The sequence below is a fragment of the Stenotrophomonas sp. C9D9 genome, from assembly GCF_056491205.1.
In genome coordinates this window covers 57,672-111,929 of record NZ_JBSZIF010000007.1, presented here as the reverse complement: position 1 = coordinate 111,929, position 54,258 = coordinate 57,672, and the positions used below count along the sequence as shown (strand labels likewise).

Here is a 54,258-nt window from a genome sequence, read left to right as displayed (position 1 = left end):
TCAACCGCGCCTGCTGATGACCGCATGCGACCACAGCTGCGTCATCGGCAACGTGCTGTGGCATGCCAAGCAGTGCGTGCGCGCATTGGCCAACACCCCGACCTGATACATGCCCCTCTCAGTACTCAGACGCCTCTTCACCCCCTCACACCCGCAACGGACCACTGAAATGAATATCGCCATCAACAAATGCCTGGACACGCTCATGCAGATCAACGGCGCGCAAGCCGTCGCCCTGGTCGACTTCGAAAGCGGCATGCTGCTGGGTGACGCCGGCTCGGGCGTGGACATGGAACTGGCGGCAGCCGGAAACACCGAGGTGCTGCGCGCCAAGATGAAGACGGCCGAAGCGCTGAACCTCAACGACAACATCGAAGACGTGCTGATCACTCTGGGTCGGGCGTACCACGTGCTGCGCCCGGTGTCGGCCAAGAAGGGCCTGTTCTTCTATGTGGTACTGGACCGGCAGAAGGCCAACCTTGCCCTCGCCCGGCGCATCGTACTGGACGTGGAAAGTTCGCTGGCGCTGTAACGCGAGGCAACGATAGACAGGGGATCGGAATGCCGGGGCTGCTCTGGGGAGAGCGGCCCCGGCCTGCAGTTGCGCCGCGCGCCCTTCTCAACCGCAGGAGCTGCCGTCCATGCGCCCTCGATCAACCACCCAGGCGACACATCACCCGCGGCACTACCGACGATGGACTTTGGTCAGCATCGTCGCCGGACTGACAGCCATCTACGCACTACTGCTGTGTGCGCCCCGCCTGGATGACGATGCCAGCCGAACCCGGCTTCGCGATGCGGCCAACGTGCTGGGCGGCGCCATCGCCGCCGTGGAAAACAGCTACGCCGAAGGTGATCTCACGGTGACCGACCCGCACCTCGGCCTGCCTGCCAGCGCCGCACACTGCGCGCGCATGCGTGCATCGCTGCCCGATACCGGCCGCGCAGTGCTGACCTGTGATCTACACCAGGAGGGCAGCGTGCGATGGCGGCGAACCCCTGCGGGCGAATGGAGATGCACTGCAAGCACGGCCGATGTGCATGCAGTGCCGACGCCGTGCCCCACGGAGCTACGGCGTACTTTCTGATTAATTGCAAAACAATCGTGCAGTTACTCAACAGGTTCGACTTTACCAGTTCTTGAATATACCCACTGCTGCACACGTGATTTTCTATGGCTGCGCCGCGAATGATCGCTTCGTGGCCGAACCCAGGAAACCGCCATGTCACAGAGGATTATCATGAATACCGTACCCGGCCCGACACCCCGCGCAGGCACAGGCCCATCCCGGCAGAAGGGTTTTTCCCTTGTTGAGCTCATGGTGGTGGTGGCGATCATCGGGATTCTCGCGATGATTGCCCTGCCGCAGTATCAGCGGTTCTCGGCCAAGGCAAAGCTGGCTGGCGCGCTCGCGGAGGTCGCCGGCGGGAAAGTTGGCGTCGAATCCCTATTGGCTGAGGGCAGCGATATCACAACGCCTGCATCGATTGGCCTGCCCGAGACCAGTTCCCGCTGCGATGCGATTGCGGTAACGACCGATGTCACCAACGGAGCTACGAGCATCAACTGCGAGCTCAAGAACGACGCTGCAATCGGCAGTGGCAACCTGACCTTGGATCGCGACTCGGAGGGCGTCTGGCTCTGCAGGAGCGACATCTCGGACCAGAGCCTGCTTCCCCAGGGCTGCCAGGCCTGATCACGGGCGCATGCCACTGCGCGGACTGCTCAACCTGCCCACAGTCGCATGCGCCTTTCCATTGCGTGCGCCATCCACGATTCAACGTTGATTTCCTGATGCAGGAACCGATGAAAAAGAAAATATCAAAGGCTGGCTGCGGATCGAATCACGCACACCACCAGCGCGGATTCTCTCTGATCGAACTCATGGTGGTCCTGGCCATCATCATGATTCTCTCGCTGATCGCAGTCCCGCAATACAAGAAGTTCTCTACCCGATCCAAGCTGGCGGCGGCCCTGGCCGAACTGGCCGGCGGGAAGGCGGGAGTAGAGGCGTGGCTGGCCGAACGGGGTGATCTCTATGGCTCAGACAACCGCAAGCTGGGACTACCGGAGAGCAGTGAGCGCTGTGAAACCATCGCAACACGTATTCGTGCGGATGGCGGCCTCGAGATCGATTGCCTGCTGCGATTCGACACTGGCTACAACGTGGGGACATGGCGAAACAACCTGGTGCTGATCAGGGACTCGGGCAGCCATGAATGGCGCTGCTGGACTGCCATCCCCTATTACGACCTCCTGCCCAAAGGCTGTGGCCCCGACAATCCGTAGCCTGCATGCACACACTTCAAGCTGTTGACGCTTCGCCACTCCATTCAGGCAGCGGCGCCTGCGAAAGCCGGTCAGCCCCGGCCCCCACCCTCGTCATCGCCGATGCAAATCCCTGGGTCCGACGCGAACTGATACACAGCGCCCTCCCCTACCTGGGCGGTAAAGCCCTCGGCGAAGCACGCTCGCCCGCAGAGGTCCTGACCCAGATCGCCAGCCCGCGATGCAAGGCACTGATCATCGATCCCTGCATGCCGACTGTGGGCCAGGTCGACGGCATGCCACTGCTGCGCCGCATCTGCTGCCTGCGCAGGGATCTGCTCATCCTCGTCCTGGCCCAACAACCCTTGCGCGTATTGCAGGATCGCGCCCTGCCGGCGCAGATCGGTCATGTCTATGCCAAGACGGTCAATCCATCGTGGCTGAGCCATTTCGTAAGCCAGGCAGTGCGCGAGGGATCATCTGGCGTTACGCCACCGGCGCAGGATTCAGCCCGATAGCCGGCCCGGAGGCAATCGCCAACGCCTCGAAGTGCACGGCATCCACGCTGCTGCCCAGCGCCTCCACGCGCACCGTGCTGCGCTGGCCGGTCCGGCGATGGTGGGCGCTGGCCCGGCCAACCGCGGCGTCGAACGCTGCGGCGCCGGTGTTGAATGCTTCGGCCAGGCCCGCAGCGGGGTCCAACAGGGACCACTGCGCGGCACTGCACTTGACGGTAATGACCATGGGAGGCTCCTTGTGGGAAAAGGCGCAGGGCGCTTGCCCTTCTGCTGATGACGTCACCCTAGCCAGCCCATCAGGGTGGTCCCATCAGATAAGTACGAAAAACCCGCGCCAGTGCGTCAGAACCCCACCCTCGTCACATCCCTGAGCCCGTTTAGCCCGTTCATTTCGTGATCCTTGTCACGGAGTCAGCCTGACTTCACACTATCGTCATCAACAGGGGCCCCTTCCACATGCGCACCTTCTTCTCACAGCAGCGCTGGACGTTGCTGAAGTTCTATTTCGTGGCCAGCTATCTGATCCTGATCGAAGAGCTGGTCCGCGCCGCCGTGCACTGAGCGCTTGCCGCTAGGGTATTTGCGACACAAACTGTCGCTTTAGGCACGGAGCCCGCCCGATGAAAGCGCTATTTCTGATTCCCGCCCTGCTGGTGCTGTCCGCCTGTGCCAGCCCGGACAAGGCGGCGACCGCGCGTGCCGATGCCAACGCGACGTCGACGGCCACGCCCGTGGTGGGTGGTGATCGCGATGCGCATGGCTGCATCGGTTCAGCCGGCTACCAGTGGTGCGAGCACAGCCAGCGCTGCGAGCGTCCCTGGGAGCTGGCACAGGCACAGGGCCTGGCCAACACCGCCGAGGCCATCGACGCGTACTGCGCCACGCCGGCCAGCCCGGCGCGCAAGTGAGCACGCTCCGTCATGGCTGAATTGAATCCCCTGCCCGACCTCGCCCGTGGCCGGTATCGCCACTTCAAGGGCGGCGAGTACGAAGTAATCGACATCGTCCGCAGCAGCGAGACACTGGAACCGCTGGTGCTGTACCGCGCCCTGTATGGCGAAGGCGGCCTGTGGGTGCGCCCCTACCCGATGTTCATCGAACAGGTGCCCGGCGAGCACGGCCCACAGCCCCGCTTCGCACGCGTCGACGGTTGAATCCACGCTGCCGGCCCGGGTCGGCAGCCACGGCGCGGTGGCAGGCCTGCGCTACAATCGTACCGTCCAGTCGGTTTCTTCCCGCCCATGTCCGCATCCCCTTCCCGTTCGCGCCGCAAGGCGCCCGACAGCGTGCGCCAGTCATTGCTGCAGGCCACCATCACAGTGATCGGCCAGCATGGACTGGCGGCACTGACCGTACAGGATGTCGCGCGCGCGGCCGGGGTCAGCAAAGGCGCGTTGTTCCACCATTTCAGCAGCAAGCAGGTGCTGGTCGATGAAGCCATCGCCACACTCATCGCCGACTTCGAAGCGCAGGTGCGCGGCCTGATGGAAGGCAGCCCCCGCCATGGCTGCTTCAGCCGCGCCTACGTACGAGCCAACTTCGATCACCTGCTGCAGCAGGAGCGGGACAACGACATCGGCCTGACCCTGGGCAACATGCTCGAACCCGCCCTGCTTGCCCAGTGGGGCGCATGGCTGCGACGCATGCTGGCTGAATTCCCTGATGAAGCCTCCGACCCGCGCCTGTATGCAGCGCGCTGCGTGGCCGACGGCTACTGGGCCACCGCCTACGGTCGTCCGCTGGATGAAGAAGAACGCCTCAATGCACTGGCCATGGCCGAGCAGGCCCTCAAGCTGTGCGACCCGCAGTGACCCGGAGCCCGCGATGAACCCCTATATCTACTTGGCTGCGGCCATCGTGCTGGAAGTGATTGCCACGTCGCTGCTGAAAGCCTCAGACGGCATGAGCCGGCTGTGGCCGACACTTGGCGCACTGGTCGGCTACGGACTGTGCTTCTACCTGCTGTCGGTGACCATGAAATCGATACCGACCGGCATTGCCTACGCCATCTGGTCCGGCGTCGGCATCGTGCTGATCTCGCTGATCGGCCTGGTGGTGTTCAAGCAGCGCCTGGATGCACCGGCGCTGATCGGCATCGGCCTGATCTGTGCCGGCGTGCTGGTGATCAACCTGTTCTCGCGCAGCAGCGCGCACTGAACCCGCTGCTGCGCGACAGGCGCTAGCTGACCTTCTTGGCCACGCTCATGCCGATCAGGAACAGCACCACGGCGATGATGATGCCGGCCCAGAACAGGAACTTGGCGATGCCCACGGCGGCACCGGCAATGCCGCCGAAGCCCAGCACGCCCGCGATGATGCCGATGATGGCAAAGATGATGGCCCACTTGATCATGTCAGTCCTTTCCCCGCAGGGAATGCAAACGGTGTGATCAGGCTAGGCCGCCGCCGATGCGGCAGTCGTGAACAGGCCGCGTGCGCGGCGTGAATCAGCGCGGCCGGAAGCGCAGCAGGGCCACTGCGAAGGCCAGGAACACGCTCCCCACCAGCCGCTCGAACCAGCGCCGTGCGAAGGGTTCGGCCAACCAACGGCGCAGGCCATGGCCACCGGCGGCATACATCACGTACCAGAACAGTTCGCAGGTCGCGAAGGTCGCTACCAGCACGCTGTACTGCACGGCCTGGCTGCGCGACGGGTCGACGAACTGCGGCAGGAACGCTGCCGCGAACAACAACAACTTGGGGTTGCTCAGGCCAACCCACAGGCCGCCGCGGAACACCGTCCCCGCGCCGTGCACCGGCGCCAGCACGACCTCTGCATCGTTGGTCACCGGCGGTGCCGGCCGGGTGCTGTCACGCCACGCCTTGATGCCCAGCCAGGCCAGGTAGGCCACGCCGAGATAGCGCAGCACCTCGAACAGCATCGGCGAAGAATGCAGCAATGCGCTCAGGCCCGCAGCGGATGCGGCCAGCACCAGCAGCATCGCCAGCAGGCAGCCGGCCATCGCCGGCACGCTGCCACGAAACCCCAGCCCGACGCTGCGGCCAAGGATATGCAGCATGTTCGGCCCGGGCGTCCCGCACAGCACGAAGACCGTGGCCAGGAACCACCACCAGGTATGCAGGGCCATGCCGGTTTCCACTTCAGAAGACGGCACCAGCATAGGGCACCCATGCAGGATGCGGCACATACAGCGTGCGGTGGATGCAACGGTTACAGATGCCGGCGCCCGTGCACGGCATTGCCATGGCCATCTGTGCTGCAATGGCCCCCTCTGGCATGGAGCAGTGCATGAAGACCCTCGGCCTGATCGGCGGCATGAGCTGGGAAAGCTCGGCGCAGTACTACCGGCTCATCAACGAGGCGGTGCGGCAGCGCCTCGGTGGCGCGCACTCGGCACAGCTCCTGCTGTGGTCGGTGAACTTCGCCCCGATCAAGCAGTTGCAGCATGACGGCGACTGGGATGCGCTGGGCGACCATATGGCCGACGCCGCACGACGCCTGCAGGCCGGTGGCGCTGAGCTGCTGGTGATCTGCACCAACACCATGCACACGCTGGCCGGCCGGATCGAAGCCGAGTGCCCGTTGCCTCTGCTGCATATCGCCGACCCGACCGCCGCTGCGATCCTCCAGGCTGGCATCCGCAAGGTGGGGCTGCTCGGCACTGCCTTCACCATGGAGCAGGCGTTCTACCGCGACCGGCTGCAGGAGCGTTTCGGGCTGCAGGTACTGGTTCCGGAGGCCGATGATCGCCGTAGCGTGCACGACATCATCTACCAGGAGCTGATCGCCGGCGTGGTCAGTGAACACTCGCGGCAGGTCTATGCAGGCGTGATCGCGCGCCTGGTCGCGCGCGGTGCCGAGGCCATCATCCTCGGTTGTACCGAGATCATGCTGCTGGTGCGCCCCGAAGACAGTGCGGTGCCGCTGTTCGACACCACCACCCTGCACGCGCTTGCGGCGGTGGACGCAGCGCTGGCCTGACCCTGCGCGCGGTCAGCCCTCGCCCTGCACTTCCAGTGCGGTGATCAGCCAATCGACCACCGCCTGTGAATCACACAGGAAGAAGATGGCATCGCCCGAACGCGCTTCGGTCAGCAGCCGATAGACGGTGATCGCCACCGCCGACTGGTTGGCGATGAACACTTCCGGGCTGCGCGGCCCCTCGCTGTGGCCGGCCACGGCATGCAGCGCCTTGCGCGCAGCCACGGTGGCGGCGGGGTCTGCGCTGCGGGTCAGTTCCGGCCCGCGCAGGCCCCACGCAATGAACACATGCTTGCCCTTGAACGTGGTGTCCAGGACACGCACCTGCCCGGCCTCTGCGCCAGCCGAGCGATGAATGACGGTACTGCTGATCAACGCAACCCCCTGTGGTCGTCGTGGTCCGCGCATCCTCCTCCACAAGCCGGCTGCACGCCAGTGACGGCAACCACAGGCGGTGCCGGCAAGCGTGGGAGACATGTAAGAAGGTGTAAGCCGATGCGATCGGATGTGCAGCGATGATAAGGGATGTAAGGCCCTGCATGGGCCCGTGCGCACTACTAAATCCCCACTGAGCCAGCGCCGGAACGATCCGTTCCGACAGCCTCGGGCTGGTCCATTCTTGCGGCCCGTTCCCCTGCCGAGGCTCTCCATGACCCATCGCCTGCTGCTGCCGATCGCCGCCTCTTCCCTGGCCCTGCTGCTGGCCGCCACCACGGTGGCCGCCCAGGATTACGACAGCGATCACATTCCGCCGCTGCGCTGCGAGTCGCAGTTCAACAAGACCCAGCAGTGCCCGATCGAAGGCCGCATGCGCCTGGCCAGGCAGCTGTCGGTCACCCGCTGCGTCGAGGACAGGAACTGGGGCCAGAGCCGCCGCATGCTCTGGGTCACCGACGGCTGTCGCGCCGAGTTCGTGGCCGACGAACATGGACGCGGCCGCTGGCCGGGGCGCGGCCGGGATGGTGACCGCGACGACGACGGCGAGCGCCTGGTCTGCGAGTCCTACGAGCAGAAGGACAAGGAATGCCGCATCCGCGTGCGTCGCGAGGTGCGCCTGGTCAAGCAGAAATCGGTGACCCCCTGCATCGAGGACCGCAACTGGGGCTGGGACCGACGCGGCGTGTGGGTCAGCGATGGCTGCCGTGCAGAGTTCCGTGTGTATTGACTGCCGTCCACACGCTGGCTGCGGCGGATCGGCAGGCACGGCCGAGGTGATCGATAGACTGGGCGCACCCACCCCAGGAGCCTTCGATGGTGCCGCCCGATCCCTCCGCGACAATGCTGCACATCCGCAAGGCAATGCTCGCCGATGTTCCCGCGTTGATCGCACTCGACAGCGCTGCGGCCCGTGATCCGCAACGCGCACGGCAGATCAGCGACTGGCAGGCCAGCGGTGGCATGCACGTGGCAGAACGCGCCGGCCAGCTGGCCGGTTACCTGGTCATCCATCGTCACTTCTTCGGCGAAGCCTTCGTCGAGATGCTGATGGTGGCGCGCGAACATCGCAGCCAGGGCGTCGGCGCCGCCCTGCTGCGCCATGCCATCGCGCTGCAGGGCCAGGGCAAGCTGTTCACTTCGACCAATGCCTCCAATGCCGGTATGCAACGCCTGCTCGCCGCCTCGGGCTTCATCGACAGCGGCATCGTGCATGGCCTGGACGAAGGCGATCCGGAGCTGATCTACCGCTTTGCCGGCAGCTGATCCAGATACGTAGTTACCTTGGCGTCCAGCAGGTCCATCAACAGCGGATCCATGCAGCGATAGTCGTCGGGGATGTCCAGGCAATGCAGGCGCTTGTGTTCCAGCAGGCGCGCGTACGCGGCCTGCAGGCGATGCTGGTGCTTGGCCTCCATCACGAAGATGACATCGGCCCAGCGGATGTCCGCCGGGCCGATGGGGCGTCGCGCATGCGGGCTGGTGCCGGCCGACAGCGCGGCGAAGCCGGGCCGCCGTCGCCACATGGCTTCGGCGGTCGGGCTGCGCAGCTGGTTGCGGCTGCAGACGAACAGCAGGTTGATCATTCCTGTTCCTGCAGTTGGCGGGCGCTGAGCACCGGATAGGTGAAGCCTAGCTGGCGTGCACGCGCGAGCTTGGCATCGCGCGTATACAGCAGCTTCCAGTTCTTTTCGGGCTTGTAGCTGTAGGCGGTCGTGGCGCGGTCGCCACCGCGGTTGCGGGCCTGGCTGCGACGCCAGGCACGGTTTCTTGCAGATTCCATGATGTGTTCTCGTAAGTACCGGGTTCAGCAGCCGCGGTAGTACGAGTGGCGCGCAGCATACACCGCACGCACAAAAAAGCCCACGCATCGCTGCGCAGGCTTCTTGATTCATCACAGTGGTCGGGACGGCCGGATTCGAACCGACGACCCTCTGCCCCCCAGGCAGATGCGCTACCAGGCTGCGCTACGCCCCGACTGATGCTGCGATGTGCCCGCCAGTGCGGCGGGCCGTGAAGTATAGCGGATTACGATGGAAATGGGATCAGCGGCGCAGCAACTGCAGCACTTCTTCCAGCTCCATGCGCACCTGCTTGATGATCTGGTTGCTCAGTGCCGATTCCTCGCGGGCATCGGGACCGTCCAGACGCAGGCGTGCACCACCGATGGTGTAGCCCTGTTCGTACAGCAGGCTGCGGATCTGCCGCACCATCAGCACGTCGTGGCGCTGGTAGTAGCGGCGGTTGCCTCGGCGCTTGGCCGGCTCAAGGCTGGGAAACTCGGTTTCCCAGTAGCGCAGCACGTGCGGCTTGACGTCGCACAGCTCGCTGACCTCACCGATGGTGAAGTAGCGCTTGGCCGGGATCGGCGGTAGTTCGCGGTTACTGCCCGGATCCAGCATAAGCTTCCACCCTCTCCTTGAGCTTCTGGCCCGGACGGAAGGTGACCACCGTACGGGCGGAAATCGGAATTTCCTCGCCGGTCTTGGGGTTGCGACCCGGGCGCTGGTTCTTGCGCCGCAGATCGAAATTACCGAAGCCCGACAGCTTCACCTGACGTCCCTGTTCCAATGCTTCACGCAGCACATCGAAAAACGCGTCGACGAATTCCTTGGCTTCCCGCTTGTTCAGACCGACTTCGTCGAACAGCTTTTCCGCCATCTCCGCCTTGGTCAATGCCATTGCCTGCTACCCCCGAGTGCTGCCCGCTCAGCCGCGGATCCGGGCGTGGTGTTCACGCTCGATGGCAGTGACCGCCTCGGCCACCACCGCATCCACGTCGCGGTCCGTCAGAGTGCGCGACTTGTCCTGCAAAATCAAGCCCATAGCGAGACTCTTGAATCCCGGCTCGACGCCCTGGCCGACATAGCGGTCGAACAGGTTCAGGTCGCGCAGCAGCGGCCCGGCGGCCTGGCGTACGGTGGCCGCCAGATCGGCCCAGGCCACCTGTTCAGGCACCAGGAACGCCAGGTCGCGGCGCACCGCCGGGAAGCGCGACAGTTCGCCGGCACGCGGCAGGCGGCGGGCGGTCAGCGGCTCCAGGTCCAGCTCGAAGGCATAGACGTCCGCTTCGATCTCCATCGCCTTGGCCAGGCGCGGGTGGATCTGGCCGATCCAGCCGATCGACACGCCATCGCGGAACACCTCGGCCGAACGCGCCGGGTGGCCGTAGGCGCGCGCCGACGGGCGGAACTCCAGCTGCGCGCCACTGGCGGCCGCCAGCGATTCCAGGTCGCCCTTCAGGTCATGGAAATCGACCTTGCGGGTCGGCAGGCCCCACTGCACCGCCTGCGCGTCACCACAGACCGCAGCGGCCACGCGCGGGGTCTCCAGCGGCGCCGGTTGGCCGTCTCCGGCCTGCTGGGCGAACACGCGGCCCAGCTCGAACAGGCGCACGCGGCCGAGCTGGCGGGCAGCGTTGCGGCCCAACGTGGCGACCAGGCCCGGCAGCAGCGACGGGCGCATCACCGCCAGTTCGGCCGACAGCGGGTTGGCCAGCGGCACCAGGCCGTCGCGCAGCTGCCACTGGGTCAGCAGCGCATCGTCGACGAAGGCGAAATTGACGGTTTCCTGCTGGTCACGGGCGATCAGCTGGCGGCGCACGCTCAGCGCGTCCAGCTGGGTCTCGCTCGGCATCGCCACGCGCGAGGCACCGCCCGGCAGCGTGGTCGGGATCTGCTCGTAACCGTGGATGCGGGCCAGCTCCTCGATCAGGTCTTCTTCGATGGCGATGTCGAAGCGGCGGCTCGGCGCGGCCACCTGCCAGCCATCGGTGGTGGCGACCACGTCCATGCCCAGCGCGCGCAGGATGCGCTCGACTTCCGCATCGTCGATGGTGATGCCGAGCACGCGGGTGATGCGGGCGCGGCGCAGCACGATGGTTGCCGGCTGCGGCAGATCGGCTTCACGCACGGCCTCGGTGACCGGCGCCGGGGTACCGCCGGCCAGGTCCAGCACCAGGCGGGTGGCGTACTCGATCGCGGTGCGCGGCAGTGCCGGATCGACACCGCGCTCGAAGCGGTGGCCGGCATCGGTGTGCAGGCCCAGCTTGCGGCCACGGCCCATGATCGCGGCCGGCGCGAAATGCGCGGCTTCCAGGAACACGGCAGTAGTGGCGTCGGTGACACGGGTGTCGAAACCGCCCATCAGGCCGGCCAGGCCGACCGCACGATCGGCGTCGGTGACCACCAGGAAGCTGTCGTCCAGCGCGGCATCGCGGCCGTCCAGCAGCTTCAGGCTCTCGCCAGCGCGCGAACGGCGCACGGCGATGCTGCCCTGCAGGGTGCCGAGGTCGTAGGCGTGCATCGGCTGGCCCAGTTCCAACATCACATACTGGGTGATGTCGACCAGCAGCGAGACCGGGCGCACGCCGCTGCGGCGCAGGCGTTCGGCCATCCACAACGGGGTCCTGGCAGCGGCGTTGACGCCTTCGATGACACGGCCCAGGTAACGCGGCGCTTCGGCGCCGGCGTCGAGCTGGATGCTCAGCTCACGGCTGCCGGCCGCCGGAATGGCGTCGGCGGCGAACGCCAGCACTTCGCTGCGGGTGGCGGCGGCGACGTCGTAGGCGATGCCGCGCAGGCTGAAGCAGTCGGCGCGGTTCGGGGTCAGCTTGATCTCGATGCTGGCGTCCGGCAGGCCCAGGTAGTCGACCAGGGCCTGGCCGACCGGGGCGTCATCGGACAGTTCCAGCAGGCCGGAGGCATCGTTGTCCAGGCCCAGCTCCTTGGCCGAGCACAGCATGCCGTTGGACTCGACGCCGCGCAGCTTGGCCGGCTTGATCTTCAGCTCGCCGATCTGCGCACCGACCATTGCCAGCGGCGCGACCAGGCCCGGGCGCGCATTCGGCGCACCGCAGACGATCTGCAGCAGCTCGCCCTGCCCGGCGTCGACCCTGCACACCTGCAGGCGGTCGGCTTCCGGATGGCGTACGGCTTCGACGATGCGTGCCACGACCACGTGCTCGAGGCCCTCGCCCAGCGCGGTCACTTCTTCCACTTCCAGGCCAATGGCGGTCAGCACCGCGCTCAGTTCATCGCGCGAGGCGCCGGTCGGGACGTGGCTGCGCAGCCAGTTTTCGGAGAATTTCATGGTGTCACCCTGGTGGGAGGCGCGCCTCCCGTTGCGGTTTTTGTGGTCGCCCAGCGCATGCGCAAGGAGGCGTCCATCCAGAAAAGCAGCCGAGCATGGCTCGGCTCTACACGGTTGCGGCTTACGCGAACTGTTTCAGGAACCGCACGTCGTTCTCGAAGAACGCGCGCAGGTCGTTGACGCCGTAGCGCAGCATCGCGAAGCGCTCCACGCCCATGCCGAAGGCGAAGCCGGTGTAGCGCTCCGGATCGATGCCGACGTTGCGCAGCACGTTCGGATGGACCATGCCGCAGCCGAGCACTTCCAGCCAGCGGGTGCTGCCATCGGGCTGCTGCCAGGCGATGTCCACTTCCGCGCCCGGTTCAACGAACGGGAAGTAGCTGGGGCGGAAGCGCATCTCGAAGTCGCGCTCGAAGAAGGCGCGCACGAACTCGGCCAGCGTGCCCTTCAGGTCGGCGAAGGTCGAATGCTCGTCCACCAGCAGGCCTTCCACCTGGTGGAACATCGGCGAATGGGTCTGGTCGCTGTCGCTGCGGTACACCTTGCCCGCGGCGATCATGCGCAGCGGCGGCGCGTGGTCGCCCATGTAGCGCACCTGCACGCCCGAGGTATGCGTGCGCAGCAGGCGGCCGTCGCCGAAGTAGAAGGTGTCGTGCATGGCACGCGCCGGATGGTGCGGCGGGAAGTTCAGCGCCTCGAAGTTGTGCCAGTCGTCCTCGATCTCCGGCCCTTCCGACAGCTCGTAGCCCAGCCGGCCGAAGATGCCGGTGATGCGCTCCAGGGTGCGGGTGATCGGATGCAGGCCGGCACGATCGCCATTGCGGCCCGGCAGGGTGATGTCGATGGTTTCGGCGGCCAGGCGTGCATCCAGTGCCGCGTCTTCCAGCAGCGCCTTGCGCTCGCCCAGCGCGCGGGTCAGCGCGTCGCGGGCCTGGTTGATCGCTTCACCGGCGGCCTTGCGCTCGTCGGCCGGCAGGGCGCCGAGCTGCTTGAGCTGCGAGGTGATGCTGCCACTCTTGCCAAGCAGGGCCACGCGCAGCTGTTCCAGCACGTCGGGGCTCTGGGCGGCGGCCACATCGGCCAGCGCCTGGGTGGTGAGGGATTGGATGTCGCTCATGGGGGGCCGGAACTCCAGTCGATCTGCCATCGCGATGCGCGAAGGGCCGACCCCTGTCGCCACCGCCGTCCCCGCGCTGCCGCTGTGGCCTCGCCGGGACCCAAAAAAGAATGGGGAAGGACTTGCGCCCTTCCCCATGCATTGCCTTGACCTGACACCGTTCCGAGTGAACGGTTACGGCATCGGGAAGGACTTATGCCGCCAGCGCGCCCTTGGCCTTTTCGGCCAGCGCAGCAAAACCGGCTGCGTCGTGCACGGCGATGTCAGCCAGGACCTTGCGATCCAGGGTGATGCCGGCCTTCAGCAGACCGTTCATGAAGCGGCTGTAGCTCAGGCCGTTGATGCGGGCAGCCGCATTGATACGGGTGATCCACAGCGAACGGAAGTTGCGCTTCTTCTGCTTACGGCCGATGTAGGCGTACTGCTGTGCCTTGATGACCGCCTGCTTGGCGACGCGGAAGACCTTGCGACGGGCGTTGTAATAGCCCTTGGCGAGATCCAGAATCTTCTTGTGGCGGCGACGCGCCTGTACGCCACGCTTAACTCGTGCCATTTTTCAGTTCCTCAGAGGTAAGGGAGCATGCGGTCCAGACGGCCTGCGTCTTCTGCACGGACATGGCCCGTCTGACGCAGATTACGCTTACGCTTGGTCGCTTTCTTCGTGAGGATGTGGCTACGGTTGGCGTGGCCGCACTTGTACTTGCCCGAGGCGGTCTTGCGGAAACGCTTGGCCGCTGCCCGGTTGGTCTTGATCTTGGGCATTGCAATGTCCTTGATGGGATATGACCCTGGTTTCTGACTGATCTGGCGGCGGCCTGGGCCGCTCTTTCCGTCCTGCCATGATCGGCGTACGACCCGTCCTGGGTGGGTCGAGCCGGGCATGATACAGGCAAAACCGCCCTGCCACCAGCCCCTGCAACCCTTTGGCCAGCAATTCACCGGCTTCCTGCAAAAGCAAAGGGACGCCCATGGCGTCCCTTTACCCTGAACCATTCAGCCAAGCGCCCCGGAAGGCGGCCTGTCAGGCCTCAGGTCTTCTTCTTCGGCGCGATCATCATGACCATCTGACGCCCTTCCAGGCGCGGACGGGATTCAATGACGATGTCCTCGCCCAGATCGGTCTCGATCCGGTTGGCCATTTCGCGGCCCAGTTCCTGGTGGCTCATTTCACGGCCACGGAAACGGATGTTGACCTTGATCTTGTCACCATCTTCGAGGAACCCGCGCATCTTGCGCAGCTTGATCTGGTAGTCGCCCTCGTCCGTGACCGGACGGAACTTCACTTCCTTGATCTCGACCTGCTTGGTCTTCTTCTTGGCCTCGCTGGCCTTCTTCTGCGCTTCGAACTTGAACTTGCCGAAGTCCATGATCTTGCAGACCGGCGGATCGGCCTGCGGCTGGATTTCGACCAGGTCCAGGCCTTCATCTTCGGCCATGGACAGCGCTTCGTCGCGCGACAACACGCCGATCATTTCTCCGTCACTGCCGATCACGCGGACGCGCGGCACACGGATTTCCTGATTCTTGCGGTTCTGTTTGTTGTCAGGGGTGCTGATATTACGTTCTCCCAAGGGTATCGAACCGGTCCGGGTGCCTGTGCCCCCGGACCGGACCTTTGCTTACGCGCCCTCGGCGTGGAGCCGCTCGATGAAGGCCTGCAGGCTCATGCTGCCCAGGTCTTCGCCAGAACGCGTACGCACCGCCACAGCCCCATTTTCCTTCTCGCGGTCACCAATGACCAGCAGGTAGGGCACGCGCTGCAACGTATGCTCGCGGATTTTATAGCCGATCTTCTCGTTACGCAAATCCGAGCTGACGCGGAAGCCTTGCTCCGCAAGGGTTTTGGTCACGCCCGAGACGTAGTCGGCCTGGGCGTCGGTGATGTTGGCCACCACCACCTGGGTCGGCGCCAGCCAGGCCGGGAACTGGCCGGCATGGTGCTCGATCAGGATGCCCAGGAAGCGCTCCATCGAGCCGACGATGGCGCGGTGCAGCATGACCGGGTGCTTCTTCTGGCTGTTCTCATCCACGTACTCGGCGCCCAGACGGCCCGGCATCATGAAGTCGACCTGCATGGTGCCCAGCTGCCAGGTACGGCCGATCGCGTCCTTCAGGTGGTACTCGATCTTCGGGCCATAGAAGGCGCCCTCGCCCGGCAGCTCCTGCCATTCCACGCCACAGCTGGACAGCGCCGAGCGCAGCGCGCCCTCGGCCTTGTCCCAGGTGGCGTCGTCGCCCAGACGCGATTCCGGGCGCAGCGCGATCTTGATCTGGATCTCATCGAAGCCGAAGTGCTGGTAGACCGCCAGCGCCTGCTGGTGGAACGCGGTCACTTCCGACTCGATCTGGCTCTCGGTGCAGAACACATGGCCGTCGTCCTGGGTGAAACCACGCACGCGCAGGATGCCGTGCAGCGCGCCGGACGGCTCGTTGCGGTGGCAGGAACCGAACTCACCGTAGCGGATCGGCAGGTCGCGATAGCTGTGCAGGCCCTGGTTGAACACCTGCACATGGCCCGGGCAGTTCATCGGCTTGACCGCGTAGGTACGCTTCTCCGACTCGGTGAAGAACATGTTGTCCTGGTAGTTGTCCCAGTGGCCGGACTTCTTCCACAGGCTCACGTCCAGGATCTGCGGGCAACGCACTTCGCCATAGCCGCTGCTGCGGTAGACCTTGCGCATGTACTGCTCGACCACCTGCCACAGCGCCCAGCCCTTCGGGTGCCAGAACACCAGGCCCGGGGCCTCTTCCTGCAGGTGGAACAGGTCCTGCTGCTTGCCGATGCGGCGGTGGTCGCGCATCTCGGCTTCCTCGATGCGCTTGATGTACGCCTCGAGTTGCTTCTTGTCGGCCCAGGCGGTGCCATAGATGCGCTGCAGCTGCTCGTTCTGCGCGTCGCCGCGCCAGTAGGCGCCGGAGATGCGGGTCAGCTTGAAGGCCTTCAGGAAGCGCGTGTTCGGCACGTGCGGGCCGCGGCACATGTCCACGTATTCCTGGTGGTAGTACATGCCCATCGCCTGGATGTCGTCGGACATATCCTCGATCAGGCGCAGCTTGTAGTCCTCGCCACGGGCCTTGAAGATCTCGATCACTTCGGCGCGCGGCGTCACCTTCTTGATGACGTCGTAGTCCTGGGCGATCAGCTCACCCATGCGCTTCTCGATCGCGGCCATGTCGTCCGGGGTGAACGGGCGCTCGGAGTAGATGTCGTAGTAGAAGCCCTCGGCGATCACCGGGCCGATAACCATCTTCACGTCCGGGTACAGCTGCTTGACGGCGTGGCCGACCAGGTGGGCGCAGGAGTGGCGGATGATCTCCACGCCCTCCTCGTCCTTGGCGGTGATGATGCGCAGGCTGGCATCGTGGTCAATGACGTCACTGGCATCGACCAGCACGCCATCGACCGAACCGGCGATGGTGGCCTTGGCCAGGCCGGCACCGATCGACTGTGCGACGTCCATGACGCTGACGGGGTTTTCGAACTCGCGGCGGCTGCCGTCGGGAAGGGTAATGTTGATCATCGCATTGGCTTCGTGCGGGGCCCGCGGGGCGGGCTGGAAAGCGTTCCCGGGCAGTTGCCCGGGCAATAAAAAAGCGCCGCGAGGGCGCCTGGAACACAGGGCCTTCGGGGGCAGGTCAACAGTGGGCGGTGGTAGTGCTCATGTCGCACGCTCGGCCGGCGCTGGGCGCGGGCCACCTTGTTCCAGTCAGGGTTCTGAGATGATCTTAAACCAGCGCACCGGAAAGCCCAAGGGCTACCGTACGGTCCGCTGAATGGCCAGCGCTGGCGGCGTGAAAACGCAATGATTACCATGTCCGCGCAGCCCGCCCCGTGCCAGCCTGCCCGCTTTCCCCCAGGACCTCGTGATGCGCCACCCGCTCCGACCGGCTCCCGCCGGCCCCGCCCGTGCCCCGCGTTCGCCGGCCCGCTGCCAATGCGGCCGCCCGCAATGATCACCGTCGGCCTTTCCACGCTGGGCTTCTGCAGCCTGGGCATGCTGGCGGCGATGTTCTCGGTGCTGGCGTTCTATGCCGCCTCGCCGCACTGCCGCTGGCCGCGCCTGCGCCGCGCCGGCCGCCTCGGCCGCGAGATCGGCCTGGTCGCCGCCGCTGCCGCGTTGTGGCTGTGGATGGCCGAACTCGGCTTTGCTGCTGGCCTGGTGGCGATGCTGTGCACCTGGATGCTGGCGGCGATGCTGCTGCCCGCCCTGGCCGCCTGGCATCGCCCGGGCACGGAGTCGCCCTGATGTGGCCGCGCGCCTTCGCCGGCATCGTGGCCGGCTTCTTCCTGGCCGCGGCCGAGACCGGGCTGGTGACCTGGCTGCCGCCAGGCCCCTGGCAGAACGCGCTGGTGCCCAGCCTGATCACGTTCATCCCGCTGTGGATGCTGGCTGCCCTGTGGGCGTTCAGCTTCCGCAGCGCACTGCGCGCCTGGGTGACACTGGCCGGCAGCGCTGCGGCCGGCTTCGCCGTGCTGACGCTGCTGCGCCTGACCGGCGCGGTGCAATGAGACCCACCCCATGAAGTTCAGCTCGCAGACCCTGCGTACGTTCACCACCCTGCACACCTGGGTCGGCCTGGTTGCTGGCTTCGGCCTGTTCGTGGCCTTCTACGCGGGTGCGCTGACCCTGTTCCACCACGACCTGCCGCTGTGGCAGACCCCGGGTGCAGCCACCGCGTTGCCGGCGGGCCTGGACGACGCGCAGTACCTGCTGGAAGACGTGCTGGCGACACACCCGGAAGCCCGCCGCCACGTCGGCATGACTTTCCCCGGCGCCGAGCATCCACAACCACTGGCCTACTGGCAGGCCGATGACGGCAGCTGGCGCTATGCCTGGCCGGGTCAGATCGCCGGCAGCCCGACGCCGCCACAGACCGGGCTGGCCGAACTGGTCAACGAACTGCATTACAGCCTCGGACTGCCGGTGGCCGGTATCTACGTGATGGGCATCGTCAGCCTGCTGTATGGCATGGCGCTGCTGAGCGGCCTGGTGATCCACCTGCCGAAGCTGTTCGGCGACCTGTTCGCGCTGCGCCCGGGCCGCAACCTGAAGCAACTATGGCAGGACGCGCACAACGTGATCGGCGTGCTCAGCCTGCCCTTCCACCTCATGTTCGCGGTCACTGGCGCCCTGCTCTGCCTGGTGTTCGTGCAGATGGCCCTGCTCAACCCGCTGATCTACGACGGCAAGGCCCTGCAGGCGGTACCGACCGCAATGGACACCGCGCCGGTGCGCGACGCCAGCGGCATCCCGGCACCGCCGGGCAGCCTGCGCCTGCTGCATGCGCGCGCGCTTGACGTGGCCCGCGCACAGGGCGTGGCCAACTTCGAACCGGCCTACCTGAAGCTGGCCAACGCCGGCGATGCCAACGCCACGATCGAGATCACGGGTGAATCCACCGGCACACTCGGGCCGCTCGGTTCGGTGGCCCTGGACGTGGCCACCGGCAACGTTCTGGCCTCCCAGCTGCCGGGCCAGCGCGATGCCAACCACGCCACGCTCAGCGCCGCCTATGCCCTGCACTTCGGCGAGTTCGGCAACGGCGTGGTGGTCTGGCTGTACTTCCTGCTCGGCCTCGGCGGTGCGTTCCTGTTCTACTCCGGCAACCTGTTGTGGATCGAGTCGCGGCGTAAGCGTCGCCAGCCGCAACAGCCGCGTGCCGGGGTGAACATGGCGCGGGCCACGGTCGGCGTGTGCATCGGCCTGTGCGTGGCGATCTCGGTCGCGTTCGTCACCGCACTGGTGCTGGAGCGGCTGGCACCGTCGGCGGTCGACCACGGCATCCGCTGGGCCTGCTTCGGCAGCTGGGCAGCCTGTGCGCTGTGGGCTGCACTGCGCCGACCCGCGCAGGCCGCGCGCGAGCTGCTGTGGGCCGCAGCAATCAGCACTGCACTGGTGCCGGTCCTGCACGGTGCACTCAATGGTGACTGGCTGTGGCGCGCCGCCGCGCGTGGCCAGTGGCCGCTGTTCTGGGTCGATGCCATCGCGCTGGCCATGGCCTTCGGCTTCGCCCGCCTTGCCGTCGCCAGCCAGCGCCGCGCCCGCAACGGGGATCCCAACAGCGTCTGGGCCAACTGAGTCTTCGCCGGGCATCGCCCGGCGCTACCGCTGCGGGTGTTCTTCGCCCGGGTAACGACTCACTTCGATCAGGTTGCCATCCGGGTCGCGGAAGTACACCGATTCGATCGGCCCCAGCGCGCCAGTACGTGCGACCGGCCCCTCCTCAACTGCAACGGACTGCGCCTGCAGGTGGGCCAGCACAGTGGTCGTCGCCGTGCGCGTGACCAGGCACAGATCGGCGCTGCCCGGCATGGGCCGCAGCGCATGCGGTTGCAGCGGGGCGCTGGCCGGATGCAGGTTGATCTTCTGCTGGCCGAACTGCAGCGCGGTACGACCGGCGCCGAAGCGCACGACCTGCATGCCGAGCACGCGCTGGTAGAAATCACAGCTGCGGTCGATGTCGGCGACGGTGAGGACCAGGTGGTCCAAGCGTTCGAGATGGATCATGCCCGCAGCGTAACGCTGCGGGCATGGACATGCTGTGCGGGGTCGGGCCGATGGCGTTGCGTCGTTGCGCCGGACATCGCCTGATACAGCTCAATCGCCGATGCGCGCCTTCTGCCAGGGGCCCAGCATGGCGTTGAGCAGGCTGGCCTGCTCGTCGTCGCCGGTCAGCTCCCACATGAACACCCCGGCCAGGCCCTGCTCGCGGGCGAACTGCGCACGCAGGCCGATCGAGCGCGGGTCTTCATAGCTGATGAAGATCTTCTGCCCGGCGTTGTACAGCCACGGGCTCTGCGCTTGCGGCTGCCAGTGCTTCGTCCAGCCCGGCTGGTCGAGATAGCGTGCCTTGATCACCCGCCAGTCGCCGGCGTCGGCCGGTGCGCTGTAGGGCTGATACAGGCCATCCGGCGCATCGCCGGTGACCTTGAAGCCGCGCCCGTAGAACGGCACACCCAGCACCAGCTTGTCGGCCGGCACACCGTGCTCGCGGTAGTACTGCACCGCGCCGGCGACGTTGTTCCAGCGCCGCAGTTCCGGCGCCAGCGGATCGGCTGGCACTTCATGCAGGGGCGCATTGAACGTCGATACCGCCGAGAAGCCGGTGCCCATGTCGTAGCTCATCAGGTTGATGAAATCGAACACACTGGCCAGCGCCGGCAGGTCATAGCTTGCGGCTGGATCGTAGGGGCCATCGGTCTGCAGGCGACCGGCGGCCAGTGCGGCAGTCAGCAGCATTGGCTGCCCCACCTTGCGACCGCGCGCATCGAGTGCCTGTCGGAAGCCCTGCGCGAGCTTGGTCAGATTGGCGCGATCCTGCGGGCGGTGTGCCAGCTCCTTCGGCCCACCGCTGACCGGAAACTCCCAGTCGATGTCCACGCCATCGAAGCTGCCGGCGTGACGATCGAAGAACAGCGCCATGCAGGAATCGACCAGGCGCTTGCGGCTGGCTTCGGTCAGCGCTGCATCGGAGAAACCGCCCGCGCCCCAGCCACCGATCGAGATCAGCGTGCGCAGGTGCGGGTGCGCCTTCTTCAGCTCGGCCAGCGCCGCGAAATTCTTCGGCGCTTCCGCGCCGATCGTGCAGCGCCCGTCCTCGATGGTGGAGAACGCATAGAACAGATGGGTCAGGCGCTCGGCGGGAATGCTCGACACCGGATAGCGCTCGGCCGAGCTGCCGGGGTAGTAGGCACCGAAGATCGGCGGCTGCGCCGGAGCGGCGTGCGCAGCGATGGGCAAGGCACCGGCAATCAGCACGGCAAGGACGGCCACGGTCTGGCGGAACATGGGATCTCCCGGTTCGAAGGCGCAGCCACGTTAGCAAACCGATGAGGCCGTGGGACCGATGTCGTGGCATGTCGTCCAGCGGACAGCAACGATCGGCCAGAGGGCGACAACGTGGCAGTCATGCCACTGCCATCATGCATTGCAGCAGGACACGCACCGACGCAGCGCACCCGGCCCCCTGCATCGGCTAAGGTGGCCGCGGATCTTCAACCGCACATGGACATGAGCACCGATCACGACACCACTCCCGACGGCGACCTGCTGGACGGCGCATCCCTCGACGAACACCAGATACTGGAAGCGCGCGCCTACGACGCGTTCCACGAAGGCGACCTGCCGCAGGCTGTGGAGCTGTTCGGCGAACTGATCGCCATCGCTCCCGAGGTGCCCTACCTGCACTACATGCGCGGGCTGGCGCACAAGTACCTGCGCGACTGGCCGGCGTCGCTGCAGGACAACCTGCGATCGGAGCAGCTGCGTGGGGAATTCGATGTCGCCACCGCCTGGAATGCCGGCATCGCGGCCACCGGCATGGGCGACTGGGCCGAAGCACGGCGCCAGTGGGCCCGTTGTGGCATCACCCTGCCCGAGGGCGAAGGCCCGATCGAAGGCGACTTCGGCGTGGCCTGCATGCGCCTGGCGCCGTGGTCCGACGCCGAGGTGGTGTACATGCGTCGCATCGATCCGGTGCGTGCACGCATCGACAACGTACCGCTGCCCGAAAGCGGCTTCCGCTTCGGCGACATCGTGCTGCATGACGGTGCGTCGACCGGCCGACGTACGTACGGCGAACACGAGGTACCGGTGTTCAACGCAATGCAGCGTCTGCACCGATCGGACATGGCCACCTTCATCGTGTTCGTGCAGTGCGATTCTGCCGATGACATCGCTGCCCTGGAGGCCATGAACCTGCCCGGCATCGGTACGGTCGAGGACTGGACCGCGACCGTGCGCCGGTTGTGCCGCCGCTGCAGCTATGGCACCCCGCACCAACATGACGACGAGGCAGACGCCACTGAAGACGGTAACTGGGCACGCGGGCGCGATCTGGGCATTGCCGCTCAGGGCCGGGCTGCGGTGGAGAAATTGCTGGCGACGTGGATCGCCGCGATGCCGGGACGCGTGCTGGAGGCCATAGAACAGCGAGAGCATCCGCTGAGTGACCCCGAGCCGGGTCAGGTGTGGTGGCTGGGGGAGGAGGAAGAAGGTTCGCAGGTGTAGAGGCCAACTGTCCTCACCCACAGGATTGCAGGCAAAGAAAAAGCGGGCCGAAGCCCGCTTTCTCATTTGCGAAAGCGTGAGGACCAACGGTCCTCACCCACCGCACAATCAGTAGTACCGATTACTCGGCGCTGACGGCGTCGCCTTCTTCCACGGCCTTCATCGACAGGCGGATACGGCCCTGCTTGTCGACTTCCAGCACCTTGACCTTGACCACATCGCCTTCCTTCAGCACGTCGCCGACCTTCTCGACGCGATCGCTGGAGATCTGCGACACGTGGACCAGACCGTCCTTGCCCGGCAGGATCGTGACGAACGCACCGAAGTCCATGATCTTGGCGACCTTGCCTTCGTAGATGCGGCCCGGCTCGACGTCCGAGGTGATCTGCTCGATGCGGGCCTTGGCGGCCTGGGCAGCGATGGCATTGACCGAAGCGATGACGATGGTGCCGTCGTCCTGGATGTCGATCTGGGTGCCGGTTTCCTTGGTGATGGCCTGGATGGTCGAGCCACCCTTGCCGATCACTTCGCGGATCTTGTCCGGGTGGATCTTGATGGTCAGCAGGCGCGGCGCGTAGTCCGACAGCTCTTCACGCGGAGCGGTCAGGCCGTGGGCCATTTCGCCCAGGATGTGCAGACGGCCAGCCTTGGCCTGCTGCAGGGCCTGCTTCATGATCTCTTCGGTGATGCCTTCGATCTTGATGTCCATCTGCAGGGCGGAAATGCCCTCAGCGGTACCGGCCACCTTGAAGTCCATGTCGCCCAGGTGATCTTCGTCACCCAGGATGTCGGACAGGACGACGAAGCGCTCGCCTTCCTTGACCAGGCCCATGGCGATACCGGCCACCGGCGCCTTCACCGGCACGCCCGCGTCCATCAGGGCCAGCGACGAGCCGCAGACCGACGCCATCGACGAGGAACCGTTCGACTCGGTGATTTCCGAGACGACGCGGATGGTGTACGGGAAGGATTCCAGCGACGGCATGACAGCCAGCACGCCGCGCTTGGCCAGGCGGCCGTGGCCGATTTCGCGGCGCTTCGGGCCCATCATGCGGCCGCACTCACCCACCGAGAACGGAGGGAAGTTGTAGTGGAACAGGAAGTTTTCCTTGTACTCACCGGCAACGGCATCGATGACCTGGCCATCACGGGCGGTGCCCAGGGTGATGGTCACGATGGCCTGGGTTTCGCCACGGGTGAACAGCGAGGAACCGTGGGTACGCGGCAGCACGCCGGTCTTCACGGCGATCGGGCGGACGGTGTCCAGCGCACGGCCGTCGATACGGACCTTGGTGTCCAGCACGGAGTCACGCATGGTGCGGTATTCCAGCTCGCCGAATTCCTTCGACAGCTCGGCCGGGTTCCAGCCTTCAGCGGCCACGCGGCCAGCCAGGGTTTCAACCACGTCCTTCTTGATCGCCGAGATGGCATCGCGGCGCTGCAGCTTGTCACGCACCTGGAAGGCTTCGCCCAGGCGCGGGCCGATGGCTTCCTTCAGGGCGGAGATCAGCGCGTCGTTCTTGGCCGGGGCTTCCCAGGTCGACGGCTTGGTGCCGGCTTCGACGGTCAGCTCGTTGATCGCGTTGATGACCTTCTGCATTTCGCGGTGACCGAAGGTCACGGCGCCCAGCATCACTTCTTCGGACAGCAGCGCGGCTTCGGATTCAACCATCAGCACGGCGTTGGAGGTACCGGCGACGACCAGCTCCAGCTGCGAGTCAGCCAGTTCGCTGACGGTCGGGTTCAGGATGTACTCGCCGTTCTTGTAACCGACCTTGGCCGCGCCGATCGGACCCATGAACGGGGTGCCAGCCAGGGCCAGGGCAGCCGAAGCACCGATCAGGGCCGGGATGTCACCGTCCACGTCCGGGTTCAGCGACATCACCGTGGCGATGATCTGCACTTCGTTCTTGTAGTCTTCCGGGAACAGCGGGCGGATCGGACGGTCGATCAGACGCGAGATCAGGGTTTCCTTCTCGGTCGCACGGCCTTCGCGCTTGAAGAAACCACCCGGGATACGGCCGCCGGCGTAGAACTTTTCCTGATAATCGACGGTCAGCGGGAAGAAGTCCTGGCCTTCGCGCGCGCTCTTGGCGGCGACGGCGGTGACCAGCAGTACGGTGTCGTCCATCTTGACGATGACGGCGCCGCTGGCCTGGCGGGCGACTTCGCCGGTCTCAAGCGTGACGGTGTGCTTGCCGTACTGGAAGGTTTTGGTGATTTTTGCCACGGAGGGTGTCCTTGGGGATGCTGTCTGCGAATTTGGACCGTCGGCGACCCATGCCGCCAGCGGGTGGCCGGATCGTTCCGGCCTGAATCGGGGATTGCGGTGCTACAAAACAAAACCGCGGCGCATCGCTGCGCCGCGGGGGATTCGTTGCTTAGCGACGCAGGCCAAGCTTCTCGATCAGGGCCTTGTAACGCTCGACGTCCTTCTTCTTCAGGTAGTCGAGCAGGCTGCGACGGCGGTTGACCATCTGCAGCAGGCCGCGGCGGCTGTGGTGGTCCTTCTTGTGGGTCTTGAAGTGGCCGGTCAGCAGTTCGATGCGGGCGGTCAGCAGTGCAACCTGGACTTCCGGGGAGCCGGTGTCAGCCGAGCTGCGCTTGTTGTCTTCAATGACCTTCTGGGTGTCGATCGACATTTCTTTTTTCTCTGTGATGCGTGGCCGGCAGGAACGCGCTTCGCGCACCGCCAGGCTCGCCGTGGACTACGAGGATGAAACCTGCGCGAGGCAGGTTGCCGGAAAACGGCCGCGAAATTGTAACGGTCGGGGGCTTCCGGGACAAGGACCGGGGCTGAACCGGCAGGCCCCGGTCAGAGGTTGAAACGGCGCTGCGGGGCCAGCAGGCCGCTGTCGTCGACCTGGCCGAGGCCCTGGACAGCGTCGTCCGGACCGAACACGGCCACCAGGCCCCGCGGCCAGGACAGGTCGCGCTGGCGCTGGCCGACGCAGAACCGATGGGCCTGGTCGGCGTCCAGGTTGACCCTCGGGTATTCAGCCAGACCGGCCGCCAGCGGCAGCAGCAACGCGTCCATACCGGCCTCGTCACCGGCCTCGACCATCGCCCTCAGCTGGTCCAGCGTGACCATGGCAGGCTCGCGGAACGGCTCGACCCAGAGCCGGCGCAGCGCGCTGATGTGGGCACCACAACCCAGGCTTTCGCCGAGGTCGCGGGCCAGGCTGCGGATATAGGTGCCGGAACCACAGGTCACGCGCAGCCGCAGCCGTTCCGGCTGCTGCTCCAGCACCTCGATGGCGTGCACCTGCACCTCGCGCTCAGGCGCTTCGATGACGTCACCGCGGCGGGCCTTCACATACAGCGGTTCCCCACCCTGCTTCAGTGCCGAATAGATCGGGGCACGCTGGCGGATGTTGCCGGTCAACGGCGCCAGCGCAGCCTGCAGGGCCTCGGCACTGATCGCCGGCACCGGGCGCTGCAGCAGCACCTGGCCTTCGGCATCGTCGGTATCGGTGGTCTGGCCGAGCACGATCTCGGCGTCGTAGGCCTTGGCCGAACCCAGCAGCAGGCCGGCGATCTTGGTGGCCTCACCGAAACACAGCGGCAGCAGGCCGGTGGCCAGCGGGTCGAGGCTGCCGGTATGGCCCCCCTTCTCGGCGCGGAACAGGCGGCGCGCCACCTGCAGGGCAGCGTTGGAGCTCATGCCGGTCGACTTGTCGAGCAGCAGGATGCCATCCAGGCGGCGGAACTGAATTCGGGTCATGACAGGATTTTGTAGAGTCGAGCCATGCTCGACTGCTGCAGCGCGGTCTGCATCAGACATCGCGCAGCCGGAATGCAACAACGCCGGGCATGCCCGGCGTCGCGCGGTTATTCTTCGTCGCTCTCGCGACGCTTCTCGGCGGCCAGCGTATCGGGCAGGTCGCGCAGGATGTTGTCGATGTGCTCACCACGGTCGACCGAGTCGTCGTAGTGAAAATGCAGCTCCGGCACGTGGCGCAGCTTCATCGCACGGGCCAGGTCCATGCGCAGGCGGTAGCCCAGTTCCTTCAGGCCGGCCACGGCTTCAGCCGAACGTTCCGGCATCAGCGCGGTGACGAACACCTTGGCATGGGCCATGTCGCGGGTGATTTCCACGTCGGACACGCTCACCGAGGGCAACCCGTGCTCGCGCACGGCGTTGTGCACCAGGGTGCCGAGTTCACGGCGCAGCTGGGCGGAGACACGGTCGGTTCGATGGAAAGTCTTGGGCACGAGGAGCTCTTGGTTCAGTTGTCGCCCGACCAACGGTCGGGCGCTACATCTACATGGTACCCGACCGTGGGTCGGGCTTTGCATGCCGGTAGGGCCCGACCGTTGGTCGGGCCGCCACGCAGCATTACAGGGTGCGCGGCACTTCGATACGCTCGAAGCACTCGATCTGGTCACCCGGCTTGACGTCGTTGTAGGCCTTCACCGCGATACCGCATTCGGTACCGTTGCGGACTTCCTCGACGTTCTCCTTGAAGCGACGCAGCGATTCCAGCTCGCCCTCGAAGATCACCACGCTGTCGCGCAGCACGCGGATCGGCTTGTTGCGCTTGACCACGCCCTCGATGACCATCGAGCCGGCGACGGCGCCCAGCTTGGAGCTGCGGAAGACGTCGCGGACTTCGGCGATACCGATGATCTCTTCGCGGATCTCCACGCCCAGCAGACCGGAGGCCACCTGCTTCACCTGGTCGATCACGTCATAGATGATCGAGAAGTAACGCAGGTCAACGCCGTTGGATTCGATGATGCGACGGGCCGAAGCGTCCGCACGCACGTTGAAGCCGATGACGGTGGCCTTCGAAGCGGCCGCCGAGTTGGCGTCCGACTCGGTGATGCCACCCACGCCGGAGTGGATCACGTTGATGCGGATGTCTTCGTTGGACAGCGCGACCAGTGCCTGGCTCAGCGCCTGCACCGAACCCTGCACGTCGGCCTTGATGACCAGGTTGAGAACCTGCTGGCCCTCGCCCTTGCCCAGGGTCGCCATGATGTCTTCCATGCGGCTGCCCGCGGTGGCGACCAGGCGCGATTCACGGCGCTTGGTCTCACGCTGCTGGGCAACGTCCTTGGCCAGGCGCTCGTCCTCGACCACCACGAAGTCGTCACCGGCTTCCGGCACGCCGGACAGGCCCAGGACCTGCACCGGGATGGACGGGCCGGCGAACTCCGGCTGCTTGCCGGTCTCGTCGAACAGCGCACGCACGCGGCCGTACTGGATGCCGCACACCAGGTAGTCGCCCTTCTTCAGGCGGCCCTGCTGCACCAGCACGGTCGCGACCGGGCCGCGGCCCTTGTCCAGCGACGATTCAATCACCACGCCCGAAGCGCGGCCTTCGTCGACGGCCTTCAGTTCCAGCAGTTCGGCCTGGATCGAGATGGCGTCCAGCAGGTCGTCGATGCCCAGGCCGGTCTTGGCCGAGATCTCCACCATCTGGGTGTCACCACCGAAGTCTTCGGCCACGACCTGCTCGGACAGCAGTTCGTTCTTGACCCGCATCGGATCGGCATCGGACTTGTCGATCTTGTTGATCGCCACGATCAGCGGCACACCCGCCGAACGGGCGTGCTGGATCGCTTCCTTGGTCTGCGGCATGACACCGTCATCGGCGGCCACGACCAGCACCACGATATCGGTCAGCTTGGCACCGCGCGCACGCATCGAGGTGAAGGCAGCATGGCCCGGGGTATCCAGGAAGCTGATCACGCCCTTTGGCGTATCGACGTGGTAAGCGCCGATGTGCTGGGTGATGCCGCCGGCTTCGCCAGTGGCGACCTTGGTACGGCGGATGTAATCCAGCAGCGAGGTCTTGCCGTGGTCGACGTGACCCATGATGGTGACCACCGGCGGACGCTGGGTGGCTTCGCCCTGGTTTTCACCGGTGGAGGCCAGCAGTGCGTCTTCGGCGTCATTGTCGTTGGCACGGATCGCCTTGTGGCCGAGTTCTTCGGTCACCAGCGCGGCGGTGTCATGGTCGATGGACTGGGTGATGGTGGCCATCACGCCCATCTTGAACAGCGCCTTGACCACCTCGCCGCCCTTCAGCGCAAGCTTCTGCGCCAGGTCGGCCACGGTGATCGTGTCGCCGATCGCCACTTCACGCACCACCGGTGCGGTCGGGCGCTCGAAGGCGTGCGGACCGGCATTGTTGCCACCACGCGACATGTCGCGACGGCCACCGGACTGGTTGCGGCCACCCGGACGTCCACGGGAATTGCTGTTGTTGCTGTTGCCACGACGCGCACGGTCGGCAGCCGACAGGTGCATCTGGCCGGCGAAGCGATCGCCCGGGCCACGCTCGTTGCGCGGCGCGCTGCGGTTGTTGCGGTCGTCGCTGCGCGGCGGCGGCGGCGCACCACGCGGCGCAGCCGGGGCTGCGGCCGGGGCGCGCGGCGGGCGCGGCGCGGTTTCGTCGATCGGAGCACGCTTGGGCTTGCTGGCAGCCAGCGCCTCGGCCGCCTTGGCGGCAGCCGCAGCTTCCTCGGCCGCCTTCTTCTCGGCTTCGGCGCGCTCCTTGGCGGCAACCTCTTCCTCACGGGCGCGGACGATGGCCTCGTCGCGCAGACGATCCTTCTCGGCCAGGGCCTGCTGTTCGGCAAGGTTGCGGGCACGCGACTCTTCCAGCTTGCGCAGGATGTCGGCGCGCTCTTCGTCCGGGGTCATGGCGCGAGCACCATCCTTGACGTAGGTACGCTTCTGGCGGACCTCGACATTCACGGTCGTCTTGCTGCGACCGGAATTGACCGTCACTTCCTGCTGCTTCCGGCGGTTGAGCGTGATCTTCTTTGCAGACTGATCGGTCTCTTCCGGGGCCTGCTCGGGCTTGCCGTGCGAACGACGAAGGAAGCCCAGGAGCTTAACCTTCTCGGAGCTGGTCACGACCTGGTCGGGACCGCTGAACTTCATGCCGGCACCGGCCAGCTGTTCCAGCAGTTTTTCGACCGGCGTGTTGACCAGTTCGGCAAGCTTGCGGATGGTGGTTTGCTGCGACATTCGGATCCTATGATCTTGTGGGCGCCCCCCCGCATCTGGAGGTGGCGCGGATTCTACGCCCTGAGCGGCTCAGGGCCCTGTTCATTGCCGGCTCATTCGCCGCGTTCCAGTCGGGCGATCTCCTCGGCACGGGCGGCCAGGATCAGCGCAGCGGCGCGCGCCTGATCCAGTCCTTCGATGCCGAAGTCCATGACCTCGTCGGCGGCCAGGTCGGACAGGTCCTCACTGGTACGCACGCCGTGGCCGGCCAGCGCATATGCGGTGGCTTCGTCCATGCCCTTCAGGGACAGCAGGTCCTGCGCCGGCTGGCCGTCTTCAAGGCCTTCCTCGACTGCCAGGGCCTCATTGAGCAGCGCATCGCGGGCACGGGCGCGCAGCTCTTCGACGATGTCCTCGTCGAAACCTTCCACGGCCAGCAGTTCGCCGACCGGGACATATGCGATTTCCTCGACGGTGCCGAAGCCTTCGCTGACCAGGATGCCGGCGATTTCCTCGTCCACTTCCAGCTTGTCCATGAACAGCTGGCGGGCCGACGCCTGCTCGGCTTCCGACTTGGCGGTGACCTGGTCCTGGGTCATCACGTTGAGCTGCCAGCCGGTCAGGCGGCTGGCCAGGCGCACGTTCTGGCCGCCCTTGCCGATCGCCTGGGCCAGGCGGTCTTCGGCAACTGCCAGGTCCATCGAGTGCTTGTCTTCATCGACGATGATCGACTGCACTTCGGCCGGCGCCATCGCGTTGATGACGAAGTTGGCCGGGTTGTCGTTCCACAGCACGATGTCCACGCGCTCGCCATTGAGCTCGTTGGACACGGCCTGCACGCGCGAACCGCGCATGCCGATGCAGGCACCGATCGGATCGGTGCGCTGGTCGTGGGCCAGCACGGCGATCTTGGCGCGGTCGCCCGGATCGCGGGCGCAGGCCTTGATTTCCACCAGGCCCTGGCCGACTTCCGGCACTTCCAGCTTGAACAGCTCGATCATGAATTCCGGGGCGGCACGGCTGATGAACAGCTGCGGGCCACGCGGCTCCGAGCGCACTTCGGCCAGGTAGCCGCGCACGCGGTCACCGGCACGCAGCACGTCGCGCGGAATGCCCTTGTCCTTCGGAATGAAGCCTTCGGCGTTGCCACCGAGGTCGACATAGATGTTGCCGCGCTCGGCGCGCTTGACCACGCCGGTGATCAGCTCACCCACGCGATCCTTCCACGCATCCACGACCTGCTGGCGCTCGGCTTCGCGCACGCGCTGGACGATGACCTGCTTGGCGGCCTGGGCAGCAATGCGGCCGAAGTCCGGGTTCTCGATCTGCTCTTCGATGTAGTCGCCGACGTCCACGCCTTCGGCTTCATCGACGGCGTCCATCAGGCGGATCTGGCGATCCGGCGATTCCATGACCACGTCATCGGCCACCACTTCCCAGCGGCGGAAAGTTTCGTAGCTGCCATCCTTGTGGTCGATGACCACGCGGGTCAGCACTTCCTCGTCGGGATAGCGCTTCTTCGCTGCCGAGGCTAGGGCGGCCTCGATGGCATCGAAGATCACTTCACGCGGCACGCCCTTCTCGTTGGCGACTGCGTCGACTACCAGCAACAGTTCCTTGCTCATTGGCTCACTCCGCGCGCGGCTTCTTTGCCGCCGGCTCGTTGGAAGAAGAATTCTTGTTCGGCTTCGGACGCTTCGGTGCCGGACCGGTCGGCTTGCTCGGGGCCAGCCCCAGCGCTACCCAGTCGGGCATGATCCGTGCCTTGTCGATGTTGTCGGCCGACACGACCACTTCAGCCTTGTCGACGATGAAGGTGATGGTGTCCGCGGCCTCGTCGGTCGCTTCGATGCGGCCCTGCAGGCGACGACGGTTGTCCTGCGGCAGCTTCAGCGTGACCTTGGCCATTTCGCCGAGGTGACGGCCGAACTGCTCCAGGTTGAACAGCGGACGGTCGACGCCCGGCGAAGACACTTCCAGCGTGTAGTTGCCGCTGATCGGGTCTTCGACGTCCATCTGCGCCGACACTTCGCGGCTGACGCGCTCGCAGTCGTCGACATTGATGATGCGCTCGGGCTGTTCAGCCAGCGGCACGTCGATGTAAAGGCGCAGGGTCGCACCGCCGGGGGCCGGCAGATACTCAACGCCCAGCAGCTCCAGGCCCAGCGACACAACGGTCGGGGCGAGCAGATTCGCGATGTCGGTTGCCTTGTCGCTCACAGCCTGCCTTGATCTCTATGGTTGGGTGCCGGCCTTGGCCGGCGTGGAAACATGACGCCCCGGAAACGACAAAGGGCCCGTTGGGCCCCTTTTCCGGAAAGACTCCGGTGACTGGATTCCGGTTGCAACCTGCATTGCCTGCCGGTTGCGGCCCTCCTTCCGGGTCCGGACTCCCGCTGGGAGGCCGCCTTCAGGGGTACTGCTAGGCCGCTGATGATAGCGACTGCACCGCGCTGGTGCAAGGTGCGGACCCGGGGTCAGGTCCCTTTCCCACGGGAAAAGGGACCTGACCCCAATCACGCAGAAACGACGCAGACCCCAAAGAAAAACGCCTTCGAAGCAGAACTTCGAAGGCGATTTCTTTACTTGGTAGCGGGGGCAGGATTTGAACCTGCGACCTTCGGGTTATGAGCCCGACGAGCTGCCAGACTGCTCCACCCCGCATCAGAAGCGGAATTATGAGCGAATGCTTCAAAACATGCAAGCCTTCCCTCATTCATCAAACCGGTTGGCGCCGATATGAAGTTGGTAGCGGGGGCAGGATTTGAACCTGCGACCTTCGGGTTATGAGCCCGACGAGCTGCCAGACTGCTCCACCCCGCACCGGAAGTGTTTGAACTGCTGCCCTGCTCTTTCGAGGAGGGCTACCGCAACGATGTTCTGGCTGAACCGCTGCAGTGACAACTCAGGCTGCGCATATTACACGAATCGCGCAGCTTTGTGTCAACTTTTATGCAAGATGCGCAAATGCCTGCTGGCACCAGACCATGATCGGGTTCCAGGCCAGGCCCAGGGCCAGCAGTGCCAGCGCGTTCACGCCCAGCACCACGCCCAGCACGCGGTCGTTGCTGCGCGGCATGGCCTCGCCCACCGGCTCATCGAAGTACATGACCTTGATGACACGCAGGTAGTAGAAGCAGCCGACCACGGCGCACAGCACGCCGAGGATGGCCAGCCACAGCAGGCCGCCGTTGACGGCCGCGCCCAGCACCGCCAGCTTGGTCCAGAAGCCCAGGAACGGCGGGATGCCGGCCAGCGACGCCATGATGCACAGCACCAGGCCGGCCATCCACGGGTTGCGGGCATTCAGGCCCTTGAAGTCTTCGATGTTCTCGGCTTCGAAGCCGGCACGCGACAGCGCGATGATCGCACCGAAGGCGGCGGTCGACATGATGGCGTAGGCCAGTGCGTAGAACAGTGCGGCGGCATAGCCCTGCGAACCGCCACCTGCGATGCCCATCAGCAGGAAGCCGATGTGCGAGACGGTGGAGAACGCCAGCATGCGCTTGAGGTTGCTCTGCGCGATGGCCATCAGGTTGCCGATGACCAGCGAGACCGCGGCCAGGCCGGCGATCAGCAGCTGCAGTTCGGTCGACAGCGGGCCCACGCCCATTTCCAGCAGGCGGTACGCCATGCCAAAGGCGGCCAGCTTCGGCGCCGAGCTGATGAACAGTGCGATCGGTGCCGGGGCACCCTGGTACACGTCCGGCAGCCACATGTGGAACGGCGCGGCACCCAGCTTGAAGGCGACGCCGGCAATCATGAACACCGCACCGGTGATCAGCAGCACGCGCTCTTCGGAGTGCGGGATGGCCTCGCGGATGACGTCCAGGTGCAGGCTGCCGGTGGCGCCGTAGATCAGCGACATGCCGTACAGCAGCAGGCCGGACGCCAGCGAACCCAGCACGATGTACTTCATCGCCGCTTCCGAGGCCAGGCCGTTTTCGCGGTTGCTGGCGACCAGAGCGTAGGAGCACAGCGCCAGCAGTTCCAGGCCCAGGTAGACCATCAGCAGGCTGCCGGCCGAGACCAGGATCATCATGCCGGCGGTGCCGAACAGGATCAGCACCGGGATCTCGCCCTGGAACAGGTTGCGGTCACGCAGGTAGCGCCAGCCGTAGATCAGGGTCAGGCCGCTGAGCAGCACAATCCCGGTCTTCATCACGTCCGCGGCGGTATCGCGCACGAACATGCCATGGAAGACCTCCCCCTGCCCGCCCACGCCGGTGGCCAGCATGAACAGCACCACGGCCAGCGCAGCGAGCGAGAACAGGTGGGTGACGATCTTGTTCCGGTTGCTGACGAACAGGTCGAGGATCATCAGGGCGAAGGCGCTGCCGATCAGCACCAGCTCGGGAGCGAGCGGTGGCAGGTCAGCGGCGGTCAATGGCAGCAGCGGCGAGGTGGTCATCATCAAATCCTGGAATTACAGCAGCTTGCTGGATGCGATCTGCATCGCCAGCTTCGCGATCGAGGGCTCCATCAGGTCGGTCAGCGGCTTGGGATAGATGCCCAGCGCCAGCACGCCAATGGCGAACACGCCCAGCACCAGCCATTCGCGGCCGTTGATGTCCTTCAGTTCGGCAACATGGCTGTTGGCCACTTCACCGAAGAAGATGCGCTTGTACAGCCACAGGGTGTAGGCGGCGCCGATGATCAGGGTGGTGGCCGCGCCCAGTGCGATCCACGGATTACGCTGGAAGGCCGACAGGATGACCATGAACTCGCCAACGAAACCGCTGGTACCCGGCAGGCCCGCGTTGGCCATGAAGAACAGCATGGCGAAGGTGGCAAACCACGGCATCACGTTGACCACGCCGCCGTAATCGGCGATGCGGCGGCTGTGCATGCGGTCGTACAGCACGCCGACGCAGGAGAACATCGCGCCGGACACGAAGCCGTGCGAGATCATCTGCACCATGGCGCCCTGCAGGCCCAGGCGGGCGGCATCGGCGTTACCGGCTTCACGCACCAGCCACAGGGCGATGAAGGTGCCCAGGGTGACGAAGCCCATGTGCGCGATCGACGAATAGGCGATCAGCTTCTTCATGTCGTCCTGAACCAGGGCGACCAGGCCGACGTAGATCACCGCGATCAGCGACAGCGCGATCACCAGCCAGGCCCATTCCTGCGATGCGTCCGGGACGATCGGCAGGTTGAAGCGCAGGAAGCCGTAGCCACCGATCTTCAGGGCGATGGCGGCCAGGATCACCGAACCGGCGGTCGGTGCTTCCACGTGGGCATCCGGCAGCCAGGTGTGGACCGGGAACATCGGCACCTTGACCGCGAAGGCGATCAGGAAGGCGAAGAAGATCCAGGTCTGTTCCTTGGCCGACAGCGGCAGCGCGTACAGGTCGGCCAGCTGGAAGCTGCCGCCCTTCAGGTACAGGTAGATCAGCGCCACCAGCATCAGCACCGAGCCGAGGAAGGTGTACAGGAAGAACTTCAGCGCGGCGTAGATGCGGCGCGGGCCACCCCAGACACCGATGATCAGGAACATCGGGATCAGCATCGCCTCGAAGAACACGTAGAACAGCATCGCGTCCGTGGCCGAGAAGATACCGACCGTGACGCCTTCCAGGATCAGGAAGGCCGCCACGTACTGGTTCACGCGCTTGTCGATGGCGCTCCAGGCGCCGATCAGGGCAAGCACGCTGACCAGGGTGGTCAGCAGGATCAGCGCCACGGCAATGCCGTCCACGCCCAGGTTGTAGCCGATCTTGTACGCCGGGATCCAGGCATGGGTCTCGGCGAACTGCAGACCGTCGATGCCCGCGTTGTAGCCGCTCAGCAGCGAGAGGCTCGCCACGAACGTCAGCACCGCTACGCCCAGCGACGCCCAGCGGGCGGTCTGCGCATCACGGATCGCAAGGATCAGGGCGCCACCGAGGATCGGCAGCCAGATGAGGACACTGAGTAGAGGCCAGTTCGACACGTCTTCTTATTCCGTACAGGTCATCAACGCAGGTAATGCATCAGCACGCCCAGCAGGGCAATCAGGCCGATGATCATCGCGAAGGCGTAGTGATAGAGGAAACCGGATTGGGTACGACGCAGCACGCCGGCTGCGACGTCCACAACACGTGCCGAGAGATTGACCACGCCGTCGACGATGTTGCTGTCGATCCAGCGCGAGACCTTGCCCAGCTTGACGCTGCCACCGGCAAAGCCATCGATCCACAGCTTGTCGAAGCCGTACTTGTTTTCCAGCACCGACACCAGCGGAGCGAAGGTCTTGCGAGCCTTGCCCGACAGGTCCGGCTTCCACAGGTAGAACAGCGCGGCCAGCAGGAAGCCCGCAACGGTCAGCATGAACGCCGGAGCCATCATGCCGTGCAGCGCGAAGGCGACCGGGCCGTGGAACTCTTCACCCAGGAAACCGATGGTGTTCTTGGCCGGATCGTAGAAGTCGACCACGCCGGTGAAGAACGTATGCGCCTGGCCCTTGATGGCATCGTGCGCATGGTTGCCGGCCCAGTCGGTGCCGTACAGCATCGGACCGATGCTGAAGAAACCGATGGCGATCGACGGGATGGCCAGCAGGATCAGCGGCAGGGTCACCACCCACGGGGTTTCGTGCGGCTCGTGCGGACCGTGGCCATGGCCGTGGTCGTCGTGATGCGCATCGCCGTGGTGGGCGTCGGCGGCGTGGTGATCGTCATGGCCGTGACCATGATCGTCATGATGCGCGTCGCGGAAACGCTCCTTGCCGTGGAAGGTCAGGAACAGCAGGCGGAAGCTGTAGAAGCTGGTGACGATCACGCCACCCAGCACCGCCCAGTAGCCATAGGTGGCCACCCAGTTGTTGGACAGGTGCGCGTGCAGCTCGGCGGCCTCGATGATGGTGTCCTTCGAGTAGAAGCCGGAGAAGAACGGCGTACCGACCAGCGCCAGGGTACCGATCCACATGGTGATGAAGGTGATCGGCATGTACTTGCGCAGGCCGCCCATCTTGCGCATGTCCTGCTCGTGGTGCATCGCGATGATGACCGAGCCGGCGCCCAGGAACAGCAGGGCCTTGAAGAACGCATGCGTCATCAGGTGGAACACGGCGGCCGAATAGGCCGACACGCCCAGGGCGACGGTCATATAGCCCAGCTGCGACAGGGTCGAGTACGCGACCACGCGCTTGATGTCGTTCTGCACGATGCCGATCAGGCCGGTGAAGAACGCGGTGGTGGCACCGATGAACAGCACGAAGTTCAGCGCGGTCTGCGACAGCTCGAACAGCGGCGACATGCGGGTGACCATGAAGATACCGGCGGTCACCATCGTCGCGGCGTGGATCAGTGCCGAGATCGGGGTCGGGCCTTCCATCGAATCCGGCAGCCACACGTGCAGCGGGACCTGGGCCGACTTGCCCATGGCACCGATGAACAGGCAGATGCAGATGACGGTGGCGATCGACCAGATCACCGGCTCGTTCAGCAGCTGCATGCCCAGGATCGTGCCGTCCCAGATCTGCAGCTGGGCGCGCGGGTCAGCCAGCATGCCGGCCTGCGAGAACACCTGCGAGTAGTCCAGGGTGCCGAACACCCACAGCACGCCGGCGATGCCCAGCAGGAAGCCGAAGTCACCGACGCGGTTGACCAGGAACGCCTTCATGTTGGCGAAGATCGCGGTCGGGCGCTTGAACCAGAACCCGATCAGCAGGTACGACACCAGGCCCACCGCTTCCCAGCCGAAGAACAGCTGCAGGAAGTTGTTGCTCATCACCAGGGTGAGCATCGAGAAGGTGAACAGCGAGATGTAGCTGAAGAACCGCTGGTAGCCCGGATCGTCCTGCATGTAGCCGATCGTGTAGATGTGGACCAGCAGCGACACGAAGGTCACCACCACCATCATCATCGCGGTCAGCTTGTCGACCATGAAACCGACGTGGGCCGAGTACTGGCCGACTTCGAAGAACGTGTAGATGTTCTGGTTGAACGGCTGCGCCCCGCCCCACAGCAGCTGGTAGAGCGTGTACATCGACAGGCCACAGGCAACCGCGACGCCGAGGATGGTGATGGTCTGCGCGCCGAAGCGCTTGACCTGGCGACCGAACAGGCCGGCGATGATGCTGCCGAACAGCGGTGCAAGCACCACTGCGATCAACAGACTCTTGGAGAGAGTGATTTCCATCTGTGGATCAGCCCTTCAACGAATCGACTTCGCCGACATTGATCGTGCGGCGGGTACGGAACAGGGTCACCAGGATCGCCAGGCCGATGGCGGCTTCCGCGGCGGCGACGGTCAGGATGAAGAACACGAACAGCTGGCCGGACGGATCGCCCAGCTGACGCGAGAAGCCGACGAAATTGATGTTCACCGACAGCAGCATCAGTTCGATCGACATCAGCAGGACGATGACGTTCTTCCGGTTGAGGAAGATGCCGGCCAGGCTGATGGCGAACAGCACCGCGCCGAGCGCAAGCATGTGGCCAAGGGTAATCACGGCTGGGTCTCCTCGCCGGCGGCCGGCTTGCTGTTGCTGTGCACGACCGGTGCTTCGGCGCCCATCTTCACCATGCGCAGGCGCTGGCCGGCCTTGACCATGGTCTGCTCACCCGGGTTCTGGCTCTTCACGCCGGTACGGCGGCGCAGGGTCAGCATCACCGCGGCAACCACGGCCACGGTCAGGATGACGGCGGCGAACTCGAACGGCAGCAGGTACTCGGTGAACAGCGTGCGCGCCAGCCAGGTGACGTTGGAGCTGTCGGCGGCGACCGCTGCAGCGTTGTCGGCCGGGAACGGCGTGACCGAGCGGGCCTTGACGCCGATCAGGATCAGCATCTGCGCCAGCATCGCCACCGCGACGATGAGGCCGACCGGCAGGTAGCGCACCCAGCCCTCACGCAGCTTGGTGGGGTCGATGTCCAGCATCATCACCACGAACAGGAACAGCACCATCACTGCGCCGACGTAGACCAGCACCAGCGCCACGCCGAGGAACTCGGCGCCCACCAGCAGCCACACGCAGGCGATGGAGAAGAAGGTCAGCACCAGGCAGAGCACGGCGTGAACCGGGTTGCGCACGCTGATCACCGCACCGGCCGAAACCGTTGCCGCGATGGCGAACACCCAGAAAGCGATATTTACCCAATCCATCTCTCGACCTCAGCGGTAAGCGGCATCGGCGGCGCGACGCTCGGCGATCTCGTTTTCGAGACGGTCGCCCAGGGCCAGCAGCTGCGGCTTGGTAACGATGTTTTCGCCACGATTCTCGAAGTGGTACTCGAGGATGTGGGTTTCGACGATCGAGTCCACCGGGCAGCTTTCTTCGCAGAAGCCACAGAAGATGCACTTGAACAGGTCGATGTCGTAGCGCGTGGTACGGCGGGTGCCGTCTTCGCGCTTGGCCGAGTCGATGGTGATGGCCAGCGCCGGGCACACCGCTTCGCACAGCTTGCAGGCGATGCAGCGCTCTTCACCGTTGGGATAACGGCGCAGAGCGTGCAGGCCACGGAAGCGCGGCGACTGCGGGAACTTCTCCATCGGGTACATCATCGTGTACTTCGGCTTGAAGCTGTACTTCAGCGTCAGCCAGAGACCGGCCAGCAGTTCGAGCAGCAGCAGGCTCTTGAAGTAATGGGTAATCCTGTTCATCACTTTAGACGCCCTTTTGAATCACGCCGAAGAACACCATGACGGCGGTAACCGCGATCCACAGAATGGCCAGCGGAATGAAGACCTTCCAGCCCAGGCGCATGATCTGGTCATAGCGGAAGCGCGGGAAGCTGGCACGGAACCAGATGTAGGCACTGGCGAAGAAGAACACCTTGACGAACAGCCACGGCGCACCCCCCTTCCAGATCCAGTCGACCAGCGGCGAGACGTCGCCGAAGTTGACCCAGCCCTGCACCGGGCTCAGCCAGCCGCCGAGGAAGAAGATCGAGATCAGGAAGCTGATCAGGATCATGTTCGCGTATTCGGCCAGGAAGAACAGGGCGAATGCACCGCCGGAGTATTCGACCATGTGGCCGGCGACGATTTCCGATTCGCCTTCCACGACGTCGAACGGCGCGCGGTTGGTTTCAGCCACGCCCGACACCCAGTAGATGACGAACAGCGGGAACAGCGGCAGCAGGAACCAGTCGAAGAAGCCGGAGCTGCCGGCCTGCGCCATCACGATGTTGCTCAGGTTCAAGCTGCCCGACGCGATCATCACGCCGACCAAGGCGAAGCCCATGGCGATTTCGTAGCTGATCATCTGCGCCGAGGCGCGCATCGCACCCAGGAACGCATACTTCGAGTTGGACGCCCAACCGGCCAGGATGATGCCGTAGATGCCCAGCGAGGTCATCGCCAGCAGGTACAGCAGGCCGGCGTTGGCATTGGACAGCACGATCTGCGAATCGAAGGGCACCACCGACCAGGCCGCAAAGGCCGGGGCCAGGGTGATCAGCGGGGCCAGCAGGTAGATCGCCTTGTTGGCGCTGCTTGGCTGGACCACTTCCTTGAACAGCAGCTTGAAGACGTCGGCGAAGGCCTGGAAGATGCCCATGCCCACGTACATCGGGCCGTGGCGGACGTGCATCCAGCCGATCAGCTTGCGTTCCCAGACCACGTAGAAGGCCACCGAGATGATCACCGGCACGGTGATCACCAGGATCTTCAGGATGATCCAGATCAGCGCGCCGATGTCACCGAGGCCAAGCAGCCACTGGTGCAGCGGGTCGACCGCGTTCAACAGCAATTCGTTCATGCAGCCACCACCGTTACGCGAGCGGCACCCAGCGGCGCGGTCGCGCCGTGGCCCGATTCAATCCAGACCGAACCCGCAGCGACGCGGGCGTCGACCACCACCGGCAGGGTGGCCTTGCCGGCATCGGTGCCGACCTTGGCCATCTGCCCTTCCTGCAGCTGCAGGCGAGCGGCATCTTCAGCGTTCAGCACGATGCGCGGGGCGTTGTTGAGCGGATGCGACTGCAACGCCGGGGCGCGACGGACCACCGCATCGGTGCGGTAGATCGCGGCGGTCGAAGCCACTTCCAGGCCTTCGCCGGCAACCGCCGGCTGTGCCGAGGCGGCAACGGTGACCGACACCGGGGCCAGGCTGGCGCGCAGGCCGGCCAGGTCGGTGAAGTCGAAACCGGCCACAGCCAGGTCGCCGCCCAGGGCGCGCAGCACGCGCCAGCCTTCACGGGCCTCGCCCGGCAGCTTGCCGCCGGCACGGGCCGACTGCTCGCGACCATCGAGGTTGGTCAGGGTGGCGTCGATTTCCGGCAGCGCGCCGATCGGCAGGATCACGTCGGCGACGTCGCGGGTCGAAGCACAGGCGAACTGGCTGAAGGCCACCACCTGGGCACCGGCCAGCGCCTTGCGCGCGGCGGGAGCGTCGGCGAAGTCCAGGCCCGGCTCCAGGCCGTACACCACGTAGGCCTGGCGCGGCTGCGCCAGCATCGCGGCGACGTCCTTGCCGGCCGGCAGCACGCCGGCGCGGGTCAGGCCAACGGCGTTGGCGCCCTGCGGGATGCGGCACAGCTTGGCACCGGTGGCGGCAGCGAAGTCACGCGCGGCAGCGCGGATCGCGGCAGCCTGCGGGTGGTTTTCGGCAATGCCACCGACGATCAGCACGGTGTTGTTGCCGCCCTGCACCGCCGAACGCAGCTCGGCGTTGGCCAGCGCGTCGACGAACTTCGACGGCGCGACGATCTGCTTGCCGGCGATGCTGAAGGCGAAGTCGAAGTCCACCGGGTTGACGACGTGGATCTTCGCGCCGTTGGTGGTCTGCGCCTTGCGCAGGCGGGCGTGCAGCAGCGGCAGTTCGTGGCGGATGTTGCTGCCCAGAACGACGATGCGGTCAGCGCCCTCGATCTCAGCCAGCGGCAGGCCGAACACTTCGGCGGTTGCAGCGTCGGAGAAATCGCGGTTGTTGATGCGGTGGTCGATGTTGCTCGAGCCCAGGCCCTTGGCCAGGCGGGCCAGCAGCGCGCCTTCCTCGTTCGAGGTCGACGGGTGCACCAGCACGCCCAGGTTGTCGCCCTGGTTGGCCTTGAGGATCTCGGCGGCCGCGGCCAGGCCTTCGGCCCAGCTCACTTCCTTCCACTCGCCATTGACCTTGCGCAGCGGCTTGACCGCACGGTCTTCGCTGTACAGGCCCTGGTGCGAGTAGCGGTCACGGTCGGACAGCCAGCACTCGTTCACGGCTTCGTTGTCGCGCGGCACGGTGCGCAGCACTTCGCCGCGACGCACGTGCAGGAACAGGTTCGAACCCATCGCGTCGTGGTAGCCCAGCGATTCGCGCGCGGTCAGTTCCCACGGGCGGGCGCGGAACTGGAACACCTTGTTGGTCAGCGCGCCGACCGGGCAGACGTCGACGACGTTGCCGGACAGCTCGGTGGTCAGCGGCTTGCCGTCGAAGGTACCGATCTGCAGGTTCTCACCGCGGTACATGCCACCCAGTTCATAGGTACCGGCAACGTCGGCGGTGAAGCGGACGCAGCGGGTGCACTGGATGCAACGGGTCATCTCGGTGGCGACCAGAGGGCCCATATCCTCGTCCGGCACCACGCGCTTGCGCTCGTTGAAGCGGCTGACCGAACGGCCATAGCCCAGCGACACGTCCTGCAGCTCGCACTCGCCGCCCTGATCGCAGATCGGGCAGTCCAGCGGGTGGTTGATGAGCAGGAACTCCATGACCGAGCGCTGGAACTTCAGTGCCTTCTCGCTGCGGGTGGCGACCTTCATGCCATCCATCACCGGGGTGGCGCAGGCCGGCGCCGGCTTCGGCGACTTCTCCACGTCCACCAGGCACATGCGGCAGTTGGCGGCGATCGGCAGCTTCTCGTGGTAGCAGAAGCGCGGAATCGAAATGCCGGCCTTGTCGGCCGCCTGGATGATCATCGAGCCCTTGGGCACGACCAGCGACTTGCCATCGATCTCGATGGTGACGTGATCGGGTGGGACGCTCGGATTTACGGGTTGCGCGCTCATGCGGCGGCTGCCTCCACCTTCTTGCCGTCAACCATCGAATGACCGTTGACGATGTAGTACTCGAACTCGTCCCAGAACTGGCGCAGGAAGCCCTGGATGGGCCATGCAGCCGCTTCGCCGAACGCACAGATGGTGTGGCCTTCGATCTGGCCGGCCACCGCCTTCAGCTGGTGCAGGTCTTCCATCGTGGCCTTGCCGGCGACGATGCGCTCCAGCACGCGGTGCATCCAGCCGGTACCTTCACGGCACGGGGTGCACTGGCCGCACGATTCCTTGTGGAAGAACTGGCTGATGCGGCAGGCGAACTTGACGCAGCAGACGCTGTCGTCGAGCACCACGATCGCACCCGAACCCAGGCCGGAGCCCAGCGCACGGATGGTGTCGTAGTCCATCGGCAGATCCTTCAGCTCGGCCGCGGTCAGCACCGGCATCGACACGCCGCCCGGGATCGCGCCCTTCAGCGTGCGGCCCGGACGCAGGCCACCGGCCATTTCCAGCAGGTCGTGGAATTTGGTGCCGAGCGGCACTTCGAAGTTGCCGCCGTTCTGCACGCAGCCGGACACCGAGAAGCACTTCGGACCGCCGTTGGCGGTCAGGCTCAGGCCCTTGAACCACTCCGGACCGTTGCGGATGATCGCCGGCACCGAACCGTAGGTTTCGGTGTTGTTGATCGTCGACGGCTTGCCGTACAGGCCGAAGTTGGCCGGGAACGGCGGCTTGTAGCGCGGCTGGCCCTTCTTGCCTTCCAGCGATTCCATCAGGGCGGTTTCTTCGCCGCAGATGTACGCGCCGGCGCCCAGCGCACCGTAGATGTCGATGTCCACGCCCGAGCCCATCACGTTCTTGCCCAGCCAGCCATTTGCATAGGCGTCGGCCAGGGCCTGCTCGAAGTGCTCGAACGGCTCGTGATGGAACTCACCGCGCAGGTAGTTGTAACCCACTGTCGAACCGGTGGCGTAGCAGGCGATCGCCATGCCTTCCACCACCGAATGCGGGTTGTAGCGCAGGATGTCGCGGTCCTTGCAGGTGCCCGGCTCGGATTCGTCCGAGTTGCAGAGGATGTACTTCTGCATGTTGCCCTTGGGCATGAAGGACCACTTCAGGCCGGTCGGGAAGCCCGCGCCACCGCGGCCGCGCAGGCCCGAGGCCTTGACCATCTCGATGACCTGCTCCGGCGGGATCTTCTCTTCGAGGATCTTGCGCAGGGCGGCGTAGCCACCGGTCTTCAGGTAGCTTTCGTACGACCACGGGGTGTCGTAATGCAGGGTGGTGTAGACCACCTGGTGCGGCAGCGGCGCGGGGCCGACCGGACCCTTGGATTCGTGGTGATGTGCCATGCCCTTACTCCAGCCCGTCCAGCAGCTCGTCGACCTTTTCCAGGGTCAGACGCTCATGGTAGTGACCGTTGATGACCATCATCGGCGCGCCACCGCAGCCGGCCAGGCACTCTTCCTCGCGCTTGAGGTAGACGCGGCCGTCCGGGGTCGATTCACCGTGCTTGATGCCCAGCTTCTTCTCGCAATGGCGGACGATGTCCTCGGCGCCATTGAGCCAGCAGCTGATGTTGGTGCAGATGGCCACGTTGTTGCGGCCCACCTTCTCGGTCTCGAACATCGAGTAGAAGCTGGCGACCTCGTAGGCCCACACCGGCGGCAGATCAAGGTACTTGGCCACGCCGGCGATCAGTTCGTCGGTCAGCCAGCCCTCGTTCTGCTCCTGGGCCGCATGCAGGCCCTGCAGCACGGCAGAGCGCTTGCGGTCCGGCGGGAACTTGGACAGCCAGTGATCGATGTGAGCGCGGGTCTTGTCGCTCAGCACCACCATCGGGTCGACGTCGCGCGCCGCCTCGAAATTACCTGTCGCCTTCATCGGCCGACCTCAGCGAAATGCATAACGTGAAATTCCAGAAACTGCGGCGCCGGCTTGCGCCGGCTGCCTGCAGCGGGCGTTGGCGTGGCGGACGGCATTACCGGTCAACCTCGCCGAACACCAGGTCGTAGGTACCGATCATCGCCACCACGTCGGCCAGCATGTGGCCGCGCACGATCGAATCGATCGAGGACAGGTGGGCGAAGCCCGGTGCGCGCAGGTGCACGCGGAAGGGCTTGTTGGCGCCATCGGAGACCAGGTAGCAGCCGAACTCGCCCTTGGGCGCTTCCACTGCCGCGTAGGTTTCGCCGGCCGGCACGCAATAGCCTTCGCTGAACAGCTTGAAGTGGTGGATCAGCGCTTCCATGTCGTCCTTCATGTCCTCGCGCTTGGGCGGAGCGACCTTGAAGTTCTTGACCATGACCGGGCCGGGGTTGGCCTTCAGCCACGCCACGCACTGCTTGATGATGCGGTTGGACTCGCGCATTTCGGCAACGCGGACCAGGTAGCGGTCGTAGCAGTCGCCTTCCTTGCCCAGCGGGATGTCGAAATCGACGGCATCGTACTTGGCGTACGGACGCTTCTTGCGCAGGTCCCAGGCGATGCCCGAGCCGCGCAGCATCACGCCGGTCATGCCCCACTGGTGGGCCAGTTCCGGAGTGACCACGCCGATGCCGACGGTACGCTGCTTCCAGATACGGTTGTCGGTCAGCAGGGTTTCGTATTCGTCGATGCGCTTGGGGAACTCGACGGTGAAGTTCTCCAGGAAGTCCAGCAGCGAGCCTTCGCGCGAAGCATTGAGCTGCTTCAGCGCCTTGCCCTTGTGCCAGCGCGATTCCTTGTACTTCGGCATGTGGTCCGGCAGGTCGCGGTAGACACCGCCCGGACGGTAGTACGCCGCGTGCATGCGCGCGCCGGAGACCGCTTCGTAGCAGTCCATCAGCTCTTCGCGCTCGCGGAAGGCGTACAGCATCACCGCCATCGCACCCAGGTCGAGCGCGTTGGAACCCAGCCACATCAGGTGGTTGAGGATGCGGGTGATTTCGTCGTACATGGTGCGGATGTACTGCGCACGCTCCGGCGCCTCGATGCCCATCAGGGTCTCGATCGCGCGCACGTAGGCGTGCTCGTTGCACATCATCGACACGTAGTCCAGGCGATCCATGTAGCCGATCGACTGGTTGAACGGCTTGGACTCGGCCAGCTTCTCGGTACCACGGTGCAGCAGACCCACGTGCGGGTCGGCGCGCATGATGGTCTCGCCGTCCATTTCCAGGATCAGGCGCAGCACACCGTGAGCGGCCGGATGCTGCGGGCCGAAGTTCATGGTGTAGTTGCGGATTTCCTGCCGGCTTTCGGCGGCGTTGCTGGCGAATGCTTCGCCGGCCTGGTGTACGTGGCTCACTTCACTGCCTCCTGCGCGCGCTCACCTTCTGCGGTCTGCAGACGGGCGTCGTCGCGGATCACGCGCGGCACGCCGACGCGCGGCTCCACCGAGGTGACCGGTTCGTAGATCACGCGCTTCTTTTCTTCGTCGTAGCGGACTTCGACATTGCCGATCAGCGGGAAGTCCTTGCGGAACGGATGGCCGACGAAACCGTAGTCGGTCAGGATCCGGCGCAGGTCCGGGTGGCCTTCGAAGATCACGCCGTACAGGTCGAACGCTTCGCGCTCGAACCAGTTCAGGCCCGGCCAGATGCCGGTCAGCGAGGACACCACCGGCAGTGCTTCGTCAGGGGCGAAGCAGCGCAGGTGCATCATCAGGTTGTGCTGGTACGAACGCAGCTGGGCGACCACGGCGAAACGCTGGGTCGGCATGTGCTGCGGGCGGGCACCGTCGGCACCGTTTTCCTCGGTGGGGAACTCGCCCCACGCGAAACGGCCCTGGGCCTTGCCTTCGACGCCACGGCTGAAGCCCTGCGAGGACACGTCGGCGGTGTCCCATTCGTCGGAGCCATAACCGAGGTAGTCGACGCCGCAGAGATCCACGGCCTGCTCGAAACCAAACTCGTCACGCAGCGCCAGGGCGGTGGCGTGCCACTCGGCGGCAGGCACTTCCAGCGTCACTTCGCCGCGGGGTTCGACCACGATGACCTTCGCACCTGCGAAACGTGCGGAGAGTCGGTCGATGAAGGATGCTTGCTCTGCCATGGGGGCTTGGCGCGCTCTTGTCAGGTGAAGGGGTCAGCGGGCGATGGTCTGTGTACGCCAGATCTTCTTCTGCAGCTGCAGGATCCCGTACACCAGCGCCTCGGCGGTCGGCGGGCAGCCCGGGACGTAGACGTCCACCGGCACCACGCGATCACAGCCGCGCACGACAGAATAGGAGTAGTGGTAATAGCCACCGCCGTTGGCGCAGCTACCCATCGAGATGACCCACTTCGGGTCCGGCATCTGGTCGTAGACCTTGCGCAGCGCCGGGGCCATCTTGTTGACCAGGGTACCGGCCACGATCATCACGTCGGACTGACGCGGCGACGGGCGGAACACCACGCCGTAGCGGTCAAGGTCCAGGCGCGCGGCGCCGGCGTGCATCATCTCGACCGCGCAGCAGGCCAGGCCGAAGGTCATCGGCCACATCGAGCCGGTGCGCGCCCAGTTCAGCAGTGCGTCGACGCTGGTGGTGACGAAGCCCTTTTCCAGCAGCGGGTTGTCGCCTTCCGGCCGCAGGATGTCATCAACCCGGCCTTCCGGCGACGGGTTGTTCATGAGGCCATCGAGAGTCTGAATCACTCCCATTCCAGCGCTCCCTTCTTCCAGACGTAAATGAAACCGAGGAACAGCATGCCGACGAACAGGCCCATGGTGATGAGCGAACGGGCGCCCAGTTCCATGAAGACCTGGGTCCACGGCACGATGAAGATGATTTCCAGGTCGAAGACGATGAACTGGATCGCGATCAGGTAGTAGCGCACGTCGAACTTCATGCGCGCGTCTTCGAAGGCCTCGAAGCCGCACTCGTACGGCGACAGCTTTTCCAGATCGGGGCGGCGGGGACCGAGGAATCGACCAACCAGCATCAGCGTAATGCCGATACCGGTGGCAACGATCAGAAACAGCAGAGACGGCAAATATTCGGCCAGCACAGCGATTCTCTCTTGCCTCTGCCGCTGCGCCTGCAGGCGCTTTGGCATGGGGGAGTGGACGGGAATCTGCCTGGCGCCTTGCGCGCCAGACGAACCCGCTTTACTTACAAATGGTGCCCAAGAGGGGACTCGAACCCCTACGACTTGCGTCGCTACCACCTCAAGGTAGTGCGTCTACCAATTCCGCCACCTGGGCAAACGATCACATCAGACTATGTTCCCGATGCGCCGCGTATTGTAACCGGCTTCAGTCTTTCTGGGAGCCTTCCGAAGGCTTTTCTTCACCAGAAACCGAAGATTCCGCCTTAGCCGGCACATTCGCAGCCGGAACCGGGGCGGCCGGGACCGCATCGGCCTTCGGAACGGCCGGCAGTTCGCCCGCCGGAGCCGCCGGAGCGGTCGCCGCCGGGGCGGACATCAGACCCAGATCCTGGTCGGCCGCCGGGCGGGTGCCGTGACCGGCATACCAGGCCATGAAGAGGCTGATGCCAAAGAACACGACAGCCAGCCACTTGGTCGACTTGGACAGGAAGTTCGAGGCACCGCGCGCACCGAACACCGTACCCGAGGCACCGGCGCCAAAGCCCGAACCCGCCGCCGCACCCGAGCCACGCTGCATCAGGATCAGCGCGATCATGGCCACAGCGACCAGCACGTAGACGACATTGAGGATCAACATCAGCATTGGAAACCGCCCTCGGACAATACTTCTAGGATTAGTTCGCGGCCGCCGCCCGTGCGATGGCCAGGAAGTCCGCGGCCACCAGGGAGGCGCCGCCGACCAGCCCACCATCGACATCCGGCTGCGCGAACAGTTCCCCGGCATTGTCGGGCTTCACGCTACCGCCGTAAACAATGGGCAGTGAATCAGCGATTCTAGCATCGATACGCGCGACTTCGCCACGGATGAACGCGTGCACCTGCTGCGCCTGCTCCTTGCTGGCGGTACGGCCGGTGCCGATGGCCCAGACCGGCTCGTAGGCAACCACGGCCTTGGCGAAACCGGCCGCGCCGACCAGCTCCAGCACCGGCGCCAGCTGGCTGGCGATGACCGTTTCGGTCTGCCCGGCCTCGCGCTGCTCCAGGGTCTCGCCCACGCACAGCACCGGCACCAGGCCGGCATGCTGGGCGGCGGCGAACTTGCGCGCGACCAGCTCGCTGCTTTCATGGTGGTACTGGCGGCGCTCGGAGTGGCCGACCAGGCCATAGCGGGCCCCGACCTCGACCAGCATGGCCGCGCAGACCTCGCCGGTATAGGCGCCCTTCTCGTTGCTGCTCACGTCCTGCGCGCCGAAGGCCAGGCCGGTCTCGCCGAAGTCCTCGACCAGCTCGCCCAGGTACGGCAGCGGCGGCAGGATCACCACGTCCACCCCCTCCAGCGGCAGCCCGGCGGCCACCTGCCCCAGCAGTTCATTGGCGAATTGACGGCTGCCATGCAGCTTCCAGTTTCCGGCGACGATCTTGCGGCGCATGAGCGGGTGGCTCCTGTGTGAAGTCAGCCGGTCATGATACCCGCTACGGCAAAAATCCGTTTCCGTGTAAGCGGTTACATGGATTTTCAGCCAACGGCGCAGCCCCTCGTGGCGGGGCGGGGGTGGTTGGTCGCAGAGAGCCCGGTCGGATTTGGGGGACTGGCCGGGTGGGTGGCGATGGCGGGGGACGCCGTAAACCCCCAGGCCGGCCCAGCCGCTGGCGGCTGTGCGTTCGGACGCTTGCGAAGCAGTGCTTCGCAAGCAAAGCGCCCTCACCCCTGGGGGCTTGGCCGCGGCATCCATGCCGCGGACTGATCAGACACCCCGCCATTCCCACCCGCCCGGCCTCTGACACATTCCGGCGGTTCCGCCCGCCACGGAAAAAAAAAGAAAATCAAAAGCAAAAGCGGCATTGCGGGTAGCTGCCGGGGTCAGATCCCTTTTCCTGCGGAAAAGGGATCTGACCCCTACCCCACACGCATGGGGTGGATCTACCGTGTCGACCAAGGTCGACACCTACCGGAAATCCCGATTTACCCCCCGCCACCGGGAAACTGTCGAAGGCGGGGAGGTGTCGGATGGCGGGGTGTCCGCGGCATGGATGCCGCGGCCAAGCCCCCAGGGACGGGTTCACGGCGTCCCCGCCATCCGACACCTCCCCGCCTCCCTACGGGACACCCCAGAGCCGCTTTGGCTTTGGCTTTGGCTTCGGCCTCTGCGGGTGCAGGGCGCAGCCCTGCAAGGGAAAAGGCCGCCTTTCGGCGGCCTTCACTTCTTATTACTTCAGCTTGATCTCGCGCAGGCGTTCCTCGAGGAAGCCGTGGGCGGTGATCGCCTCCGGGTACCGGCTCGGGTTCTCCGCGGTGATGCACGAGGGCAGCACGTCGATCAGGAAGTCCGGGTTCGGGTGCAGGAAGAACGGCACCGAGTAGCGCGGCTGGCGCGCCAGGTCACCCGGGGGGTTGACCACGCGGTGGATGGTCGACGGATACACGTGGTTGGTCAGGCGCTGCAGCATGTCGCCGATGTTGACCACGATGGTGTCCGCGTCCGAGGTGAACGGCACCCATTCGCCCTCGTGCGACTGCACTTCCAGGCCCGCGGCACTGGCGCCGACCAGCAGGGTGATGAAGTTGATGTCGCCGTGGGCACCGGCACGCACGTTCGGAATGTCGTCGGTGGTGATCGGCGGGTAGTGGATCGGGCGCAGGATCGAGTTGCCGAAGTTGGTCTTGTCGGCGAAGAAGTCCTCCGGCAGGCCGATGTGCAGGGCCAGCGCGGACAGTACGCGCGACCCCAGGTTGTCCAGCGCCTGATACAGGCCGTAACCGCGCTCACGGAAACCTTCGACCTCGGTCGGCCACAGGTTCGGCGCCATCACGTCCCGGTACTTGGAATCGTCGGCGATTTCACGACCGATGTGCCAGAACTCCTTCAGGTCGAAATGCTTGGAGCCCTTGGCGGTCTCCACGCCGAACGGGGTATAGCCGCGGGCGCCGCCGCTGCCGGCCACGTGGTACTTGCGCTTGACCTCTTCCGGCAGGGCGAAGAAGGCCTTGAAGGCATCGTAGGCCGCGTCGATGTCGGCCTGCGGGATGCCGTGGTTGCGGATGCCCGCGAATCCCCATTGGCGGTAGGCCGCGCCCAGCTCGGCCACGAAGGCCTCGCGGTCGCTGTCGAAACGGGTGATGTCGAGGGTGGGGATCTGGCTCACAGCGGTTCCTGGCTTGTCGTTGGGTCTGAGGGGGCCAACGCATTCATGGCCCGCCTGAACATTGTGACAGATCGCCCGGGGGACGCCACTCGATACAAGGAAACAAACCGATACAATGCGCGACCCGCGCGCGGAGTAACGCTTCCGTCACGTTGGCCCCGCCCCTCTCCCGCACCCCCTGAACCTGCCCCGCCATGCCCGCAGCTGCCCCTGCCGCCCCCGCCATTGAAGGTTCTGCCCGGCGCTGGTGCCGGCTGGCCTGGTGGTCGCTGTTCATCGCCGGCAATGCGGTATTGGCCGCGGCGATCGCGCTGGGCAATGTACCGCTGCGTGACAATCCGGGCGGCGGCGCCGGCCTGGCCTATCTGGCGGTCGCCCTGCCCGGCCACCTGCTCGCATTCGGTGCGCTGGCCGGCCTGCTGCCGTTGCTGCTGGGCCTGTGGCCGCGCAGTGCGCGTACGCTGAGCATCAGCGCGGTCGTGCTGCAGGGCCTGTGGCTGTGCCTGCTGCTGGTCGACGCCAAGGTCTTCACCCTGTACCGCTTCCACCTCAATGCCATGGTCGTGAACATGGTGTTCGGCGGCGCCCTGCAGGACCAGGTTGCCCTGTCCTGGAAGACCTGGCTGCAGGTCGGCCTGCTGGTTGCCGCAGTGTTCACCGCCGAGGGCCTGCTGGCCTGGGCGTGCTGGAAACTGCTGCCGGCCGCGCCGCGCCGTCGACGGGTGCTGCAGGCCTGGGCGCTGGTCGCGCTGCTGATGGGCGGCGGCCAGGTCGCCACGGCCTACTACGACGCCCGCGGCGACCGCGATGTGATCGCGCAGTGGAACTACCTGCCGTGGGCACAGCCGATCACGGCCAAGAGCTTCATGCGGCGCCTGGGCGTGGTCAGCCAGCAGCATGCCGGCCTGCCCGACCCGCGCCATGCGCAGCTGCTGTACCCGCTGCATCCGCTGCGCTGCCAGAGCCCACATCGCCCCAATGTACTGATGGTGGTACTGGAGTCGCTGCGCCACGATGTGCTGACACCGCAGCTGATGCCCAACGCGTCGGCGCTGGCGCAGGATGCGCGCGTGTTCGACCACCATTTCAGCACCGGCAATGCCACCCGCTACGGCCTGTTCGGGCTGCTCTACGGCCTGCCCGGCGGCTATTGGCCAAGCATGCTTGACGAGCAGCGTGGCTCGCAGCTGTTCCAGATGCTGGGCCAGCAGGGCTACGACCTGCACCTGTACGGCAGCGCGCCGATGTACAGCCCGGAATTCGACCGCACCGTGTTCGCCGATGTGCGCGACCAGCTGCACCAGGGGCCGTCGGCACTGAAGTCCGACGGCCGCGACCGCGCGATCATCAGTGCACTGCAGCAGGACATCCGCGCCAGCCAGGCCGCGCAGCGCCCGTGGTTCGGCTTCGTGTTCCTCGACTCCACCCATGCGCCCTACCACATGCCCGACGGCTACCCGCCGGTGGCGACGCCGATGGCCGCGGACATCGACTTCCTCAAGTTCGGCCCGGAGCATGATCCGACGCCGGAACTCAACCGCTACCGCACCGCCGTGCACTATGCCGACAGCCTGATCGGCACGCTGCTCGACGACCTGCGTGCACAGGGCCTGGCCGAGGACACCATCGTGCTGGTCACCGGTGACCATGCCGAAGAGTTCAACGACCTCAAGCTGAATTACTGGGGCCACAACGGCAACTTCTCCGACTACCAGCTGCAGGTCCCGTTCGTGCTGCATTGGCCGGGCAAGGCCGCTGGCCACGACGCACGCACCAGCTCGCACGAAGACTGGGTGCCGACGCTGATGCGCCACGCACTGGGCTGCGAGAACGCGCTGGGCGATTACAGCACCGGCCAGGACCTGCTGGCCGAGCCGCAGGGCCAGCGCGCCCTGGTGGTCGAAAGCTGGTCGCAGCGTGCGATACGCCATGGCGACGCCATCTACGTGTTCGACAAATTCGGCAACGCCACCGCCCTGGACCTGCACTACCGCCCGCTGCCGCAGCAGGCGCCGGACGCAGCCGCCGTACGCACTGCATGGGAAGCGCTGACCCGCTTCCGCAACCGCTGACCCTCAAGGATCGATCCCGCATGAACCGTCCGCTGCGCATCCTGCACACCGAAGCCGCCAAGGGAATGGGCGGGCAGGAGATCTACATCTTCCGCCACATGCAGGTGATGCGCGCGCGTGGCCACGAGGTGGCGCTGCTGTGCCAGCCCGAGGCGCGACTGGCCCAGCTTGCACGCGATGATGGCTTCACCGTGCACACCCTGCGCATGGGCGGCCTGCCGCGCCTGCTGCGCGGCATCTGGTCGGTCTCGCGACTGGTGCGCCGCGAGCGCTATGACGTGGTCAACACCACCAGCCGCCGTGATGCGCTGATCGCCGCGGCCGGTGCACGCCTCGGCGGCACACCGCTGGTGGTGCGCTCGCGCCACCTGATGAGCCCGGTCAACTCACTGCTGACCTATACCGGCCTGCCGCACCGGATCATCACTGTCAGCGACTTCGTCAAGCAGCTGCTGGTCGACCGTGGCATCGCCGCAGAGCGCATCGGCATCGTGCCGCCGATGGCGACGCCGCCACGCTGGGACAGTGCCGAGCAGGGCGATCCCTGGACAAGACTGCAGGACACCCGTGCACAGGTGCGTGCCGAACTCGGTTTCGCCGAGCGCGACATCGTGGTCGGCTGCGTGGCCGTGCTGCGCGAAGCCAAGGGCCATGCCGAACTGCTGCATGCCATTGCACCCTTGTGCAGGGCCAACCCCGATCTTCACCTGTGCGTGATAGGCGACGGTGAGCCGGTGATGGGCCGCCTGCAGGCCCTGCGCAGCGAACTCGGCCTGGAGCAGCAGGTGCATCTGCTCGGCTTCCGCAGCGACGCCCACCGGCTGATGGCCGGTTTCGACGTCTTCGCCCTGGCCACACACAAGGAGGCTTCGGGCACGGTGTTCCTCGAAGCCGCGCAGGCAGCGCTGCCGATCGTCTCGCACCGCGTCGGCGGCGTGCCTGAAATGCTGGTGGAAGGTAGCAATGCCATCCTCACCCGGCTGGGCGATGACGCCGCCCTCACCGGCGCATTGCGCCTGCTGGTGGACGATCCGGAACGTCGGCGGCAGATGGGCCGTGCCGGTTGGGACTGGATCCGCAGCACTGCGCGATTCAGCGCGGCCGGCCATGGCGAGGCCACCGAAAATTATTACCTCCAATGGTTGAAGGAGCTGGGTCATGGCTAATGCCAGAACCGTACCGGTGCTGATGCACCACCATGTCAGCAACTCGCCGGGCATGATCACCGTATCCCCGGAGAACTTCGAGAGCCAGATCGCCTGGCTGGCACGTACCGGCTGGACATCGCTGACGCTGGATCAGTACGCCGACTTCCTTGCCGGCAAGCCGGTACCGCGCAAGTCGATCGTGATCACCTTCGATGATGGCTACCTGGACAACTGGGTCTACGCCCACCCGATCCTGCAGAAGTACGGCATGCATGCGGTGGTGTTCGTGGTCACCGGCTGGATGCACGAAGGCCCGGTGCGCCCGCACGCCGGCATCGAAGGCGCCGAGCTGCCGGTTACGCCGGAGCACCGTGCCTGCGAAGACCTGATCTACAAGCAGGGCCGCAGCGACGAAGTGATGATGCGCTGGAGCGAAGCGCGCGCGGCGATCGAAGCGGGCACGTTCGAGGTCCACTGCCATACCCACAGCCACACCCGCTGGCTGAAGCGTGACGACCTGGATCGTGCACAGCGCCGCGAAGGCATCAGCGGTGACCTGGCGATGGCCAGGCAGACGCTGCTGGAGAAGCTCGGCGAAGTCTCCGACACGCTGTGCTGGCCCTATGGCGAC

At 65.5% G+C, this 54,258-nt stretch carries 60 protein-coding genes and 4 tRNA genes (2 of these 64 running past the window's edge); 19 read left to right on the top strand and 45 right to left on the bottom strand.

Annotated elements, in window-relative coordinates; translation table 11 throughout:
* The 5 genes from ACXI0D_RS21465 to ACXI0D_RS21445 form a co-directional block, all read left to right on the top strand.
* On the top strand, positions 1-106 hold the final stretch of the coding sequence (locus ACXI0D_RS21465; RefSeq protein ID WP_101765839.1) for a roadblock/LC7 domain-containing protein. 266 nt of this gene lie to the left of the window's left edge; the window shows 106 of its 372 coding nt (coding positions 267-372); its start codon lies off the left edge, out of view; the stop codon is at positions 104-106.
* Positions 107-169: 63 nt separating this feature from the next.
* Entirely contained in the window at positions 170-532 is a 363-nt protein-coding gene (locus tag ACXI0D_RS21460; protein WP_014037914.1) for a hypothetical protein, read from the top strand.
* 169 nt (positions 533-701) lie between these two features.
* Positions 702-1,088, top strand: a complete 387-nt coding sequence (locus ACXI0D_RS21455) for a pilin (protein ID WP_479643138.1) — start codon at positions 702-704, stop codon at positions 1,086-1,088.
* Between the two features lie 153 nt (positions 1,089-1,241).
* Positions 1,242-1,697 carry a pilin gene (locus tag ACXI0D_RS21450; protein WP_101766430.1) on the top strand — a complete coding sequence of 152 codons (456 nt, stop codon included), beginning with the start codon at positions 1,242-1,244 and terminating at the stop codon, positions 1,695-1,697.
* 98 nt (positions 1,698-1,795) lie between these two features.
* The gene (locus tag ACXI0D_RS21445) at positions 1,796-2,290 is read left to right on the top strand and encodes a pilin (protein ID WP_119006557.1); all 495 of its coding nucleotides are present in this window, start codon (positions 1,796-1,798) and stop codon (positions 2,288-2,290) included.
* A 71-nt stretch (positions 2,291-2,361) separates the two neighbouring features.
* Here the strand turns inward: ACXI0D_RS21445 and ACXI0D_RS21440 are convergent, their stop codons facing one another.
* Both ACXI0D_RS21440 and ACXI0D_RS21435 read right to left on the bottom strand, forming a co-directional pair.
* Positions 2,362-2,679 (bottom strand): hypothetical protein, encoded by a 318-nt coding sequence (locus ACXI0D_RS21440; RefSeq protein WP_197621975.1) that lies wholly within the window; start codon positions 2,677-2,679, stop codon positions 2,362-2,364.
* Positions 2,680-2,755: 76 nt separating this feature from the next.
* On the bottom strand, positions 2,756-3,013 hold the full coding sequence (locus tag ACXI0D_RS21435) for a hypothetical protein (protein ID WP_101765843.1): 258 nt from the start codon (positions 3,011-3,013) through the stop codon (positions 2,756-2,758).
* A 394-nt stretch (positions 3,014-3,407) separates the two neighbouring features.
* Between ACXI0D_RS21435 and ACXI0D_RS21430 the strand changes: the two genes are divergently transcribed.
* From ACXI0D_RS21430 to ACXI0D_RS21415, 4 genes are all read left to right on the top strand, one after another.
* Positions 3,408-3,695 carry a hypothetical protein gene (locus ACXI0D_RS21430; protein WP_101765844.1) on the top strand — a complete coding sequence of 96 codons (288 nt, stop codon included), beginning with the start codon at positions 3,408-3,410 and terminating at the stop codon, positions 3,693-3,695.
* Positions 3,696-3,707: 12 nt separating this feature from the next.
* Positions 3,708-3,941 carry a DUF1653 domain-containing protein gene (locus tag ACXI0D_RS21425; protein ID WP_479643137.1) on the top strand — a complete coding sequence of 78 codons (234 nt, stop codon included), beginning with the start codon at positions 3,708-3,710 and terminating at the stop codon, positions 3,939-3,941.
* 87 nt (positions 3,942-4,028) lie between these two features.
* Entirely contained in the window at positions 4,029-4,598 is a 570-nt protein-coding gene (locus tag ACXI0D_RS21420) for a TetR/AcrR family transcriptional regulator (protein ID WP_101765846.1), read from the top strand.
* A 13-nt stretch (positions 4,599-4,611) separates the two neighbouring features.
* Entirely contained in the window at positions 4,612-4,944 is a 333-nt protein-coding gene (locus tag ACXI0D_RS21415; protein WP_075677169.1) for an SMR family transporter, read from the top strand.
* A gap of 22 nt (positions 4,945-4,966) precedes the next feature.
* Here ACXI0D_RS21415 and ACXI0D_RS21410 read toward each other — a convergent pair whose 3' ends face one another.
* Both ACXI0D_RS21410 and ACXI0D_RS21405 read right to left on the bottom strand, forming a co-directional pair.
* A complete protein-coding gene (locus ACXI0D_RS21410; protein WP_005417836.1) occupies positions 4,967-5,140 on the bottom strand; it encodes a DUF1328 domain-containing protein in 174 nt (57 codons plus the stop codon).
* A 94-nt stretch (positions 5,141-5,234) separates the two neighbouring features.
* On the bottom strand, positions 5,235-5,876 hold the full coding sequence (locus ACXI0D_RS21405; RefSeq protein ID WP_479643136.1) for a LysE family translocator: 642 nt from the start codon (positions 5,874-5,876) through the stop codon (positions 5,235-5,237).
* 161 nt (positions 5,877-6,037) lie between these two features.
* Here ACXI0D_RS21405 and ACXI0D_RS21400 point away from each other — a divergent pair, with 161 nt between their 5' ends.
* On the top strand, positions 6,038-6,730 hold the full coding sequence (locus ACXI0D_RS21400) for an aspartate/glutamate racemase family protein (RefSeq protein WP_119006560.1): 693 nt from the start codon (positions 6,038-6,040) through the stop codon (positions 6,728-6,730).
* Between the two features lie 12 nt (positions 6,731-6,742).
* Here the strand turns inward: ACXI0D_RS21400 and ACXI0D_RS21395 are convergent, their stop codons facing one another.
* Positions 6,743-7,138, bottom strand: coding sequence for a hypothetical protein (locus ACXI0D_RS21395; protein ID WP_014037929.1), 396 nt, complete (start codon positions 7,136-7,138; stop codon positions 6,743-6,745).
* 241 nt (positions 7,139-7,379) lie between these two features.
* Between ACXI0D_RS21395 and ACXI0D_RS21390 the strand changes: the two genes are divergently transcribed.
* Together ACXI0D_RS21390 and ACXI0D_RS21385 are read left to right on the top strand one after the other, a co-directional pair.
* Positions 7,380-7,895, top strand: a complete 516-nt coding sequence (locus ACXI0D_RS21390; protein WP_087923176.1) for a DUF3011 domain-containing protein — start codon at positions 7,380-7,382, stop codon at positions 7,893-7,895.
* 86 nt (positions 7,896-7,981) lie between these two features.
* Positions 7,982-8,431, top strand: a complete 450-nt coding sequence (locus ACXI0D_RS21385) for a GNAT family N-acetyltransferase (RefSeq protein WP_182474389.1) — start codon at positions 7,982-7,984, stop codon at positions 8,429-8,431.
* Here ACXI0D_RS21385 and ACXI0D_RS21380 read toward each other — a convergent pair.
* The 11 genes from ACXI0D_RS21380 to thrS all read right to left on the bottom strand — a co-directional run bounded on the left by ACXI0D_RS21380 (position 8,410) and on the right by thrS (position 16,894).
* Positions 8,410-8,751 (bottom strand): low molecular weight protein tyrosine phosphatase family protein, encoded by a 342-nt coding sequence (locus tag ACXI0D_RS21380; RefSeq protein WP_049442387.1) that lies wholly within the window; start codon positions 8,749-8,751, stop codon positions 8,410-8,412. The genes ACXI0D_RS21385 and ACXI0D_RS21380 overlap by 22 nt on opposite strands.
* Positions 8,748-8,948, bottom strand: coding sequence for a hypothetical protein (locus ACXI0D_RS21375; RefSeq protein ID WP_014037933.1), 201 nt, complete (start codon positions 8,946-8,948; stop codon positions 8,748-8,750). Before ACXI0D_RS21375 ends, ACXI0D_RS21380 begins: the two co-directional genes overlap by 4 nt.
* Before the next feature lie 117 nt (positions 8,949-9,065).
* Positions 9,066-9,142, bottom strand: a tRNA-Pro gene (locus ACXI0D_RS21370).
* Between the two features lie 68 nt (positions 9,143-9,210).
* Positions 9,211-9,567, bottom strand: coding sequence for a MerR family transcriptional regulator (locus ACXI0D_RS21365; protein WP_005410431.1), 357 nt, complete (start codon positions 9,565-9,567; stop codon positions 9,211-9,213).
* A complete protein-coding gene (locus ACXI0D_RS21360; protein ID WP_005410432.1) occupies positions 9,548-9,847 on the bottom strand; it encodes an integration host factor subunit alpha in 300 nt (99 codons plus the stop codon). The genes ACXI0D_RS21365 and ACXI0D_RS21360 overlap by 20 nt, the downstream gene beginning before the upstream one ends.
* Positions 9,848-9,874: 27 nt before the next feature.
* Positions 9,875-12,256, bottom strand: coding sequence for a phenylalanine--tRNA ligase subunit beta (pheT, locus tag ACXI0D_RS21355; RefSeq protein ID WP_479643135.1), 2,382 nt, complete (start codon positions 12,254-12,256; stop codon positions 9,875-9,877).
* A gap of 121 nt (positions 12,257-12,377) precedes the next feature.
* Complete coding sequence (locus tag ACXI0D_RS21350) at positions 12,378-13,373, bottom strand: phenylalanine--tRNA ligase subunit alpha (protein ID WP_014037935.1); 996 nt, start codon at positions 13,371-13,373, stop codon at positions 12,378-12,380.
* 193 nt (positions 13,374-13,566) lie between these two features.
* Complete coding sequence (gene rplT / locus ACXI0D_RS21345; RefSeq protein ID WP_005410435.1) at positions 13,567-13,926, bottom strand: 50S ribosomal protein L20; 360 nt, start codon at positions 13,924-13,926, stop codon at positions 13,567-13,569.
* 11 nt (positions 13,927-13,937) lie between these two features.
* Positions 13,938-14,135, bottom strand: a complete 198-nt coding sequence (rpmI, locus tag ACXI0D_RS21340) for a 50S ribosomal protein L35 (RefSeq protein ID WP_005410436.1) — start codon at positions 14,133-14,135, stop codon at positions 13,938-13,940.
* A gap of 266 nt (positions 14,136-14,401) precedes the next feature.
* Positions 14,402-14,944 (bottom strand): translation initiation factor IF-3, encoded by a 543-nt coding sequence (infC, locus tag ACXI0D_RS21335; RefSeq protein ID WP_005410437.1) that lies wholly within the window; start codon positions 14,942-14,944, stop codon positions 14,402-14,404.
* Between the two features lie 48 nt (positions 14,945-14,992).
* The gene (thrS, locus tag ACXI0D_RS21330; protein ID WP_100473453.1) at positions 14,993-16,894 is read right to left on the bottom strand and encodes a threonine--tRNA ligase; all 1,902 of its coding nucleotides are present in this window, start codon (positions 16,892-16,894) and stop codon (positions 14,993-14,995) included.
* Positions 16,895-17,323: 429 nt separating this feature from the next.
* Here thrS and ACXI0D_RS21325 point away from each other — a divergent pair, with 429 nt between their 5' ends.
* The 3 genes from ACXI0D_RS21325 to ACXI0D_RS21315 are packed head-to-tail and all read left to right on the top strand — an operon-like array spanning position 17,324 to position 19,453.
* Positions 17,324-17,620: a hypothetical protein gene (locus ACXI0D_RS21325; protein ID WP_479643134.1), complete on the top strand. Its 297-nt coding sequence runs from the start codon at positions 17,324-17,326 to the stop codon at positions 17,618-17,620.
* Positions 17,620-17,883, top strand: coding sequence for a hypothetical protein (locus ACXI0D_RS21320; RefSeq protein WP_479643133.1), 264 nt, complete (start codon positions 17,620-17,622; stop codon positions 17,881-17,883). The genes ACXI0D_RS21325 and ACXI0D_RS21320 overlap by 1 nt, the downstream gene beginning before the upstream one ends.
* 10 nt (positions 17,884-17,893) lie before the next feature.
* Positions 17,894-19,453 carry a PepSY-associated TM helix domain-containing protein gene (locus ACXI0D_RS21315; RefSeq protein WP_479643132.1) on the top strand — a complete coding sequence of 520 codons (1,560 nt, stop codon included), beginning with the start codon at positions 17,894-17,896 and terminating at the stop codon, positions 19,451-19,453.
* Between the two features lie 24 nt (positions 19,454-19,477).
* Here ACXI0D_RS21315 and ACXI0D_RS21310 read toward each other — a convergent pair whose 3' ends face one another.
* On the bottom strand, positions 19,478-19,882 hold the full coding sequence (locus ACXI0D_RS21310; protein ID WP_101765851.1) for a VOC family protein: 405 nt from the start codon (positions 19,880-19,882) through the stop codon (positions 19,478-19,480).
* Between the two features lie 90 nt (positions 19,883-19,972).
* Positions 19,973-21,163 carry a glycoside hydrolase family 18 protein gene (locus tag ACXI0D_RS21305; RefSeq protein WP_479643131.1) on the bottom strand — a complete coding sequence of 397 codons (1,191 nt, stop codon included), beginning with the start codon at positions 21,161-21,163 and terminating at the stop codon, positions 19,973-19,975.
* 222 nt (positions 21,164-21,385) lie between these two features.
* Between ACXI0D_RS21305 and ACXI0D_RS21300 the strand changes: the two genes are divergently transcribed.
* On the top strand, positions 21,386-22,384 hold the full coding sequence (locus tag ACXI0D_RS21300) for a hypothetical protein (protein ID WP_479643130.1): 999 nt from the start codon (positions 21,386-21,388) through the stop codon (positions 22,382-22,384).
* Positions 22,385-22,505: 121 nt separating this feature from the next.
* Here ACXI0D_RS21300 and pnp read toward each other — a convergent pair whose 3' ends face one another.
* The 27 genes from pnp to ACXI0D_RS21165 form a co-directional block, all read right to left on the bottom strand.
* The gene (gene pnp / locus ACXI0D_RS21295) at positions 22,506-24,614 is read right to left on the bottom strand and encodes a polyribonucleotide nucleotidyltransferase (RefSeq protein ID WP_014037942.1); all 2,109 of its coding nucleotides are present in this window, start codon (positions 24,612-24,614) and stop codon (positions 22,506-22,508) included.
* Positions 24,615-24,765: 151 nt separating this feature from the next.
* Positions 24,766-25,026: a 30S ribosomal protein S15 gene (rpsO, locus tag ACXI0D_RS21290; protein WP_005410445.1), complete on the bottom strand. Its 261-nt coding sequence runs from the start codon at positions 25,024-25,026 to the stop codon at positions 24,766-24,768.
* A 173-nt stretch (positions 25,027-25,199) separates the two neighbouring features.
* Positions 25,200-26,108: a tRNA pseudouridine(55) synthase TruB gene (truB, locus tag ACXI0D_RS21285; RefSeq protein WP_479643129.1), complete on the bottom strand. Its 909-nt coding sequence runs from the start codon at positions 26,106-26,108 to the stop codon at positions 25,200-25,202.
* Between the two features lie 107 nt (positions 26,109-26,215).
* Entirely contained in the window at positions 26,216-26,599 is a 384-nt protein-coding gene (gene rbfA / locus ACXI0D_RS21280) for a 30S ribosome-binding factor RbfA (protein ID WP_005410447.1), read from the bottom strand.
* Positions 26,600-26,723: 124 nt separating this feature from the next.
* Positions 26,724-29,369, bottom strand: coding sequence for a translation initiation factor IF-2 (gene infB / locus ACXI0D_RS21275; protein WP_075677143.1), 2,646 nt, complete (start codon positions 29,367-29,369; stop codon positions 26,724-26,726).
* A 92-nt stretch (positions 29,370-29,461) separates the two neighbouring features.
* Positions 29,462-30,973 carry a transcription termination factor NusA gene (nusA, locus tag ACXI0D_RS21270; RefSeq protein WP_005410449.1) on the bottom strand — a complete coding sequence of 504 codons (1,512 nt, stop codon included), beginning with the start codon at positions 30,971-30,973 and terminating at the stop codon, positions 29,462-29,464.
* A 4-nt stretch (positions 30,974-30,977) separates the two neighbouring features.
* Positions 30,978-31,568: a ribosome maturation factor RimP gene (gene rimP, locus ACXI0D_RS21265; RefSeq protein WP_014037945.1), complete on the bottom strand. Its 591-nt coding sequence runs from the start codon at positions 31,566-31,568 to the stop codon at positions 30,978-30,980.
* A 367-nt stretch (positions 31,569-31,935) separates the two neighbouring features.
* Positions 31,936-32,012, bottom strand: a tRNA-Met gene (locus ACXI0D_RS21260).
* 82 nt (positions 32,013-32,094) lie between these two features.
* Positions 32,095-32,171, bottom strand: a tRNA-Met gene (locus ACXI0D_RS21255).
* Positions 32,172-32,298: 127 nt separating this feature from the next.
* A complete protein-coding gene (gene nuoN / locus ACXI0D_RS21250) occupies positions 32,299-33,759 on the bottom strand; it encodes an NADH-quinone oxidoreductase subunit NuoN (protein ID WP_119006564.1) in 1,461 nt (486 codons plus the stop codon).
* 15 nt (positions 33,760-33,774) lie between these two features.
* Positions 33,775-35,283 carry an NADH-quinone oxidoreductase subunit M gene (locus ACXI0D_RS21245; protein WP_479643128.1) on the bottom strand — a complete coding sequence of 503 codons (1,509 nt, stop codon included), beginning with the start codon at positions 35,281-35,283 and terminating at the stop codon, positions 33,775-33,777.
* Between the two features lie 23 nt (positions 35,284-35,306).
* Positions 35,307-37,472, bottom strand: a complete 2,166-nt coding sequence (nuoL, locus tag ACXI0D_RS21240; protein WP_101765854.1) for an NADH-quinone oxidoreductase subunit L — start codon at positions 37,470-37,472, stop codon at positions 35,307-35,309.
* Positions 37,473-37,479: 7 nt separating this feature from the next.
* Positions 37,480-37,785 carry an NADH-quinone oxidoreductase subunit NuoK gene (gene nuoK, locus ACXI0D_RS21235; RefSeq protein WP_005410454.1) on the bottom strand — a complete coding sequence of 102 codons (306 nt, stop codon included), beginning with the start codon at positions 37,783-37,785 and terminating at the stop codon, positions 37,480-37,482.
* Positions 37,782-38,438, bottom strand: a complete 657-nt coding sequence (locus ACXI0D_RS21230; protein ID WP_075677133.1) for an NADH-quinone oxidoreductase subunit J — start codon at positions 38,436-38,438, stop codon at positions 37,782-37,784. The genes nuoK and ACXI0D_RS21230 overlap by 4 nt, the downstream gene beginning before the upstream one ends.
* A 9-nt stretch (positions 38,439-38,447) precedes the next feature.
* Entirely contained in the window at positions 38,448-38,936 is a 489-nt protein-coding gene (gene nuoI, locus ACXI0D_RS21225; RefSeq protein WP_005410456.1) for an NADH-quinone oxidoreductase subunit NuoI, read from the bottom strand.
* Between the two features lie 4 nt (positions 38,937-38,940).
* A complete protein-coding gene (gene nuoH / locus ACXI0D_RS21220) occupies positions 38,941-40,035 on the bottom strand; it encodes an NADH-quinone oxidoreductase subunit NuoH (RefSeq protein ID WP_006458641.1) in 1,095 nt (364 codons plus the stop codon).
* The gene (gene nuoG / locus ACXI0D_RS21215; RefSeq protein WP_197588386.1) at positions 40,032-42,266 is read right to left on the bottom strand and encodes an NADH-quinone oxidoreductase subunit NuoG; all 2,235 of its coding nucleotides are present in this window, start codon (positions 42,264-42,266) and stop codon (positions 40,032-40,034) included. The genes nuoH and nuoG overlap by 4 nt, the downstream gene beginning before the upstream one ends.
* A complete protein-coding gene (gene nuoF, locus ACXI0D_RS21210) occupies positions 42,263-43,603 on the bottom strand; it encodes an NADH-quinone oxidoreductase subunit NuoF (protein WP_005410459.1) in 1,341 nt (446 codons plus the stop codon). Before nuoF ends, nuoG begins: the two co-directional genes overlap by 4 nt.
* Positions 43,604-43,607: 4 nt before the next feature.
* Positions 43,608-44,135 carry an NADH-quinone oxidoreductase subunit NuoE gene (nuoE, locus tag ACXI0D_RS21205; protein ID WP_006381132.1) on the bottom strand — a complete coding sequence of 176 codons (528 nt, stop codon included), beginning with the start codon at positions 44,133-44,135 and terminating at the stop codon, positions 43,608-43,610.
* 97 nt (positions 44,136-44,232) lie between these two features.
* Positions 44,233-45,540, bottom strand: coding sequence for an NADH-quinone oxidoreductase subunit D (locus ACXI0D_RS21200; protein WP_006458796.1), 1,308 nt, complete (start codon positions 45,538-45,540; stop codon positions 44,233-44,235).
* Complete coding sequence (locus tag ACXI0D_RS21195; protein ID WP_005410462.1) at positions 45,537-46,286, bottom strand: NADH-quinone oxidoreductase subunit C; 750 nt, start codon at positions 46,284-46,286, stop codon at positions 45,537-45,539. Before ACXI0D_RS21195 ends, ACXI0D_RS21200 begins: the two co-directional genes overlap by 4 nt.
* 33 nt (positions 46,287-46,319) lie before the next feature.
* Entirely contained in the window at positions 46,320-46,874 is a 555-nt protein-coding gene (locus ACXI0D_RS21190; RefSeq protein WP_005417936.1) for a NuoB/complex I 20 kDa subunit family protein, read from the bottom strand.
* Entirely contained in the window at positions 46,865-47,221 is a 357-nt protein-coding gene (locus ACXI0D_RS21185; protein WP_008265012.1) for an NADH-quinone oxidoreductase subunit A, read from the bottom strand. Before ACXI0D_RS21185 ends, ACXI0D_RS21190 begins: the two co-directional genes overlap by 10 nt.
* A 111-nt stretch (positions 47,222-47,332) precedes the next feature.
* Positions 47,333-47,417: transfer RNA gene (locus ACXI0D_RS21180), tRNA-Leu, on the bottom strand.
* A 51-nt stretch (positions 47,418-47,468) separates the two neighbouring features.
* Positions 47,469-47,906, bottom strand: a complete 438-nt coding sequence (secG, locus tag ACXI0D_RS21175) for a preprotein translocase subunit SecG (RefSeq protein ID WP_014037951.1) — start codon at positions 47,904-47,906, stop codon at positions 47,469-47,471.
* A gap of 31 nt (positions 47,907-47,937) precedes the next feature.
* Complete coding sequence (tpiA, locus tag ACXI0D_RS21170) at positions 47,938-48,693, bottom strand: triose-phosphate isomerase (protein WP_014037952.1); 756 nt, start codon at positions 48,691-48,693, stop codon at positions 47,938-47,940.
* Positions 48,694-49,471: 778 nt separating this feature from the next.
* Positions 49,472-50,407, bottom strand: a complete 936-nt coding sequence (locus ACXI0D_RS21165) for an isopenicillin N synthase family dioxygenase (protein WP_014037953.1) — start codon at positions 50,405-50,407, stop codon at positions 49,472-49,474.
* Positions 50,408-50,601: 194 nt separating this feature from the next.
* On the opposite strand from ACXI0D_RS21165, the gene ACXI0D_RS21160 reads away from it, so the two are divergent.
* The 3 genes in view from ACXI0D_RS21160 to ACXI0D_RS21150 are tightly spaced (at most 20 nt apart) and all read left to right on the top strand, a layout consistent with a single transcriptional unit that may run on beyond the window.
* Positions 50,602-52,479 carry a sulfatase-like hydrolase/transferase gene (locus ACXI0D_RS21160; RefSeq protein ID WP_479643127.1) on the top strand — a complete coding sequence of 626 codons (1,878 nt, stop codon included), beginning with the start codon at positions 50,602-50,604 and terminating at the stop codon, positions 52,477-52,479.
* A gap of 20 nt (positions 52,480-52,499) precedes the next feature.
* A complete protein-coding gene (locus ACXI0D_RS21155; protein ID WP_458220474.1) occupies positions 52,500-53,645 on the top strand; it encodes a glycosyltransferase family 4 protein in 1,146 nt (381 codons plus the stop codon).
* On the top strand, positions 53,638-54,258 hold the 5' portion of the coding sequence (locus ACXI0D_RS21150; RefSeq protein ID WP_014037956.1) for a polysaccharide deacetylase family protein. The gene runs 237 nt beyond the window's last position; 621 of the gene's 858 nt are visible here — the first part of the coding sequence; its start codon is at positions 53,638-53,640; its stop codon lies off the right edge, out of view. The genes ACXI0D_RS21155 and ACXI0D_RS21150 overlap by 8 nt, the downstream gene beginning before the upstream one ends.

Coding starts and splice junctions, on each gene's coding strand:
- rpmI (WP_005410436.1), bottom strand. CDS start 14,135: ATGCCCAAGATCAAGACCAACCGGGCAGCGGCCAAGCGTTTCCGCAAG.
- ACXI0D_RS21445 (WP_119006557.1), top strand. CDS start 1,796: ATGCAGGAACCGATGAAAAAGAAAATATCAAAGGCTGGCTGCGGATCG.
- ACXI0D_RS21230 (WP_075677133.1), bottom strand. CDS start 38,438: ATGGATTGGGTAAATATCGCTTTCTGGGTGTTCGCCATCGCGGCAACG.
- ACXI0D_RS21375 (WP_014037933.1), bottom strand. CDS start 8,948: ATGGAATCTGCAAGAAACCGTGCCTGGCGTCGCAGCCAGGCCCGCAAC.
- ACXI0D_RS21440 (WP_197621975.1), bottom strand. CDS start 2,679: ATGACCGATCTGCGCCGGCAGGGCGCGATCCTGCAATACGCGCAAGGG.
- ACXI0D_RS21360 (WP_005410432.1), bottom strand. CDS start 9,847: ATGGCATTGACCAAGGCGGAGATGGCGGAAAAGCTGTTCGACGAAGTC.
- ACXI0D_RS21300 (WP_479643130.1), top strand. CDS start 21,386: ATGAGCACCGATCACGACACCACTCCCGACGGCGACCTGCTGGACGGC.
- ACXI0D_RS21305 (WP_479643131.1), bottom strand. CDS start 21,163: ATGTTCCGCCAGACCGTGGCCGTCCTTGCCGTGCTGATTGCCGGTGCC.
- ACXI0D_RS21195 (WP_005410462.1), bottom strand. CDS start 46,286: ATGGCAGAGCAAGCATCCTTCATCGACCGACTCTCCGCACGTTTCGCA.
- ACXI0D_RS21365 (WP_005410431.1), bottom strand. CDS start 9,567: ATGCTGGATCCGGGCAGTAACCGCGAACTACCGCCGATCCCGGCCAAG.
- ACXI0D_RS21395 (WP_014037929.1), bottom strand. CDS start 7,138: ATGCGCGGACCACGACGACCACAGGGGGTTGCGTTGATCAGCAGTACC.
- ACXI0D_RS21400 (WP_119006560.1), top strand. CDS start 6,038: ATGAAGACCCTCGGCCTGATCGGCGGCATGAGCTGGGAAAGCTCGGCG.
- tpiA (WP_014037952.1), bottom strand. CDS start 48,693: ATGCGCCGCAAGATCGTCGCCGGAAACTGGAAGCTGCATGGCAGCCGT.
- ACXI0D_RS21460 (WP_014037914.1), top strand. CDS start 170: ATGAATATCGCCATCAACAAATGCCTGGACACGCTCATGCAGATCAAC.
- ACXI0D_RS21155 (WP_458220474.1), top strand. CDS start 52,500: ATGAACCGTCCGCTGCGCATCCTGCACACCGAAGCCGCCAAGGGAATG.
- ACXI0D_RS21415 (WP_075677169.1), top strand. CDS start 4,612: ATGAACCCCTATATCTACTTGGCTGCGGCCATCGTGCTGGAAGTGATT.
- ACXI0D_RS21310 (WP_101765851.1), bottom strand. CDS start 19,882: ATGATCCATCTCGAACGCTTGGACCACCTGGTCCTCACCGTCGCCGAC.
- nuoI (WP_005410456.1), bottom strand. CDS start 38,936: ATGAACAGGATTACCCATTACTTCAAGAGCCTGCTGCTGCTCGAACTG.
- truB (WP_479643129.1), bottom strand. CDS start 26,108: ATGACCCGAATTCAGTTCCGCCGCCTGGATGGCATCCTGCTGCTCGAC.
- ACXI0D_RS21435 (WP_101765843.1), bottom strand. CDS start 3,013: ATGGTCATTACCGTCAAGTGCAGTGCCGCGCAGTGGTCCCTGTTGGAC.
- secG (WP_014037951.1), bottom strand. CDS start 47,906: ATGCTGATGTTGATCCTCAATGTCGTCTACGTGCTGGTCGCTGTGGCC.
- nuoF (WP_005410459.1), bottom strand. CDS start 43,603: ATGGCACATCACCACGAATCCAAGGGTCCGGTCGGCCCCGCGCCGCTG.
- nuoH (WP_006458641.1), bottom strand. CDS start 40,035: ATGAACGAATTGCTGTTGAACGCGGTCGACCCGCTGCACCAGTGGCTG.
- nuoL (WP_101765854.1), bottom strand. CDS start 37,472: ATGGAAATCACTCTCTCCAAGAGTCTGTTGATCGCAGTGGTGCTTGCA.
- ACXI0D_RS21160 (WP_479643127.1), top strand. CDS start 50,602: ATGCCCGCAGCTGCCCCTGCCGCCCCCGCCATTGAAGGTTCTGCCCGG.
- ACXI0D_RS21430 (WP_101765844.1), top strand. CDS start 3,408: ATGAAAGCGCTATTTCTGATTCCCGCCCTGCTGGTGCTGTCCGCCTGT.
- nusA (WP_005410449.1), bottom strand. CDS start 30,973: ATGAGCAAGGAACTGTTGCTGGTAGTCGACGCAGTCGCCAACGAGAAG.
- ACXI0D_RS21390 (WP_087923176.1), top strand. CDS start 7,380: ATGACCCATCGCCTGCTGCTGCCGATCGCCGCCTCTTCCCTGGCCCTG.
- ACXI0D_RS21405 (WP_479643136.1), bottom strand. CDS start 5,876: ATGGCCCTGCATACCTGGTGGTGGTTCCTGGCCACGGTCTTCGTGCTG.
- nuoN (WP_119006564.1), bottom strand. CDS start 33,759: ATGACCACCTCGCCGCTGCTGCCATTGACCGCCGCTGACCTGCCACCG.
- nuoE (WP_006381132.1), bottom strand. CDS start 44,135: ATGAAGGCGACAGGTAATTTCGAGGCGGCGCGCGACGTCGACCCGATG.
- ACXI0D_RS21380 (WP_049442387.1), bottom strand. CDS start 8,751: ATGATCAACCTGCTGTTCGTCTGCAGCCGCAACCAGCTGCGCAGCCCG.
- ACXI0D_RS21350 (WP_014037935.1), bottom strand. CDS start 13,373: ATGAGCGACATCCAATCCCTCACCACCCAGGCGCTGGCCGATGTGGCC.
- ACXI0D_RS21420 (WP_101765846.1), top strand. CDS start 4,029: ATGTCCGCATCCCCTTCCCGTTCGCGCCGCAAGGCGCCCGACAGCGTG.
- ACXI0D_RS21385 (WP_182474389.1), top strand. CDS start 7,982: ATGGTGCCGCCCGATCCCTCCGCGACAATGCTGCACATCCGCAAGGCA.
- ACXI0D_RS21315 (WP_479643132.1), top strand. CDS start 17,894: ATGAAGTTCAGCTCGCAGACCCTGCGTACGTTCACCACCCTGCACACC.
- thrS (WP_100473453.1), bottom strand. CDS start 16,894: ATGATCAACATTACCCTTCCCGACGGCAGCCGCCGCGAGTTCGAAAAC.
- nuoG (WP_197588386.1), bottom strand. CDS start 42,266: ATGAGCGCGCAACCCGTAAATCCGAGCGTCCCACCCGATCACGTCACC.
- ACXI0D_RS21410 (WP_005417836.1), bottom strand. CDS start 5,140: ATGATCAAGTGGGCCATCATCTTTGCCATCATCGGCATCATCGCGGGC.
- ACXI0D_RS21190 (WP_005417936.1), bottom strand. CDS start 46,874: ATGGGAGTGATTCAGACTCTCGATGGCCTCATGAACAACCCGTCGCCG.
- ACXI0D_RS21325 (WP_479643134.1), top strand. CDS start 17,324: ATGATCACCGTCGGCCTTTCCACGCTGGGCTTCTGCAGCCTGGGCATG.
- infB (WP_075677143.1), bottom strand. CDS start 29,369: ATGTCGCAGCAAACCACCATCCGCAAGCTTGCCGAACTGGTCAACACG.
- pheT (WP_479643135.1), bottom strand. CDS start 12,256: ATGAAATTCTCCGAAAACTGGCTGCGCAGCCACGTCCCGACCGGCGCC.
- ACXI0D_RS21450 (WP_101766430.1), top strand. CDS start 1,242: ATGAATACCGTACCCGGCCCGACACCCCGCGCAGGCACAGGCCCATCC.
- ACXI0D_RS21425 (WP_479643137.1), top strand. CDS start 3,708: ATGGCTGAATTGAATCCCCTGCCCGACCTCGCCCGTGGCCGGTATCGC.
- rpsO (WP_005410445.1), bottom strand. CDS start 25,026: ATGTCGATCGACACCCAGAAGGTCATTGAAGACAACAAGCGCAGCTCG.
- rplT (WP_005410435.1), bottom strand. CDS start 13,926: ATGGCACGAGTTAAGCGTGGCGTACAGGCGCGTCGCCGCCACAAGAAG.
- ACXI0D_RS21320 (WP_479643133.1), top strand. CDS start 17,620: ATGTGGCCGCGCGCCTTCGCCGGCATCGTGGCCGGCTTCTTCCTGGCC.